The sequence below is a fragment of the Xanthomonas sp. LMG 12462 genome (assembly GCF_009192885.1).
GTDB classification, from domain to species: Bacteria; Pseudomonadota; Gammaproteobacteria; order Xanthomonadales; family Xanthomonadaceae; genus Xanthomonas_A; species Xanthomonas_A sontii.
Window position 1 is genome coordinate 1 of the sequence record NZ_NMPP01000065.1, and the last position, 51,876, is coordinate 51,876.

Below are 51,876 nucleotides of genomic sequence, written 5' to 3' on the forward strand. Positions count from 1 at the left end.
GTGTTCGAGTCCACCCATAGCCACCATGGTGTGTACGCTCAAGGCGTGTGATACTTGCAGTCCACATTGCCCCGTCGCCAAGCGGTAAGGCACCTGACTCTGACTCAGGCATTCGGTGGTTCGAATCCATCCGGGGCAGCCAAACACACAAAAAAGGCCGATCGAAAGATCGGCCTTTTTTGTGTGTTTGGCTGCGGGTTCGCGCAGGCGCAAAGCGCCTGCGCCCCGCGCCTTGCTGCGCAAGGCGCGGGCCCCAGCCCTTCCGCCTCCACATCCCCGCGCCTGTCGGCGCGCCCCCTTGGACTCCAAGGGGGCTACTCCACCAGATGGGATGCGAGTCGCCGGCAACGGGTGTGGCCCGGATGAATTGCCATCGGCCAGCAAGACGCGCGATCCGGAAGCCTGGATAGCAAAAGCCAGTAGCGAATCCGGACCTCCGACTAGGCCGGCGATCACCCGCGCACCGCACGCAGATCCAGCGAGGCTGATCCGCGACAACTGCTGGTGCATCGGCCGACGCACCCACCAAACCCAAACGACAAAAGCCCGGCCGAAGCCGGGCTTTTGCTTGGTCCCCAGCAGGCTCCCGAGGGAGCCCACGCCAGGCGCGATGGATCAGCGCTTGGAGAACTGGGTGGCGCGACGGGCCTTGTGCAGACCGACCTTCTTACGCTCGACTTCGCGTGCGTCGCGGGTCATGAAGCCGGCCTTGCGCAGCTCGGTCTTCAGGGTTTCGTCGTACTCGACCAGCGCGCGGGCGATGCCCAGACGGATCGCACCGGCCTGGCCGGTGGTGCCGCCGCCGGTGGCGGTGACCAGGATGTCGAAGCTTTCGGTGTTCTTGGTCAGCTCCAGCGGCTGGCGCACGATCATGCGCGCGGTCTCGCGGCCGAAGAACTCGTCCAGCGGACGGCCGTTGACGGAGATGTTGCCGGTGCCCTTGCGCAGGAACACGCGGGCGGTGGAGGACTTGCGGCGGCCAGTGCCGTAGTTTTGCGAAATCGCCATGATTAGATATCCAGAACCTGCGGCTGCTGAGCGGCGTGCGGATGCTCCGCACCGGAATAGACCTTGAGCTTGCGGTACATCGCGCGGCCCAGCGGGCCCTTGGGCAGCATGCCCTTGACCGCGATTTCGATCACGCGCTCCGGGTGGCGCTCCAGCGCCTGCTCCAGGCTCTCGGTCTTCAGGTTGCCGATGTAGCCAGTGAAGCGGTGGTACTTCTTGTCCTTGAGCTTGTTGCCGGTGACGACGATCTTCTCGGCGTTGATCACCACCAGGTAATCGCCGGTATCGACGTGCGGGGTGTAGACCGGCTTGTGCTTGCCGCGCAGGCGGCGGGCCAGTTCGGTGGAAAGCCGGCCCAGCGTTTTGCCGGCGGCGTCGACGAGATACCAGTCGCGCTGGACGGTCTCGGACTTAGCAGTGAAGGTGCTCATGATCAGACTCGGTTGGTCGGGCGGATTCCTGCAGCGAACGGCCGGAACTTTGCCACGCGTTGTGAATTGCAAAAACGCAAGAGGCGAAATTCTACGCGGCCCGGCCGGCCGGCGCAAGTCCACCCATGACCGGCGGAGATCGGGCAGGCGGCGCGCTTGGCAGTGCGCCGGCCGGGGGCGAAAATCGGGATCCCCACTGCTTCCGGGCTTCCCCCATGACCGCCAGCCGCCAGCATTCCCCGCTCGATCGCGCCCTGGTCGAGGCCCAGCGCGCGCTGGAGACCGTATTCGGCGACCCGCCGGCGCAGCGCCCCTACCCGGCCGCGGCCACCGCCGATGTGGTGCTGGCGCCGGACGAGCGCCGCCATGCCGCCGGCCTGATGCGCATCAACCACGTCGGCGAGGTCTGCGCGCAGGGCCTGTATTTCGGCCAGGCCGCGGTCGCGCGCGATCCGGCCACCCGTGCGCACCTGCTGGAGGCGGCGCAGGAAGAGACCGACCACCTGGCCTGGTGCGCGGCGCGGCTGCGCGAGCTGGACAGCCGCCCCAGCCTGTTCAACCCACTGTGGTACGCCGGCAGCTACGCGATCGGCACCCTGGCCGGGCTGCGCGGCGACGGCTGGAACCTGGGCTTCGTGGTCGAGACCGAGCGCCAGGTCGAGGCGCACCTGGACGAACACCTGCAGACCCTGCCGCCGGCGGACCTGCGCAGCCGCGACGTGCTGACAGTGATGAAGGCCGACGAGGCCCGCCACGCCGAACATGCCGAACAGGCCGGGGCGCGGCGCCTGCCGCCGCCGATCCCCACGGTCATGGCCGCCGCCTCGCGACTGATGAAGGCCGTCGCCTATCGGCTGTAGCCGCCCGCCGGTCGGGCCGATGCCACCCCGGCTGGCATTGCCGCGCCGATCGCGTTAAAGTGAACGAACGCTGACTGATTCCACGTCGGCGCACGCCGTTCCGGCTGCGGTATCGCCATGTGCCGCAGCCACCGATGTACCCGTGCCGAGTCGCGCCCGCGTGCGCTCCGCCTGCAGACTGTCATGCCCGCATCCTCGCCCCATCTGCCATCGCCCCGGACCCGCTGGTTGTCGCGCCTGCTGTTCGCGACCCTGTTCGCGATCGGCAGCGGCGCCCTGCTGCATCACCTGCTCGGCGACTACCGCCAGGCCAGCGCGATCCTGCGCGACCATTCGGTCGCCACCGTCCCGGTGATCGCCGACGGCGCCTTCGGCGTGCAGACCGAGCCACTGGTGCGCTACCGCTTCCACTATGTGTTCGAGAGCAAGGGCCGCCTGCACAGCGGCGCCTTCGAGGCCAGCGGCGCGGAGGCCGCGCCGTTGCTGCTGGACGGCGCCACGGTCGAGATCGCCTACGCCAATGCCGATCCCGCACGCTTCGGGCGCCTGGACCAGCTGCAGCACGCCGGCAACCTCGGCAGCGTGTTCACCCGCGCGCTGATCGCGCTGTCGATCGCCGCCCTGCTGGCGGTGGTCGCGCACCGGCTGCTGATCGGCCGGGTGCTGACCCGGCGCCGCATCGCCGCCGCCTGAGACCCACGCGCGCGCGGGCTGCGCTCAGTGCCCGACCAGCTTCAGGCCGATCACCCCGACCACGATCAGGCCGATGCAGGCCAACCGCGCCGGCGAGGCGCTGTCGCCGAACAGGGCGATGCCGAGCACCGCCGTGCCCAGCGCACCGATCCCGGTCCAGATCGCATAGGCGGTGCCCAGCGGGATGTGCTTGAGCGCCTGGGTCAACAGCCACAGGCTCAGGCCCGCACCGGCCAGGGTGGCCACGGTCGGCCACGGCCGGGTGAAGCCTTCGCTGTACTTCAGGCCGAGGGCGAAGCCGATCTCGAACAGACCGGCGAGCAACAGGTAGATCCAGGGCATTGTCTTTCTCCGTAGACAAATGAAAACGAAAACGGCCCGATGTCTGCACATCGGGCCGCCGTCGGCAGGGGTCGCAGCGCGTGCTGCGGGCGGGCCGTCCCGCCGGTGTGGAGCGCTTACTCGGACAGGTTGCGCCCGTGGAACAGCTCCTCGATCTCGCGCTTGAGCAGCGCCTCGATGCGCATGCGCTCCTTGAACGAGAGATTCTTGGCCTTTTCCTCGAACAGGTACTGGTCCAGGTCGAAGTCCTTCAGGTGCATCTTGGTGTGGAAGATGTTCTCCTGATAGACGTTGACGTCGAACATCTCGTAGCGCGACTTGACGTTCTTGGCCAGGAAGTTCTGGATCGAGTTGATCTTGTGGTCGATGTAGTGCTTCTTGCCCTTCACGTCGCGGGTGAAGCCGCGCACGCGGTAATCCATGATCACGATGTCCGATTCCAGGCTCTCGATCAGGTAATTGAGGGCCTTCAGCGGCGAAATCACGCCGCAGGTGGCGACATCGATGTCGGCGCGGAACGTGGCGATACCGTGCTGCGGATGGGTTTCCGGGTAGGTATGGACGGTGATGTGGCTCTTGTCCATGTGCGCGACCACGGCGTCGGAAATGATCTCCTTGCCCGCCGCCTTCTTGTCGATGACCGGCTCCTCGGAGATCAGGATCGTCACCGAGGCGCCCTGCGGATCGTAGTCCTGGCGGGCGATGTTGAGGATGTTGGCGCCGATGATCTCGGCCACATCGGTGAGGATCTGGGTCAGGCGGTCGGCGTCGTACTGCTCGTCGATGTACTCGATGTAGCGCTGGCGCTCCTCTTCGGAGATCGCGTAGCAGACGTCGTAGATGTTGAAGCTCAACGCCTTGGTGAGGTTGTTGAAACCTTGCAGCCTCAGGCGAGGCAACGGCTTGACCACGGCGTGGATCCTCTGGAAGTGGGTCGGGGGGAAAGCCAATCAATTATGAGCCAAATGGCCGCGCTGCGAAACGTGGCGTCCGTCTCTTGTTTGCCGCCGCGAACGCGTCCCGTTAAGCTTCGGGAATTACGCCGTAGCGAAGCCGCCATGAGCCCCGGAAACACATCCACTGCAGCACCTGTGCGCATCGCTCCAAGTCCTTTGACGTTGGACACCGCCACCATCGACCGCTTCCTGGCCCACAGCCACCGTCGCCGCTATCCGGCGCGGACGGACGTGTTCAGGCCAGGCGATCCGGCCGGCACCCTGTACTACGTGGTCAGCGGCTCGGTCAGCATCATCGCCGAGGAAGATGACGACCGCGAGTTGGTGCTGGGCTATTTCGGCAGCGGCGAGTTCGTCGGCGAGATGGGCCTGTTCATCGAGTCCGACCAGCGCGAGGTGATCCTGCGCACCCGTACGCCCTGCGAACTGGCCGAGATCAGCTACGAGCGCCTGCACCAGCTGTTCCTGGGCTCGCTGTCGTCCGATGCGCCGCGGGTGCTGTACGCGATCGGCGTGCAGCTGTCCAAGCGCCTGCTGGACACCTCGCGCAAGGCCAGCCGCCTGGCGTTCCTGGACGTGACCGACCGCATCGTGCGCACCCTGCACGACCTGGCCCAGGAGCCGGAGGCGATGAGCCACCCGCAGGGCATGCAGTTGCGCGTGTCGCGGCAGGAACTGGCGCGACTGGTCGGCTGCTCGCGCGAGATGGCCGGCCGGGTGCTGAAGAAGCTGCAGGTCGACGGCATCCTGCACGCCCGCGGCAAGACCGTGGTGCTGTACGGCGCGCGCTGACCGCCATGGGTCGATAGGCCCGGCACGATGGTGCTGAGCGAGACCTTCTACTGGTTCGTGCTGGTCGGCCTGGCCGCCCAGCTGGTGGACGGCGCGCTGGGCATGGCGTTCGGCCTGGTCTCGTCCTCGGTCCTGCTGAGCCTGGGCCTGCCGCCGGCGGTGGTCAGCGCCAGCGTGCACAGCGCCGAGGTGTTCACCACCGGCGCCTCGGGCCTGTCGCACCTGGCCCTGGGCAACGTCGACAAGCGGCTGTTCCTGCGCCTGGCGCTGCCGGGCATGGTCGGCGGGGTCGCCGGCGCCTACGTGCTGACCCGGTTGCCGGGCGAGCTGATCCGCCCCTTCGTCTATCTGTATCTACTGGCCCTGGCGGTGCTGATCCTGCTGCGCGCGGCTGGCCGTGCGCTGCCGCGCCGCGAGGTGCGGCGGGTGCCGCTGCTGGGTTTCGTCGCCGGCCTGCTGGACGCCAGCGGCGGTGGCGGCTGGGGCCCGGTGGCGACCTCGACCCTGCTCGCCCACGGCGGCCAGGCCCGCACCACCATCGGCACGGTCAACGCCGCCGAGTTCCTGGTGACGCTGTCGATCTCGCTGACCTTCCTGCTGACCATGGGCGTGCAGCACCTGGACATCGTGCTCGGCCTGCTGGTCGGCGGCATGCTCGCCGCGCCGCTGGCGGCGCTGCTGGTCAAGCGCGTGCGCGAGCGCTGGGTGCTGGTGGCGGTGGGCCTGCTGGTGCTGGGCATCAGCCTGTATCAGGTGGGCGGAGCGCTGTATCGGTGGGTGGGCTGACGCCCGGGATTTGGGAATCGGGATTGGGGATTCGCAAAGGCGGTCTCCGCGGCGCCTGAAGCCGTTGCGCTGGTGACCCGATCTGCGGTCAGGCCGCGTTCGCTTTTGCCGGGGCGGGCCGCGCGATGATCGCGGCCGGGACGCTGCCACCGATGGCCGCGCGTCTCGCCACTCCCCTGCCCCGCGAGACCGCCATGCGTGCCATCCCATTGCTCCTGGCCTTGTTGTGTCTGGCGCTGCCGGCGCCGCGCGCGCAGGCCGACGAGGCCTTCGCCCGGCTCGGGCGCGGGGTCAACATCCTCGGCTACGACCCGCTGTGGAACGACCCGGCGAAGGCGCGCTTTCGTCCGCCGCTGTACCGCACGATCCGCGACGGCGGCTTCCGCACGGTGCGGGTCAACCTGCAGGCCTTCGCGCACATGGACGCGGACAACCGGCTCGACCCGACCTGGCTGAAGACGCTGGACACGGTGGTCGACCAGGCCACCGCGGCCGGCCTGAACGTGATCCTGGACGAACACGACTTCCACCCGTGCGCCGCCGATGCCGCGCTGTGCCGGACCAGGCTGCTGGCGTTCTGGAACCAGGTGGCCCCGCGCTACCGCAATGCGCCGCCGTCGGTGCTGTTCGAGATCCTCAACGAGCCCAACGGCCAGATGACCAGCGCGGTGTGGAACGACCTGCTGCACGATGCGCTGCAGATCATCCGCCGCGACAATCCGACCCGCACGGTGGTGGTGGGCCCGGCCGGCAGCAATTCCTTCACCGCGCTCGACAGCCTGCGCCTGCCCGACGACGATGCGCACCTGCTGGTCACCGTGCACTACTACAACCCGTTCCGCTTCACCCACCAGGGCGCGCCGTGGGCCCCGGCGGACATCCGCGACCACACCGGCGTGAGCTGGGGCAGCGCGGCCGACCGGACCAAGCTCTACGGCGAGTTCGACCGCATCGCGGCCTGGGCCAAGGCGCACCATCGGCAGGTACTGCTGGGCGAGTTCGGTGCCTACGAGCAGGCGCCGCCGGCCGATCGCCTGGCCTGGACGGTGGCGGTGGTCAACGCCGCCGAGAAACGCCATTTCGCCTGGGCGTATTGGGAATTCGAGGGCAGCTTCGGCGCCTACGACATCGACCGCGGGCAATGGGTCGCGCCGCTGCACCATGCGCTGGTGGGCAGCGACAGCGCCTACCGCGGGGCCGGCGGCTGACGCCGGCCTTCCCCGCCGCGGCGCGCGCTAGCGGGAACCGCCAGCGTCGCCGGCGCGGTCGCGGCAGCCCCAGTTGAGGATCGGCGTGCCGGACGGCAACAGCCGGCGGAACACCGCCACCGCGCCGTGCTTGGGATTGACCACCACCGGCGCGGCCGCGGCCTGCAGCAGCGGCAGATCGGCGGTGCTGTCGGAATAGGCCATGGCGATCTCGCCGTAACCCAGTTCGCGCAGCATGCGCATCTTTTCCTCGTTGTGGCAGTGGCGGGTGGCGGTGACCGCGCCCAGGCGCGGGCCGATCAGGCTGCCGACCACCGGCACGTCCTGGTGCGCGACGAAGCCGAGGATGGCGCGCGCCAGTTCCGGCGGCGCGCCGGTGGCGACCACCACGCGATCGCCGGCGGCGCGGTGCCGGGCGAACACCTCCAGCGCCTGCGGCAGCAGCCGCTGGCGGATCTGCGCCTGATGCTGCAGCACGTACTGGTCGATGATGCGGTTGAACTCGCGGGCGCGGCGCAGGCCGAAGCTGGCGATCCAGACGTAGCCGGAGATGCCGGTGCGGCGGGTCGGCAGCATCGCCACCAGCGGCCCCAGCAACGGCGTGGCCAGCACCGCGGCGGCCAGGCGCAGCGGATTGCGCTTGATCAGCCAGGCGAACAGGTGACTGCCGGAATCGCCGTCGTACAGGGTGTGGTCGAAATCGAACACCACCAGCGGCGCGTCGGCGCGCGGCAGCGGGTACGGACTCGGCGCCTGCCCGCTCATGCCGCGAAGAACAGCTGGCGCAGCGCCTCGCCGGGCTCCTCGGCGCGCATGAACGCCTCGCCGACCAGGAACGCGTGCACGCCGGCGCCGCGCATCAGCGCCACGTCATCCGGGCCGAGGATGCCGCTTTCGGTGACCAGCAGGCGGTCGCGCGGCACCGCGTTCTGCATCGACAGGGTGGTCTGCAGCGACACCTCGAAGGTGCGCAGGTTGCGGTTGTTGATGCCGATCAGCGGCGCCGGCACCTGCAGCGCGCGTTCCAGTTCGTCGATGTCGTGCACTTCCACCAACACGTCCATGCCCAGCTGCAGGGCCAGCGACGACAGCTCGGCCAGTTGCAGGTCGTCCAGCGCGGCCACGATCAGCAGGATGCAGTCGGCGCCGAGCGTGCGCGCCTCGTACACCTGGTACGGATCGATGGTGAAATCCTTGCGCAGCACCGGCAGGGTGCAGGCATCGCGCGCCTGCTGCAGATAGCGGTCGTGGCCCTGGAAAAAGTCCTCGTCGGTCAGCACCGACAGACAGGCGGCGCCGCCGAATTCGTAGCTGACCGCGATGTCGGCCGGGTGGAAGTCCGGGCGGATCACGCCCTTGGACGGGCTGGCCTTCTTGACCTCGGCGATCACCGCCGGGTCGCCGTTGGCGATGGCCGCCTGCAGCGCGCGGGCGAAGCCGCGGGTGGGCGGCATGGCCTCGGCGCGGGCGACCAGCTCGGCCAGCGGCACGCGCGCGCTGCGCTCGGCGATCTCGTCGGCCTTGCGCGCGAGGATGGTGCGGAGAATGTCGCTGCTCATGCGGTGGGAATCCTGGGGGATGGCCGGATTATCGGCGATGCAGGGTGTCGGGGGTGAGAACCGGGATCGGGCGCTGGCGAAGGCGGTTCAGTCCAGCCCAGCCAGGCCGCGGGTGCAGGCCACGTAGGCCTCCAGCTTGGCCCGCGCGCGCCCGTCGGCGATGGCCGCACGGGCCAGGGCGATGCCGGCACCGATGTCGGCGGCCAGGCCGGCCACGTACAGTGCCGCGCCGGCGTTGAAGGCGACGATGTCCAGCGCCGGGCCGGGCACGTTGTCGAGCACCGCGCGCAGCATCGCCATCGATTCGGCGGCGTCGGCGACCTTGAGGTTGCGGCTGGCCGACATGGCGATGCCGAAATCCTCCGGGTGCACCTCGTACTCGCGGACCTGGCCGTCGCGCAGCTCGCCGACCAGGGTGCCGGCGCCGAGCGAGAGCTCGTCCATGTCGTCGCGGCCCCACACCACCAGCGCGCGTTCGGCGCCCAGTTCCTGCAGCACGCGCGCCTGGATGCCGACCAGGTCGGGGTGGAACACGCCCATCAGGATGTTCGGCGCGCCGGCCGGGTTGGTCAGCGGGCCGAGGATGTTGAAGATGGTGCGCACGCCCATCTCGCGCCGCACCGGCGCCACCACCTTCATCGCCGGGTGGTGCACCGGGGCGTACATGAAGCCGATGCCGGTCGCCGCCAATGCCTGCGCAACCTGCTCGGGCTGCAGTTCGATCGCCGCGCCCAGCGCCTCCAGCGCATCGGCGCTGCCGGACTTGGAGGAGACGCTGCGGTTGCCGTGCTTGGCGACCTTGGCGCCGGCCGCCGCGGCCACGAACATCGCGCAGGTGGAGATGTTGAAGGTATGCGAGCCATCGCCGCCGGTGCCGACGATGTCGACCATGTGGGTACGGTCGGCGACCGGCACGGTGCGCGAGAACTCGCGCATCACCACCGCCGCACCGGCGATCTCGCCGACCGTTTCCTTCTTGACCCGCAGCCCGGTGAGGATGGCCGCGGTCATCATCGGCGACACCTCCCCGCGCATGATCTGCCGCATCAGCCCCACCATCTCGTCGTGGAAGATCTCGCGGTGCTCGATGGTGCGTTGCAGGGCTTGTTGGGGGGTGATGGTCATGGGAGAGGAGCTGCTCGTAGCTGGGGAAGAAGTAGATCTTTTCGGGTTTCCCAGGGGCGCTTATCTTCTTCGCTCATGGGGTAAAGAGGGTGTCCAATGCCATATTCCGAAATGACTACCTTGACTTTATGACCTGGATAAAAATGCACCTGAATATCCCCGCCTTGGCTTGGATATTGGGGTAGATCAACAATTGCTTCTTGCGGCGATGGGGGCTGCGGGCCATTTTGCGTAGTGTCATAGGCCCATTGGATCTTGACCTTCATTCCCGGATGCCAATGCCTTGGAATGGACGCACAACATGACCCCCCACCACCCCCTTCCTCAGGCGAAAGGTTGGGTCCACTTGCGCCGTCGACTGTAAATCTCTCGATGCTCCAATCGCTCATGTGATTGTAGCCAGTCACAGATGCGGGCAAGCGATCATTGCCGCAACCACTTAATGAGATGCAGGCGACAAGCATGGACAATGAATTCCAGTACTGGATGCGTTTTTTTGTTTTTCTGTTTTGCATGTGATGGGCTCAGCGCGCCTGCGTCGGCCGCGACATGCGCAGGCGCCCTTGCGCCAGCACCTCGAAGTAGTCGGCCGGGCCGCCGGCGCGCAGCAGGGTGGCGACCGCGGCCGGGTCGTAGATGCCGTCGTGCAGGGCATGCCCGGCGATGTGCACGCCGACCACCTCGCCCAGCACCAGCCAGGTCTGGATCGGCTCGCCGCGTGCGCTCTGCAGCGGCAGCAACTGGCTGAGCCGGCATTCGAAGCTGACCGGGCTGGCGGCCACCCGCGGCGCACCGATCAGGCGCGAGGGCGCGGCGGTCAGGCCGGCCAGCGCGAACTCGTCGACCTCCGGCGCCACCGCGGCGGAACTGGCGTTCATCGCCTCGGCCAGCGGCCGCGTCGCCAGGTTCCAGGTGAACTCGCCCGTGGCCTCGATGTTACGCACGCTGTCCTTCCAGCCGATGCTGGCGAAACCGACGATCGGCGGCACGTAGTTGAAGGCGTTGAAGAAGCTGTAGGGCGCCAGGTTGGCGACGCCGTCGGCGCCGCGCGAACCGATCCAGCCGATCGGCCGCGGCCCGACGATGGCGTTGAACGGATCGTGCGGCAAGCCGTGGCCGTTGACCGGTTCGTAGAAATGGAAGGCGTCGGTGCGCTCGTGCATCGGCAGGGTCCGGCAGTGGCGGAAGGCGGGCGGCGCCCGCGCGGCGCGCTCAGCGCTCCAGGAAGTTCTTCAGCAAGGCGTGGCCATGCTCGGTGAGGATGGACTCGGGATGGAACTGCACGCCCTCGACCGGGAACTGGCGATGGCGCAGGCCCATGATCTCCTCCACCGTGCCGTCGTCGTGTTCGGTCCAGGCCGTCACTTCCAGGCAGTCGGGCAGCGTGGTCTTCTCCACCACCAGCGAGTGGTAGCGGGTGGCCTCGTAGCGATCCGGCAGGCCGGCGAACACGCCGCGGCCTTCGTGGCGGATGCGCGAAGTCTTGCCGTGCATGATGGTGCCGGCACGCACCACCTGCCCGCCATAGACCTGGCCGATGCTCTGGTGGCCCAGGCACACGCCCAGGATCGGCGTGCGCTGGCCCAGCCGCTCGATCAGTTGCAGCGACACGCCGGCCTCGTTCGGCGTGCACGGCCCCGGCGAGATGACGATGCGCTCGGGCGCCAGGCGCTCGATCTCGTCCACGCTGAGCGCATCGTTGCGCACCACCTTGACCTCGGCGCCGAGCGCCTGCAGGTACTGCACGAGGTTGTAGGTAAAGCTGTCGTAGTTATCCAGCATCAGCAGCATGGCGAAGGACTCATTGCGCGATCAGGAAGACCGCATAGACGTTTTCGGAAAGGGTGAGGGTGCCGGCTTCGAGGGATTCGGCGGCGGACGGCGGCATCGGGAGTGGCGTAGGTTGGGAGTTGCCGCTGAAGAGATCTTGGCGACGCGATTCCGATGGCCAATGGCCAGCCTGGATGCCATAGGCAAAGGCCGGCGCCACTTCCGAAATGGTGTAAAGGCCGCCCAGACGCACGCCGTAGGCGTTTGCCAGCGCTTGCGCCGACGCTCGGGTCTGTTCGGCAGCCTGGCGCTTGAGCTCGGCACGCAGCGCGACTTCGCCGCTATAGCGCGGTGCGATGCCGGACACTTGCAGTTCTTCGCTGGTCCTGAGCTTGCCTAGCAAACCACGCACATCGTCCAGCGTACCGAAATCAGCAGACAAGGTTCGCTGCACGCGGGTCCCGCTGAAGATTTGCTTGTCGTCTTCATAGCGCTGCTCTGGCTCGATCGACAGCGTCGTCGCCTGCACGCTGTCAGCGAGCGCGTGCTGTTGCTTGAATGCAAGCAGCACGTTTGCCGCATTGGCCTGCACACGTTTACGCGCCGCATCTGGATCGGCATCCACTGCGCTCAGCGTGATCTTGACCCCGAAGCGATCCGGCACCACCTCGCGCTGCGCCTCCCCCTTCACCAACAGATGCGGCTGCGACGGCAGGCTGTTGACCTGCGCGCTGGCGACGGCCGGCAAGGCCAGCGCTGCGGCAATGGCCCAGGCAACAAGCGTACGGATTTTCATCTTCCTCTCCTTGGCGGAATGTCAGCCGGCCGCACGCGGCGTGCCGGAGTGAAGCAGCGTGGCGAAATCCGCGATCAGCGCATCGACCGCCTGGTCCTGCGTCGCCCACGAGGTCACGAAGCGGATCACCCAGCGGCCATCGCCCAACAGTTGCCAGCGCTCGAAGTCGTAGCGCTGTGCCAGGGTCTCGACCGCGGCGGCGGGCAGGATCACGAACAGCTGGTTGGTCGGCGAATCCGAGGCGAACTCCGCGCCGGCCGCGGCCAGCCCCTCGCGCAGCCGCGCGGCCATGCGGTTGGCGTGCGCGGCCAGTTCGTAGAACAGCCCGTCCTCGAACAGCGCGGCGAACTGTGTGCCCAGCACCATGCCCTTGGCCAGCAGCGCGCCGCGCTGCTTGAGCAGGTAGCGGAAATCCGCTTTCAACACCGGGTTGAGGATCACCAGCGCCTCGCCGAGCAGCGCACCATTCTTGGTGCCGCCGATGTAGAACGCATCGGTGAGCGCGGCGATGTCGGCCATGCGCAGGTCGTTGCCCGCGGCGGTGAGCGCGCTGCCGATGCGCGCGCCGTCCAGGAACAGCAGCAGGCCATGCGCGTCGCAGAACGCGCGCAAGGCCTGCAGTTCGTGCTTGCGGTAAATCGTGCCGACCTCGGTGGTGTTGGACACGTAGACCAGCCGCGGCTGCACCAGGTGCTCGTTGCCGTGCTCGGCCAGCAGCGGCGCGATCCGCTCCGGCGTGAGCCGGCCGTCGGCCGCGTCCACGGTGAGCACCTTGTGCCCGGTGGCCTCGATCGCGCCGGTCTCGTGGGTGGCGATGTGGCCGCAGGCCGCGGCGATCACCGCCTGGTGCGGGCGCAGGAACGCGGCGATGGCGGTGAGGTTGGTCTGGGTGCCGCCGACCAGCAGGTGCACGTCGGCGTCGGCGCAGCCGATCTCGGCGCGGATCAGTTCGGCGGCGCGCGCGCTATGCCGGTCCAGGCCGTAGCCGGCATTCTGCTCGGCGCTGGCAGTGGCCAGGACGGCGAGCAGGCGCGGATGCGCGCCTTCGCTGTAGTCGTTGCGGAAGCCGATCCGCGGCGCGGCGGCGCTCACAGCCCCTTCGCCGCTTCGGCGACCGCGCGGAACAGCGCGCGACCCTTGTTCATCGTCTCGTCCCATTCGGTCTGCGGGTCGGAGTCGTAGACGATGCCGGCGCCGGCCTGCACGTGCAGGCGGCCGTGCTTGATCACGGCGGTGCGGATGGCGATGGCGGTGTCGGCGTCGCCGTGCCAGCCGAGGTAGCCGATGCTGCCTGCGTAGACGTTGCGCTTGATCGGCTCCAGCTCGCGGATGACTTCCAGCGCGCGGATCTTCGGCGCGCCGCTGACGGTGCCGGCAGGAAAAGTGGCGCGCAGCACGTCGGCGTAGCTGAGGCCGGGCAGCAGGGTGCCGGTGACTTCGCTGACGATGTGCATGACGTGGCTGTAGCGCTCGATCACGAAGCGTTCGCCGACCGCGACGCTGCCGGCCTGCGAGACCCGGCCGGCATCGTTGCGGCCCAGGTCGATCAGCATCAGGTGCTCGGCGCGCTCCTTCGGATCGGCCAGCAGTTCCGCCTCCAGCGCCTGGTCCTCTTCCGGGGTCTTGCCGCGCGGGCGGGTGCCGGCGATCGGACGCACGGTGACCTGGCCGTTCTCCAGCCGCACCAGGATCTCCGGCGAGGAGCCGACCACCTGGGTGTCGCCGACGTCGAGGAAATACATGTACGGCGACGGGTTCAGCGCGCGCAGCGCGCGGTACACGTCCACCGGGCGCGCGGTGAACGGCACGCTCAGGCGCTGGCTCAGCACCACCTGGAAGATGTCGCCGGCGCGGATGTAGTCCTTGGATTTCTCCACCGCGGCGATGAAGCCCTCGCGGGTGAAGCCGGAGACGAAGTCGCTCTCGTCCAGCACGTCGCGCGCCAGCGGCGCGGGGTAACCGGCGCCGGGCTGGCGCAACGTCGTGGTGAGCGTATCCAGGCGCGCCTGCGCGCGCTCCCAGGCGTCGGCTTCGGCCGGGTTGGCGTGCACGATCAGGTACAGGCGGCCCTTGAGGTTGTCGAAGACCGCCACTTCCTCGGACAGCATCAGCAGGATGTCAGGCGTGTCCAGTTCGTCGCGTGCCACAGCGCCGGCCAGGCGCGGCTCGATATAACCGATGCATTCGAAGCCGAACCAGCCGACCAGGCCGCCGGTGAAGCCGGGCACGCCCGCCAGCTTGGGCACCACATGCTGGGCGCGCAGCGCCTCGACCTCGGCGAAGGGATCGGCGACCTCGCGGCGCTCGATCAGTTCACCATGGTCGCGCACCTCCAGGGTGTGCCCGCGGAAGGTGTACACGCGACGCACCGGCAGGCCGATGATCGAATAGCGCCCGAAGCGTTCGCCGCCTTCGACCGATTCGAACAGATAGGTGTGCGGGGCGTCGGCGAGCTTGAGATAGACCGACAGCGGCGTGTCCAGGTCGGACAGCACTTCACGGACGACGGGGATGCGGGTGTGACCTTCAGCGGCGTAGCGCTGGAACTGCTCGCGGGTAATCAAGACGGCTTTCCTTCCGGGACTCGGTGACAGGGCGGACGACGGCTGCAGGCCACCATCGCCACGCACGGCGAGCGGAAGTGAAGGAAAGCGGGGTCGTCAGGCTGGACACGGCGGCTACTTTACCGCAACTGCGGCGACTGGCAACGGTTGCAGGCGCGACCAATCGATCGCGGTGCGGAAGCGGTCGGCGAGGGCGTCGCGTCGGGACTGAAGTCCCTCCCACAGGAGGCGGCGCATGACTTCGGGCGCGCTGTTCGGCGCGCATCGCACCCATCCGTGATCCGTCGTGTTCGTCCTGCCACGGCGCGACCGAGCGCGGTATTGCGGAGATCGGTAAGGACAGCGCGTCGGGACTGAAGTCCCTTCCACATGGGCGCCGGCCTTCGGGCTGGCCCTCGACCTGCGGTTAGCGCTCTGGCGCCTGCAGCAGCGGCGAGTCCGGCGGCAGATGCATGCGCAGGCGCCCGGGCACGCAGTCGATGCGGAAGTGGCGCGAGGTTTCCGGCTCGCCGTCCAGGTTCAGGGTCAGCGGCTGCGCCGCTTCGATCCGCAGCCACGGCAGGCGCGCGCGCACCGCCACCCGCTCCAGCGCAGCCTGCTTGCCGGACGTGACCAGGGTGCCCAGGGTCGCGGCGACCTCGCCGGTCAGCTCCGGCACCAGGGTCAGGTCGAGCAGGCCGTCGTCGAGCAGCGCGTCCGGGCACAGCACCTGGCCGCCACCGGCCTGGCGGCCGTTGCCCAGGCCGAGCGCGATGAAATCGCCTTCCCAGGCAAAGTCCGGCCCTTCGAAGCGGGCCCGGATCGGATCGATCCGGCCGAGCCGGCTCATGCCGGTGACCAGGTAGGCCAGCCCGCCGAGCATCTTCTTCAGGCCTTCGTCGGTCTCCACCGTGACCTGGGTGCCGAAGCCGCCGCTGGCGACATTGGCGCACCAGTGCGGGCCGTGCTCGGCCTCGATGCGCAGCAGGTCGATCGGCAGCGCCGGCGTGCGGGCGATCAGTTCCAGTGCCTCCAGCGGCGGCAGCGGGATACCGGTCGCGGTGGCGAAATCGTTGGCCGTGCCCAGCGCCACCAGCCCCAGGGCCGGCAGCGCGTCGCCCGGTTCCTGGCGATGCGCCAGCGCCGTGGCGACCTCGCTCAGGGTGCCGTCGCCACCGGCGGCGACGATGCACGCAGCACCATCGGCCACCGCTTCGGCCACGTAGCGCTCGGCATCGCCCTGCTCCCAGGTCACCCGCACCTGCAGCGCCACGCCGCGCGCACGCATGGCCATGACCGCCTCGCGCAATGCCTCGTCGCCGGCCGACTTGCCGTTGAGGATCAGACGCCAATGCGCTGCAGCCATGCGAACCATCCCGGGGTGAGGCGCCCAGGCTAACGGGCGCGGCATGCGCGATGCGTGAATCCAGGCGGGTGCGCTGTCATACGCACGTCACCGAGGATCCGGAACATGGAAGGCCATAGCAAGGAAGACGGATGGAGGCAGGATCAGCCTCCGATTTCTCTCCCAGGGACCGCACCGGCGACGGTGCGGTTCTTTTCTTTTGGCCGTCCGGCGCCGCTCAGCCGGCCGCGAACCGGGCCAGCGCCTCGCCCTGCAGCCGGTACACGGTCCACTCGTCCTGCGCGCGGGCACCGACCGCTTCGTAGAAGTCGATGGCCGGCTGGTTCCAGTCCAGCACCGACCATTCGAAGCGGCCGCAGCCCTCGGCCACCGCCTGCCGCGCCAGGTGCTGCAGCAGCGCCTTGCCGGCGCCGACGCCGCGGTGCGCCGGGTCCACGTACAGGTCTTCCAGGTACAGGCCGTTGCGGCCGAGCCAGGTGGAGTAGTTATAGAAGTACACCGCGTAGCCGATCGGCTGGCCGTCGGCCTCGCAGATCAGTGCCTGCGCGCGGGCATCGGCGCCGAACAGGGTCGCGCGCAGGCCGGCCTCGTCGGTCTGCACCGCGTCCTCGGCGCGCTCGTAGCGGGCCAGGTCGCGGATCAGGCGCAGGATCAGCGCCGCATCGTCGGCCACCGCCGGGCGGATGTGCAGCGCCGCCATCTCAGCGCCCCGCCACCGCGGCGCGCATCTGCGTGATCACCTCGGCGTAATCGGGCGCATTGAAGATGGCCGAGCCGGCGACGAAGGTGTCGGCGCCGGCGGCGGCGATCGCGGCGATGTTGTCCGGCTTGACCCCGCCGTCGATCTCCAGCCGGATCGGCTTGCCGCTGGCGTCGATGCGGGCGCGGATCGCGCGCAGCTTGTCCAGCGCCGAGGGAATGAAGGCCTGGCCGCCGAAACCCGGGTTGACCGACATCACCAGCACCAGGTCCAGGTCGTCCAGCACCCAGTCGAGGATGTCCACCGGGGTGGCCGGGTTGAGCACCAGGCCGGCCTTGCAGCCGTGCGACTTGATCAGCTGGATGCTGCGGTGCACGTGGCGGCTGGCCTCGGGATGGAAGCTGATGATGCTGGCGCCGGCCTCGGCGAAATCCGGGATCAGCCGGTCCACCGGTTCCACCATCAGGTGCACGTCGATCGGCGCGGTGACGCCGTGCTTGCGCAGCGCCTGGCAGACCATCGGGCCGATGGTGAGGTTCGGCACGTAATGATTGTCCATCACGTCGAAGTGGATCCAGTCGGCGCCGGCGCGCAGCACGGCATCCACTTCCTCGCCGAGGCGGGCGAAATCGGCGGACAGGATGGACGGGGAGATGATGCAGTCGGACATGGCGGGATCTCAGCGCTTGCGCAGGGTGCGGATACGGTCGTAGGCGGTGTTGAGCTGGCTGGCCTTCTTCTCGGCGCGGGCGCGCAGCTCGGGGCTGGCGCTGGCGACCTTGTCGGGGTGGTACTGGGACATCAGCCGGCGATAGGCCAGTTCGATCTCGGCGTCGGTGGCGTCGCGGGTCAGGCCCAGCTCGCGGTAGGGATCCTCGCGCTGGGACAGCTTGAACCAGTCGGCGTCGAAGGCGTGCCCGATCAGCAGCCCGATCAACGCGCCCAGCACCGGCGTGGGCCGCAGCAGCAGGGCCCCGGCGATGGCGCCGAGCAGTTTTCCGTACCAGGGCATGGGGCAAGGGCGGGCGCGGCGTCAGGGCCGGCCATTTTACGGCACAGCGAGGCATTCCGGCCGTACACTACGCGGCCCGCCGTCCGCCGCGGGCCCGCCGGGTCCCGGGACGGTCGCCATTGCGAAGTCCGTAGGAGTGCCTGTGTCCACCACGCTGTTGCAATCCGATCTGCCCGGCCTGCCCTTGCGCCACCGCGGCAAAGTCCGCGACGTGTTCGATATTCCCCGCGAGCGCCTGCCGGCCGACGCGCCGCCCGGCGACTACCTGCTGATGGTCGCCACCGACCGCCTCTCCGCCTTCGACGTGGTGCTGCCCGACCCGATCCCGGGCAAGGGCGAGATGCTGTGCCAGGTCTCCAACTTCTGGTTCAAGAAGACCGAGCACCTGATGCCCAACCACCTCACCGGCATCGACGTGGCCGCGGTGCTGCCCGAGGGCGTGGACAAGGCCCTGTACGCCAAGCGCGCGGTGGTGACCCGCAAGCTCAAGCCGGTGCCGGTGGAAGCCATCGCCCGTGGCTACCTGATCGGCAGCGGCTGGAAGGACTACCAGCGCACCGGCAAGGTCAGCGGCATCGAGCTGCCCGACGGCCTGCGCCAGGCCGAGAAGCTGGCCGAACCGATCTTCACCCCGTCGACCAAGGCCGCGGTGGGCGATCACGACGAGAACATCGACTTCGACGCCATGGTCAAGACCGTGGGCGCCGAACTGGCCGAGCGCGTGCGCGACGCCACCCTGCGCATCTACCGCTTCGCCGCCGACTTCGCCGCCGAGCGCGGCATCCTGCTGGCCGACACCAAGTTCGAGTTCGGCACCGACGCCGACGGGCGCCTGTACATCATGGACGAGATGCTGACCCCGGACTCCTCGCGCTACTGGCCGGCCGACCAGTACGAAGTCGGGACCAGCCCGCCGAGCTACGACAAGCAGTTCGTGCGCGACTACCTGGAGACGCTGGACTGGGGCAAGACCGCGCCCGGCCCGCGCCTGCCGCAGGAGGTGATCGACCGCACCCGCGCCAAGTACGCCGAAGCGCTGCAGCGGCTGGCGGGGATTTCGGTGGACTGAGTGGATCGTGCGCCGGGCGCCGGCGCGTGAGGGTGGTCGCGGAAGGCGGCCGCCTTGCGGCCCGTGAGGTAATCGCTCCCGCTTCACGAGCAGATGGTCATGGATGTTCCTCGCGAACCAGCTGTGATCCGTCGCGATGTGCTGGTGTTTGATAGCGGGTTGCTCGGGCTACTTTCCGCCCTTGCATTGTCAGTTGTAGCGATGGCGGCAATGCCCCGCCCCGACTTCACGACATGATGATCCTGGTGAACTAAACTCATCCGCCCGCGGGGCGATTGCCCGCCCGACCCGATCAGGAAGATCCGTTGGCTACCGCACGCCCCATTCTGATGTCCCTGGCATTGGCCGCGGCCCTGGTTGCGTGCAAGGCGCAACCGGCTGGCTCCACGGTCACTGCGGCGGCTGGCGCGCCCGCGCAGACCGCACCCGCCGCAGCCGCCGCAGCCGCCCCGCGTTGCCAGGACGCCGATTTCGATGCCTTCCTCAAGCGCTTCAGCGCCGACATCGCAGTCCAGGAGAAGGCGACCGCCAACCCGTTGACGATGATCCACATCGACCCGGACGCGCAGCCGGAACCGGCGCCGGTGACCCGCAACGTGCCCCTGGCCGAGGTCGAATGGCCGGTGATCCCGAACCTGGAGGCAGCCCGCAAGGGCGGGCGCGAGGTCGTGGTGACGCAGAACGCCGAGGGCCGGCAGGTCCTGGTGCGCACGCCCGATACCAGCGACCAGCAGGTCTACCAGTTCGCGCAGAAGCCGTGCTGGACGCTGGTTCGCGTAGACGATCAGGCCGTGTAACCGACGCGCTCTGGCCGCATGGCGCGGGCACTCCCTCAGCCCTCATTTCCTTCACCAAGCTGTATCCCTCCAGCGTTACATTTCCGCGATCCTGCTCGCACGTGAGGTAAAGATGCGTTCGTCCCGTCCTTCCCGCCGCCTCAGCAATCGCGTTGTGTGGCCTGCCGTTTCGGTGTTGCTACTCGCGCTGAGCGCATGCAGCAACGGCCAATCCGCTGCCCCTGCCGCCGTGGCCGCAACCGACCCCACGCCCGCCAAAGCTCCTCCCGCCGCAGCCCCAGTTGCGGACGCCACATCGAACGACGAAGTACAGCAACTGCTGCAGTCGAGCGGCGTGCAATGCGAAGACAGCAAGACGGCACGGAACTGCACGGCAGGCAATCTGGACGCGGGCGACTACTACGACGTCGAACTGACCGCAGACTGTGGCGCGCAGGGATTCTTCGCAGGCGTTGCCAACGCCAAGGGCACGCCTGCGCTGAATGTCGTGCCGACCACGGGGAGCCATGCCGCACCGAGGGCCACTTTCTCGCAAGGGCAACTCGTTTGTGTCCAAGGCATCGCCCGCGCCGGCCAAAATCCTATGTACTACTACGTCGTCGCGATTCCGGCAGACAGCGTGGCGCAATGCAAGGGCAATGCGCTATGCCAGCAGTATGGGGACCGCCCGATCCAGTGGTCCTCCCGTGCAAGCGGCGATGCCTGCCATGTCGCCGCGCCGGGTCGCTATGCTGGCAACTGCGCGCAAGGCTGGGTCAGCGCCAGCGCGCTGGACGTGTTTTCAAACGGAATGTAGCAACCGTCCCCACAAGCACGCGTGCTTGTCCATTCGCAAGGAGAGCAAGGTATGTCGGACCCCAAAATCACTCGACTCGTCAGCAGCGTCGGCACCACGCGCACGGTAGAGATGGACGATGGAAGTACCGTCAGCCGATCAGGTGGATCGGTGTCGTGGCGTAACAACAACCCCGGCAACCTCAAGTTCGAGTTCGCTGGCAGCGCAGACAAAACAGCCAACAGCCAGCGTACACGCGAGGAGGCATTGCAGTCAGCGCAGAGCACCTATCGCGGCGTCGTGGGTCTCGACCAATGGGGCAATGCTGTTTTTGAAAGCTACGAGGCGGGCCGTGCTGCCAAGATACAACTGCTGGAGCGACGCTTCGGCAACGACACGGTCGAACAGATGCTGCCGCGCTACTCGAAGGCCGATTACAGCGGCACCACGCATCATCGCGAACAGGCCGCCACCATTTTCACGGAGGGCGACCGCCAAGGCGTGGACCTGCGTAATAAAACGGTTGCGCAGATGAGCGAGCGCGAGCGCGAAGCGCTGGCCGACGGCATCAGGCGCTTTGAGGGTTGGCGAGCGGGCGAGGTCACAGTCCAAACACCCGCTCAGACCACGGCACAGACCGTGGCGCAACCGACGTCCCCAGCTACGCCCGCTGCATCGAGTCCTGCCCCCGCGACATCCGATAGACCCAGCGCGGCGGTCTACAACGAGGCGTACCAGCACTTCTTCAACGAAGGCCGGCACTACGAATACGGTCGTCCGGACCATCCCAGGCCCGGGCGCGACAGCAGCCGCCTGGAGCGCGATGGCGATGGCGACGGTCGCCTTGGCGTGGATTGTTCGGCCTTCGTGTGGCGCGGACTCAAGAACGCCGGCTACGACGTACCGGGCGAGAATGCCGCAGGATTCACCACCGCCAAGCTCTTCAATGGCTCGCAGGTCACACCGTATGCGCGCGAGCATTTCGATGTCACCTCCGCGGCGGAAGCACGCAAACCCAATGGCTCATTGCACCAGGGCGATCTGCTGCTGTTTTCTTCGCCGAAGGGGCAACACATCGGCATCTTCAAGGGGTACGACGAGGCGGGAAACATCCAGTTCATCGGCTCGCAAGGCAGGACCGGACCGGCGGAGGTCACGATTAGCCCAGGCGGCTACTGGGATGGAGGCGGCACCCGCATCGTGGGCGCGTTGACCCCCAAGCCGGAGTTCCAGGTTCGTGCACCATTGCATGGCAATGGCGAAGTTCCTGCACGGCAAGCATCCGCCGCACCTGCAGAAACCCACGGCGCCAAGAGTGTCTCCATGGCCGATGGTCTGCTCAAGCAGGGCGAGCGCGGCAATGAAGTGGAAGCGTTGCAGCGTCAGCTCAACCGCATGGGCGTGCGAGACGCGCAAGGCAAGGCGTTGGCCGAGGATGGACGCTTTGGCGAGCACACCCGCGAGGCGGTCATCGCCTTCCAGAAACAGCGCGGCCTCACCCAGGACGGCATCGTCGGCCGCGACACCCGGGCCGGGCTCGCCGCCGCCGAGCAGGCCCAGGCCAAGCCGGCGAAAGGCCTGCAGCTGGGCGAGCCGGGGCATCCGGATACGCCGCTGTACGACAAGATGCGCACGGAAGCCGATCGCGGTGCCGAGAAGGCCAATCCGCCGCACGCCAAGCTCTCGAACGAGGCGGTGGCCAACCTCACGCTGCAGGCCAAGCAGGCCGGGATCGACAGTCCCGACAAGCTGAAGGAGGTCAATGTAGCCAACGACAAGGCCTTCGTCGCCGGGACCACGCCGGGCTTCCGTGCGGTGGTGGACCTGCAGCAGCCGGCACCGCCGCTGGAGCAGACCAGCGCGCAGCTGGCCCGCCAGTCCGCGCAGCAGCAGGAAACGGTGCAGCGCGAGCAGCAGCAGGAGACGAACAGGAGCATGGCGCGCGCCTGAGTGCAGGCGTGATGGAGCGATCGCGCCGGTGTGGCGCGATCGCTCTTTTCCCCGGCACTGCGTTCCCCAGCATTGCGGCATCTCGCCGCCCTCTGCGCAGCGAGGACGCCAGCAGCAGGCACCGCCAAACGCCATCGCAGGTCGCCGCCGGAGCGCGTGGCCGGCAACCGCACCGCACGACGTCCCTCGCCCCACGCACACCGGTGTCTCCGCATCGCGCCGGCGATGGCGCTATGCTGGAGCGGTTCCTGGGAGGGAAGATGGATACCACCGCCTACGCGCGCCCGATCGACCGCTATTTCGCCAGCTATTCCGACGATCACCGCAATGCCGCCAACCAGCGCATCCACGTGGTCGCGGTGCCGGCGATCCTGTGGTCGGTGGTGGCCCTGCTGTGGTGCATCCCGGTCGGCGGCACCTGGTTCCAGAGCGGGCTGTGGGCGGCGCTGGGCATGTTCGCGGCATGGATGTACTACAACCGCCTGTCGCGCCCGCTGGGCTACGGCATGCTGGCGGCGTTCTTCTTCTGCGGTTGCCTGTGCCGGCTGCTGGAAGCGCACCTGGGCCTGCAGGGGCTGCTGTGGCTGGCGATCGGCGTGTTCGTGGTGGCCTGGATCGCGCAGTTCATCGGACATGCGCTGGAAGGCCATCGACCCAGCTTCCTCACCGATCTGACCTATCTGCTGATCGGCCCGGCCTGGGTGCTGGCCAAGCTGTACCGGCGCATGCACTGGCGCTACTGAGCGCGGCCAGCAACACCACCGCGCATCGCCAGGCGGACGCAGGCGCTGCCGGGATTCCTCCACCGGCCGCGCCTACGCGCTGCCCGCATCGCGCCAGCGAGGACGCGACGCCGTGTCAGCCCTACTGCGCCGTGTCCCCGGCCTCAAGGCCCAACATCGCCGCATCCGGCGCGAAGGCGCGCGGCGCGTAGCCGAAATCCTGCTGCGCCGGTTGCAGGTCGAATGCCAGGTCCTCGCGCATGCGCTGCAGCGCGGCGCGGTTCATGCCCTGCAGGCGGCCGCAGGCGTGGGCCAGCGTCAGCGCCAACGCGAACGCCGCATGTGGCAGCGATAGCAGCCGCGCCGGCGGCCGCAGCGCGGCCAGCACCCGCCGCACCATCTCACGGTAGCTGAGCGTCTCGCCGCCACCGAGGGCGTAGCTGCGCCCGTGCGTGGCCGGGTGCGCCAGCACCGCCAGCGCCGCGTCGGCCAGGTCCTGCACGTGCACCGGCTGGCGCAGGCCGCTGGCGCTGCGCGGCAGCACGAACCAGCCGGTGCGCCGCGCCAGTGCCGCGATCGCGCTGAGGGTGCGGTCGCGGCCGGCGCCGTAGACCAGGGTCGGCCGCAACACCGTCGCCGCCGCGCCGCGTTCGGCGGCCACCGCGAACACGATGGCTTCGGCCTCGCGCAGGCGCCGGGCGACGTCGCGTTCGGCGGCGTCCAGCGAGTCGCGCTTGACCTCCAGGCTGGTGGAGCCGAAGGCGACCACGCGCGAAGCGGCGACGGGCGCGCGCCGATACCAGTCGGCGAAAGCGTCCAGCGGCCCGCAACTGAACACCACCTCCGCCGCCACCGGTGGCGCCTGCAGCGCACTGAGTTCGCCGGCATGCCAGTGCAGGCCGCGGTGCGCCGCGCGCGCCTGCCGGGAGTAGGCGTGCACCTCCCATCCGTCGGCCAGCAGGCGGCGCAGCAGGCGCTCGCCGATCTGGCCGCTGCCGCCGAACACCAGTGCGATGCGCGGTGGCGCGACGGTCGTCGGAGAAGCGGAGGCAGCGGCGAGCGAATCTGTCATCGGCACAGGATAGTGCGTGCGCCGCCGTTTGCGGCTGGAATCACCCGGCATCCGCACGCTGCACGGCATGCGACGGCCGGTGGAGGCGGACAAGGCGACACGTGGCGCGGACACACGCAGCGGCCAACGATCGCCAAGCGCACCGACGACCTGGTACGGCCGCACGCACCGGCACCCGGATGGAGAGCGACGCGCGACGCGCTGCAGAATGCGCTCACCCACGGCGATGCTTGCGCCACACGCAAAGCGCACGCCGCATGGCGCGCATGGCGTGTGGCGCATCGCCAGCGTTCGATCACCCCCCTCCCGCCCGCACTCGCAAGCGCATCACCTGCGCACCGCTACGCTGTCGGCATGACCGTGCACGCCTTCCGTTCCCGCGCCGGCCACCGCCGTGACGCGCCTGTTACACTCGGGCTCCTGCTCGCGAATCTCGTATTCCCTGCATGATCCCAGCCCTCGACCTCCTGCTGGCCTTGCCGTTTCTGATGGCGGCGGCCGTCGTCGCCCTGCGCCACCGCTCGCGTGCCACCCTGGCCTGGGCCGCGGCGCTGGCGCCGTTGGCGGGCCTGGCGGTGCTCGGCGCGCTGACGCCCACCGTGCTCGACGGCGGCATCGTCCGTGCCGACCACGCCTGGCTGCCGCAGATCGGCCTGCAGTTCTCGCTGCGCCTGGACGGGCTGGCCTGGATGTTCGCCGGCCTGGTGCTGGCGATCGGCGCGCTAGTGGTGATGTACGCGCACTATTACCTCAGCGCGCGCGAGAACGCGGCGCGCTTCTACGCCTGCCTGCTGCTGTTCATGGGCGCGATGCTGGGCATGGTGATTGCCGGCAACCTGTTGCTGCTGATGGTGTTCTGGGAACTGACCAGCATCAGTTCGTTCCTGCTGATCGGCTTCTGGTCGCACCGCCAGGACGCGCGCGACGGCGCGCGCATGGCCCTGGTGATCACCGGCGGCGGTGGCCTGGCGCTGCTCGGCGGCGTGCTGCTGCTGGGGCGCATCGTCGGCAGCTACCAGCTCGACGCGGTGCTCGCCGCCGGCGACGTGATCCGCGCCAGCCCGCTGTATCCGTGGGCGCTGGGGCTGATCCTGCTCGGCATCTTCACCAAGAGCGCGCAGTTCCCGTTCCATTTCTGGCTGCCGCACGCGATGGCCGCGCCCACCCCGGTGTCGGCCTATCTGCATTCGGCGACGATGGTGAAGGCCGGCGTGTTCCTGCTGGCGCGGCTGCATCCGGCGCTGGCCGGCAGCGACCTGTTCTTCTACACGGTCAGCGGCGTCGGCGCGATCACCCTGCTCACCGGCGCCTGGTTCGCGATCTTCCAGCACGACCTCAAGGGCCTGCTGGCGTATTCGACGATCTCGCACCTGGGCCTGATCACCATGCTGTTCGGGCTGTCCACGCCGATGGCGGTGGTGGCCGGCGTGTTCCACATCCTCAACCATGCGGTGTTCAAGGCCTCGCTGTTCATGGCCGCCGGCATCATCGACCACGAGACCCACACCCGCGACATGCGACGGCTCGGCAACCTGCGCCGCTGGATGCCGATCACCAGCGCGCTGGCGATCACCGCCTCGCTATCGATGGCCGGCATCCCGCTGCTCAACGGCTTCCTGTCCAAGGAGATGTTCTTCGCCGAGGCGCTGGGCGCGGACGGCCCGGCGGCGATGCGCGTGTTCACCGCGACCTCGGCACTGCTGGCCGGCGTGTTCGGCGTGGCCTACAGCCTGCGCTTCGTCTACGAGACGTTCTTCGGCAAGGGCCCGCGCGACCTGCAGACGATGCCGCACGAGCCGCCGCGCTGGATGAAGATTCCGGTGGAGATCCTGGTGCTGGTGTGCGTGGCGGTCGGCATCGTGCCGGCGCTGACCGTGGCGCCGGTGCTGCGCAGCGCCGCCGGCGCGATCCTCGGCAACGCCCTGCCCGACTACAGCCTGGCCGTCTGGCACGGCTGGAACGCACCGCTGGCGATGAGCATCGCCGGCGTGGTCGGCGGCGTCGCGCTGTATTTCGGGCTGCGCCGGCTGACCGCGCTGTACACCGAGGTGCGCCGCTCGCTGGGCAAGCGCGTGTTCCACTGGCACGTGCAGACCCTGTTCGGCGTGGCCGCCCGCTTTACCCGCTTGCTCGCCAACGGCAGCCTGCAGCGCAGCCTGCGCTGGCTGGTGCTGGCCGCGGTGGTGGTCGTGGCCGCGCCGCTGCTGCACGCGCCGCCGCTGTGGCAGCAGTGGCCGGCGCCGCAGGGGATGCCGCTGCTGGGCTGGGGCCTGTGGCTGCTGATCCTCAGTTGCGCGTTGTCCACGCTGTTCCTGTACCAGCAGCGGCTGCTGGCGGTGCTGGTGCTGGGCGGCAGCGGGCTGGGCGTGAGCCTGGTGTTCGTGTTCCTGTCCGCGCCGGACCTGGCGCTGACCCAGTTGCTGGTGGAGATGGTGACCCTGGTGCTGATGCTGCTGGGCATGAACTACCTGCCCAAGGCCTCGCCGCCGGAACCGCGGCGTTGGCGCCGCTGGCGCGATGCGGCCCTGGCAATCGTCGCCGGCGGCGGCATGGCCCTGCTGGCGTATTCGGTGATGACCCGGCCAGCGACGACGATGGCCGGCGAACTGCTGCAGCGCGCGCTGCCGGAAGCCTACGGCCGCAACGTGGTCAACGTGATCCTGGTGGACTTCCGCGGCTTCGATACCTTCGGCGAGATCACCGTGTTCGGCATCGCCGCGCTGGTGGTGCACGCACTGCTGCGGCGCGCGCGGATGGCGCCGGAGAAGGTGATGCCCGGTCCGCCGATCAAGCTGCCGGTGCCAGCCGACCTGGCGCAGCTGATGTTCCCGCTGACCCTGACCGTGTCGATCTTCCTGTTCCTGCGCGGCCACAACGCGCCCGGCGGCGGCTTCATCGCCGGGCTGGTGCTGGCGGTGCCGCTGCTGATGCAGTACGTGATCCAGGGCGCGGCCTCGGTGGAGTCGCGCTTCGGCTTCGACTACATCCGCTGCATCGGCCTGGGCCTGCTGCTGGCCACGCTCGGCGGCATGGCCTCGATGCTGTTCGGAGTGCCGTTCCTGACCAGCGGCCATCTGGATCTGCAGTTGCCGCTGATCGGCACGGTTCCGCTGGCCAGCGCGCTGGTCTTCGATACCGGCGTGTACCTGGTGGTGTTCGGCGGCACCATGCTGACGCTGTCGATGATGGGCACGATCAAGCCCTCGCGCACCCGCGATTCGCAGCGCGGGCAGATCGACCCGGCGCGGCGTTCGCCCATCACCGGGGAGATGCACTGATGGAACTGGCACTGGCGAGCGCGATCGGCGTGCTGACCGCGGTGGGCGTGTACCTGCTGCTGCGCGCGCGCAGCTTCGACGTGATCCTGGGCATGACCGTGCTGTCCTACGCCACCAACCTGCTGATCTTCGCCGGCGGCCGGCTGGTGCAGGGCAAGGCGCCGGTGCTGCGCGACGGCATCGCCCCGACCCTGGCCGAGCACGCCGACCCGCTGCCGCAGGCGCTGGTGCTGACCGCGATCGTGATCGCCTTCGCGATGACCGCGGTGAGCATCGTGCTGGCCATGCGCAGCCGCGGCGACAACCACAGCGACCACGTCGATGCGCGCCCGGACACCGACCCCGCCGATGGGGAGGCGCCATGACCCATCTGCTGATCCTGCCGATCCTGATCCCGTTGCTCGGCGCGGCGCTGTCGCTGTTCGCCGAGCACCGCCGCTACGGTCGCAAGGTGCGCCGCGCGGTGGCGTGGACCGCGATGACGGCGCTGGCCGCGGCGGTGCTGGCGCTGTGCGTGCAGGTGAGCGACGGTCAGGTCCATGCCTACCTGCTCGGCGACTGGCCCTCGCGGCTGGGCATCGTGCTGATGGCCGACCGCCTGTCGGCATGGATGCTGGCGACCACCACCCTGCTCGCCGGCGCCTGCCTGCTGCACGCCTGCGCCGGTTGGGACCGGCGCGCACCGCATTTCCATGCGCTGTTCCAGTTCCAGCTGGTCGGCCTCAACGGCGCGTTCCTGACCGGCGACGTGTTCAACCTGTTCGTGTTCTTCGAGGTGATGCTGATCGCCTCCTACGGCCTGCTGCTCAGCGGCGGGCGCAGCCTGCGCCTGCGCGTGGGCTTCCATTACGTGGTGTTCAACGTCACCTCCTCCACCGTGTTCCTGATCGCGCTGGGCCTGCTGTATGCCCTGCTCGGTTCGTTGAACATGGCCGAGCTGTCGCAGCGCGTGGCGCAGGCGCCGCCGCAGAACGTGGCGCTGATCAAGGCCGCGTTCGGCCTGTTGCTGCTGGTGTTCTGCGCCAAGGCCGCGCTGCTGCCGCTGTACCTGTGGCTGCCGGAAACCTATGCGCGGGCGCCGGCGGCGGTGGCGGCGCTGTTCGTGATCATGACCAAGGTCGGCCTGTACGCGGTGCTGCGGGTGAGCACGCTGATCCTCGGCAGCCAGGCGCAGGCGCTGGACGGCTACGGCCGCGACTGGCTGCTGTGGCTGGGCCTGGCGACGCTGCTGCTGGCCGCGCTGGGCGTGCTGGCGGCGGTGCGCCTGCGGGTGCTGATCGGCTACCTGGTGATCGTGTCGGCGGCCACGCTGTTCGTGGCCTTCGCCCTGGATGTGCCGGGCACGCTCGGCGCCGGTCTGTACTACCTGGCGCACAGCAGCTTCGTCGCCGCGGCGTTGTTCATGATCGCCGACCTGATCCGGCGCCGCCGCGGCGGCGCCGGCGACCGCAAGGAGATCATCGCGCCGCTGCCGGGCAAGACCGTGCCGGGCGTGCTGTTCCTGATCGCGGCGATCTCGGTGGCCGGGCTGCCGCCGCTGTCCGGCTTCCTGGCCAAGGTGGCGATCCTCAGCGCGACGCCGGGCGGGCTGACCGCGCCGGTGTGGGCGGCGGTGCTGCTCAGCAGCCTGATGGTGATCATGGGCCTGACCCGCGGCGGCGTGCGCCTGTTCTGGCGCGTGCCCGGCGACCAGGACACGGCCGAGGACGGCACCGTGGAGCTGCCGCGCCCGGCACCGCGCAAGGCGCCGGCACGGCCGCTGGAAACCGCCGCCACCGTGCTGCTGCTCGGCTACGGCGTGGCGATGACCGTGGCCGCCGGGCCGCTGCTGCGCTACAGCGAGGACGCCGCCGCACAACTGCTGCGCCCGGCCGACTACACCACCCAGCTGCGCGGCACCGCGCCGATCCTGCGGGAGCCCTGACATGTCCGCCCGTCCCTGGTCGCGCCGCCTGTTCCCGTCCTGGCCGCTGAGCCTGACCGTCACTGCGTTCTGGCTGCTGATGAGCGACAGCTTCAGTCTCGGCCAGGTGCTGCTGGGCGCGGTGCTGGGCGTGGCGGTGCCGCTGTTCGCCGCGCGCCTGGACCGCGAGTTCGCGCGCATCGGCTCGCTGCGCCCGGTGCCGAAGATGCTGTGCGTGGCGGCCTGGGACATCGTGCGCTCCAACGTGGTGGTGGCGCTGCAGGTGCTCGGCCCGGAGAAACGCATCCACCCCGGCTTCATCTGGGTGCCGCTGGACATCGCCAACATCCACGGCATCGCCGCGCTGACCAGCATGATCACCCTGACCCCGGGCACGGTGTCGGCGGCGCTGTCGGACGACCGCAAGTACCTGCTGGTGCACGTGCTGCACCTGGACGATGCCGAGACCGTGATCCGGCAGATCAAGACGCGCTACGAAGCGCCGTTGATGGAGATCTTCCCATGACCAGCCACATGTTCATCGAGACCACGATCGTCGTGTGCATGCACGTGGTGGCGCTGGCGATGCTGCTTGCGCTGTGGCGGCTGCTGCGCGGGCCAACCGTACCCGACCGCATCCTGGCGCTGGACACGCTGTCGGTGACCGCGATCGCCGAGCTGATGCTGTTCGGCATGTACCTGGATTCGCCGGTGTATTTCGAGGCGGCGCTGATCATCGCCATGCTCGGCTTCGGCAGCACCGTGGTGCTGAGCAAGTTCGTGCTGCGCCGGGACATCGTCGAATGATCGGCGTGCTGCAGGTCGGCCTGTCGCTGCTGCTGATCGTCGGCTGCTTCTTCATCCTGGTCGGCGCGCTGGGGCTGGTGAAGCTGTCGGACTTCTTCAAGCGCCTGCACGCACCGACCAAGGCCAGCACCCTGGGCGTGGGCTGCGTGCTGCTGGCCTCTGTCGGCTACCACCTGTTCCTGGGCCAGGACCCGCAGCCGCGCGAGTTGCTGATCACCGCATTCCTGTTCATCACCGCGCCGATCAGTGCGCACATGATGGCCAAGGCGGCGCTGTCGCTGATGCTGGAACAGCGCCCGCAGGTGCCGGGCAGCGACCACGCCGAGCAGGAAGGGCTGCCGCCGCCGGAGCAGCCGGAGGAGCGCTGAGCGCGCGGGTCTGCGTAGGAGCGGCTTTCCCGATTCCCGATTCCCCACTCTCGGCACTCACGCCAGCAACGCCAGCTCCAGTCCCACCCACGCCAGGAACGCCACCAGCAGCACCGCGCCCTCGCCGCGACTCAACCGCATGTCGCCGCGCAGCATCGGGTACAGCACCGCCGCCAGCGCGATCGCTGCCGGCAGTTCCAGGCGCACGAACGAGGCCGGCAACGGCAGCGGCCGCAGCGCCGCCATGCCGCCGATCACCACCAGCAGGTTGAACAGGCTCGAGCCCAGCACATGGCCGACCACCATGTCGCCCTGGCCCCGGCGCGCGGCGGCCACCGCGGCGGCGGCTTCCGGCAGCGCGGTGCCGATCGCCACCGGCAGCAGGCCGACCAGCAGCGGCGACAGGCCCCAGGCCGCACCCAGCCGCGGCGCGTGTTCCACCACCAGATTGGCGCCAGCGTTCAACAACACGAGAGCGATCAGCAGGCGCAGCAGATTCAGCACCAGCCCGGTGCGGGTCACCGCGTAGCCGGACACGCCAAGCTGGCGCGCGGCCGGTTCATGCCGCGCGCGCAGCAGCAGGAAGGCGACCACGCCGACGAAGGCCAGCAGCAGCGCCACGCCCTCAGCGCGCGAGATCGCGCCATCCAGGCCGAAGCCGATCAGCGCCAGCGTCGCCAGGGTCAGCAGCACCAGCAGTGGCGGCAGCAGGCGCGTGCGCAGCAGCAGCGGTGCCGCCAGCGCGGCCAGGCCCAGGGTCAGGCCGAGATTGGCCAGGTTGCTGCCGATCGCGTTGCCCAACGCCAGGTCCTGCGCGCCGGCGGCGTAGGCGCGCGCGTTGACCGCCAGTTCCGGCAGCGAGGTGCCGAAGGCCACCAGCAGCAAGCCGGCCACGAACGGCGAGGCGCCGCAGCGCTGCGCCAGGCCGGAGGCCGCCTTCACGATCGAGTCCCCGCCCAGCGCCAGGAACGCCAGCCCCAACAGCACCAATCCGATCGCACCGGCCATCGCCGACTCCCTGCCCGCAAGATGCGGCGATTCTATGCGCAGCGCCGATGACGCCGCCGTGGTCGTGCCTGCCCGGCCATGGCACGCTGCGACGGCCAGTCCCGCGCGCAACCCGCCGCCACTGCACTGCGTTCATGCCCGACCGTGTCTGCTAGCGCCTGCCGCGCGCCCGACCGCGTCCCTCCCCTCGCCTTCGCCACAGGAGCCGCCCATGTCCCGTCCCGATCCCACGCCGCCGCCGCGGCGGCCCTGGCTGGCGCTGGCCGGCATCGCCGCGATCGCCGCGGCACTCGCCGCCGCCTTCGCCTGGAGCGCCGGCTGGCTCGGCGGCCCGCAACGGCTGACCGCGCAGCGCATGACCGACGCCATCGAAGCCGGCGGCCCGCCGCATCCGGGCTTCCGCCGTGCGCACAGCAAGGGCGTGTGCGTCAGCGGCCATTTCGAGGGCAACGGCCAGGGCAGCGCGCTGTCCTCGGCACGGGTGTTCGCGCAATCCTCGGTGCCGGTGCTGGGCCGCCTGTCGATCGGCGGCGGCGACCCGCACGGCGCCGACGGCGCCGCCCGCGTGCGCAGCATGGCGCTGCAGTTGCGCAGCGACGACGGCCAGGAATGGCGCACGGCGATGAACAGCTTCCCGTTCTTCGTGGTCGCCAGCACCGAGGGCTTCATGGCGCAGACGCTGGCCGCGCGGCCGGATCCGGCCACCGGCAAGCCGGATCCGGCGAAGATGGCGGCGTTCCTGCAGCGCTATCCGGAAGCGAAGAAGTTCCAGGAGTGGGCCAAGACCGCACCGTGGTCCAACAGCTGGGCCAACACCCAGTACAACGGCGTCAACGCGTTCCGCTTCACCGCCGCCGACGGCAGCACGCATGCAGTGCGCTGGTCGATGCGCCCGCAGACCCCGTTCGCGCCGCTGTCGGCCGAGCAACGCGCCAAGGCCGACGCCGACTTCCTCAGCGAAGACCTGCAGGCGCGGCTGGCGCGCGGTCCGCTGCGCTGGGACCTGGTGCTGACCGTGGCCGCGCCCGGCGACCCGGTCGACGATCCGTCGCAGCCGTGGCCGCAGGACCGCCAGCAGGTGGTCGCCGGCACCCTGGTGCTGGACCATGCCGAGCCGCAGGCCACCGGGCCGTGCCGCGACCTCAACTACGATCCGCTGATCCTGCCGCACGGCATCGCCGGCTCCGACGATCCGATCCTGGCCGCGCGCTCGGCGGTGTACTCGCAGTCCTTCAACCGCCGCGAGCGCGAGATCGCCCGCGGCCAGGCGCCCGATGCGACCGGCAAGCCGCACGGAGGTGCGCAATGAACCGCGACGACCGCTCCGCGCACTTCAACCTGCTCGCGCGCGTCCTGCACTGGCTGATGGCGGCGATGATCCTGACCATGCTGTTCGTCGGCGTGGGCATGGTCGCCTCGGTGTCGCAGCGGCCCTGGCTGCTGAACCTGCACCGCCCGCTCGGCATCGCCATCGGGTTGCTGGTGCTGGTGCGCCTGGGCAACCGCCTGCGGCACCGGCCGCCGCCACTGCCGGCCGACCTGCCGCGCTGGCAAAAAGCCGCCGCGCACGCCTCGCACTGGCTGCTGTACGCGCTGATGCTGGCGATGCCGCTGCTGGGCTGGTCGATGCTCTCGGCCGGCGGCTATCCGATCGTGCTGTGGCCGGGCGTGCAGTTGCCGCCGATCGCCCCGCACAGCCCGGCGCTGTACGCCTGGCTGCGCAGCGCGCACGGCTGGCTGGCCTACCTGCTGTTCGCCACGGTGCTGATGCATCTGTGCGCGGCGCTGTTCCATGCCTGGGTACGCCGCGATGGCGTGTTCTCGAGCATGGCGCGCGGCGCGGCGACGCCTGCAGCGCCACGCGACAAGGCGTAGTCCACCCGACGACGCGACACGCGGGGCGCAACGCGTGCGTCCCGCGCTGCGCACGCTAGCGGCGTCACGCGCACGTCGATCGGCCAGTGCGGTGCGGCCTGTCTCCCTGGCGACGCCACGCGTTTGTGTCGCCCCCGACATGGTCCCGGTCCCGGGCCGCCGTTACACTTGTCGGCGGACGGGCGCGCTGGTCAGCGCTTTCGCGCGCTACCGCCTGTCGCCGGCCTTCTCGGTGCAGCTCAACCTCAACAACCTGCTGGACAAGCGTTACTACGCGCAGATCTACGGCTACGGCGCCTGGGGCGAACCGCGCAACGGCACGCTGAGCTTCAGCTGGTCGTTCTGAGTCGGCAGGCCGCGCGCGGGTGCTGACGCTGGCACGGCCGCGGCGCAGGCGCGCGACCGCGGCACTGCATGCACGGGATGGAGGCGGCCTAGGCCTCGGCGATGCGCAGCGGTGCGTCGCCAGCGGCAGCGACCCGGTTGCGGCCGCTGCGCTTGCCGCGGTACAGCGCCGCATCCGCGCAGCGCAGCAGTTCCTCGGTGCTGCGGCCGTGGTCCGGATAGGCGGCCACGCCGATCGACACGGTCACCGGCGGCAGCGCCTGACCCTGGTGCTGCACCTGCAGGTTCGCCACCGCGGCGCGGATCTGCTCGGCGCGGCGCTGCGCCACGTCGGCGGCGGCGCCCGGCAGGATCACCGTGAACTCCTCGCCGCCGTAGCGACAGGCGATGTCCTCCGGCCGCACCAGCCCGGCCAGCAACTGACCGAACGCCGCCAGCAAGGCATCGCCGCCGGCGTGGCCGAGGCGGTCGTTGAGCGCCTTGAAGTGGTCCAGATCCAGCATCATCAGCGCCAGCGGCTGCTCACGGCGCTCGCAGCGCGCCAGTTCGCGCACCAGCGATTCTTCCAGGTAGCGGCGGTTGTACAGCCCGGTCAACGGATCGCGGATCGACTGCGTGCGCAGGCGCTGGCGCAACTGCAGGTTGTGCAGCGCCATCGCCAGCTGTTCGGCCACCACCTCGACCAGGGGCAGGCGCTCGAGCAGGGTCGGATCGCGGCTGGACAGATGGATCAGCCCCAGCGGCTCGCCCTGCACCATCATCGGCACGCAGGTGCCATGGCGTGCCACGCCGGCGGCGTGCGCGCAGGCCGGCGCGGCGCCGGGCCGCTGGATCTGGGGGGCGCGGCTGCGCAGGCCTTCGCAGCCGCTCAGCGACAGCGACGGCGCGCACACCGCATCCTCGCCCCAGTGCGCGACACAGACCGCCTGCTCGCCCGCCGCGTCGGTGCAGTACACGCTGCAGCCGGCGTCGCCGAGCAGGCGCTCCAGCGCCTGCCGCGCGACCTCCACCGCCTCGTCCTGCTGCACGCAGCTCTGCAGTCCGCGGCTGCAGCGGTTGAGCGTGCGCAGATCCTGTTCGGTGCGCTGCATCTGCTGCACGGTGCCCACCAGCAGCGCATTGGCATGGTGACCGCGCTGCTCGGCCTGGCTGCGGCGGCCGATCTCGCGGCGCAGCAGCAGGTACAGGCCCAGGGTCAGCGCACACACGGTGGGGATGCCGATCACCGCCAGCCGGCGCAGCAGGTCGGCGTTGGCGGCGGTGGAGCGGGCGCTGCTGGCCAGCGCCGCGCGCTCGCTGCGCACCAGGCTGTCGGTGCTGCGCCGGATCGCCTGCGACATCAGGCGGCCCTGGCGGGCGCGCTCCGGGTCCGGCTTGCGCATGCCTGCCGCCCTGCCCTGGAAGCGGGTCACGGCGAGCGCGCTGTCGCGCATGCGCGCCTCGATCTGCGCCTGGACTTCCTGTAGCCGCTGCTGCTGCGCGGGGTTGCCCTGCAGCAGCGTGGCCAGTTGCTGCAGCCGCGGCGGCAGCGCGCGCTGGCACGCCCGGAAATCGGCCAGGTGTTCGCGGCTGTCCAGCAGCAGGAAGCCGCGCAGCGAGGCATCGCAGTCGGCAAGGTTCAGCTGCAGGCCGTTGATCTCGGCAATGACCCGGTGGCTGCGCTGCACCGCGGCCGCATCGGCGAGAAAGCGCTCGCTGCCCACCAGCACGCCGCCACTGATGCCCAACAGCAGCAGCAGGGCCAGCGGCACGCCATAGCGGTTGATCGTGGTGGAGGGCATGGCGTTGGCCAATGGGAGGAAGGAAGGCCGCGCGCGCCCTGCACTGCGCTGCGCAGTCAAGCGCAGGGAGCCACGCAAGTTTCAGGCCGAACCGCGCGCCGCATCACAGCCAGCCCTTCTGCCGGGCCAGCCGCGCCGCCTCGATGCGGTTGCCGACCCCGAGCTTGCCGATCGCCTCGGACAGGTAGTTGCGCACCGTGCCCGACGACAGCCCCAACTGCGTGGCGATGTCGCCGGCCGAGGCGCCCTCGCCGGCCAGGCGCAGCACCTGGCGCTCGCGGTCGTTGAGCGGGTCGGCCTCGGACCAGGCTTCCAGCGCCAGTTCCGGGTCGATCGCGCGGCCGCCGCGGTGCACCTGGCGGATCGCCTCGATCAGCCGCTGCGGCGGCGCATCCTTGAGCAGGTAGCCGCCGACCCCGGCGTCCAGGGCGCGGCGCAGGAAGCCGGGGCGGGCGAAGGTGGTGACGATGATGACGCGCACCGGCAGTTGCTGGCGCTGGATGCGCTGGGCCAGCTCCAGGCCGCTGAGGCCGGGCATCTCGATGTCGGTGACCAGCAGGTCCGGCGCATGCGCCTGCAGCGCGCGCCAGGCGGCTTCGCCGTCGGCCGCGCTGGCGACCAGGTCGAGATCCGCTTCCAGGCCCAGCAGTGCGCCCAGCGCACCGCGCACCATTGCCTGGTCCTCCGCCAGCACTAAACGAATCACGGCACCCCCCGGTCCTTGTCGGCCCATTGTAGTGCCCGGGCCGGGCCGGCGCTCAGCCGAGCGCGGCGTCCTGGTCCACCGGGGACTGCATCCGCGCGGCCGGCGCGGCATCCGCCATCGCCGCCTCGACCCGCGGCAACGGCGCGGCGGCGACCAGGCAGGTGCCCAGGCCGCGCTCGGAGGCGATGCGCAGGCTGCCGCCCACCGCCTCCAGCCGCTCGCGCATGCTGCTCAGCCCGGTGCCCGGCTGCAGCGCGCCGCCACGGCCGTCGTCGCGCAGTTCCAGCAGCGCCTGGCCGCGCTCGCACCACAGCCGCAACTGCGCGTGGCTGGCACGCGCGTGGCGCTGGATGTTGGTGGCGGCCTCGCGCAGCACCAGCGCGAACACCGTCTCCAGCTGTGGGCACGGCGGCAAGGCCTCGACCTGGTAGCGGAAGGTCACCCCCGACGACTCCAGCAGCAGCTTGGCCGAGGCGATCTCCGCCGCCAACTGCGCCGCGCGGATGCCGCTGACCGCACGCCGCACCTGGCCCAGCGCCTCGCGTGCGACCTGGCCCACTTCCTCCATCTCGCGCTGCGCCGCGGCGGCGTCGTGGGCGAGCAGGCGCGTGGCCAGGTCCGACTTCAATGCCACCAGCGACAGGGTGTGGCCGAGCAGGTCGTGCAGGTCGCGACCGATGCGCTCGCGCTCGGCCACCGCCGCCAGGCGCCGCACTTCCTCGTGGCTCAGGCGCAGCTGCGCCTCGCCGCGCGCACGGCGCTCGAAACTGATGTTCATCAGCCCCACCGACAGGCCGACCACCATCGCGCTGACCATGTACAGCGGCGACCAGCCGCGCAGCGTCCAGGCCAATGCGAACGAGGCCAGCACCAGCAGCATCGCCGCCACCGCCCGCTTCGGCTCGAAGCAGAACGCCAGGAAGGCGCAGGCATAGATGATGTAGCACTGCGCGCCGGGGTTGTACGGCAGCACCACGAACGCCAGCGCCGCCATGCCGGCCACGCACCAGGGCAGGTAGCGCCGGTGGCGGTAGTAGGCCACGTAGTACAAGGCCAGGAACATCAGATAGCTGGCCAGCGTCGGCGGGAACCAGTTGTGGAAGTAGTACGGCTCGTACAGCGGAGTGACGAACAGCCAGATCGACCACACCAGCGACAGCCACACGAACCAGTGGGTGCTGGACTTGGCCGAGCTCCAGCCGATGCGGCGGGCGATCAGCGAGTCGGGCGAGGCGTGCAGCAAGGCGATCACGTCGGGCTCCCAGGGCGGCACGGCCGCCGCAGCGCATAGCTTAGCGAAGGCGCCGGCGCGCGAAACCGCGCGGCGACGCCGGGATCGGCACGGCGCACCATCAGCCGCGACGCAGGCGCCGCTGCGCCAGTGCGTAGAACACCACCGTCACCGCCAGCAGCGCGATGACATGGCCGGCACTGCCGTGGCCGTCGCCCTGCCCGACCACGCGCAGCGCCAGCTGGCCCAGGTGATAGGACGGCCACAGCGGCGCCAGCGTGGTCAGCCACGCCGGCAGCAGTTGCAGCGGGATCCACAGCCCCGACAGGAACGCCATCGGCAGGTAGATCAGGTTGACCAGCGCCGGCGCACCGCTGCCGCCGGCATAGGCGCCCAGCGCCAGCCCGATCGCGCAGAACGGCAGCGTGCCCAGCACGTCGACCAGCAGCAACCCGATCCGCTGCGCCGGCGTCAGCATGACCCCGCCGAGCAGCGCGGCCAGCACCTGCAGCAATACGCCGATCACCAGCGCAAAGGCCATCGCCAGCGCGGTGCGCGCCAGCAGCAGGGCCAGCGGCGGCACCGGCATCGCCCGCTTCAGCGCGAGCAGGCCGCGTTCGCGGTCCAGGGCCAGGCCGACGCCGAACCCGAACAGGGCCGGCGCCATCACCCCGAACACGCTGTAGCTGGCCATCAGGTACACCGCCGCGTCGTGGCGCCCATGGTTGAGCAGCACCCCGAACAGCAGGTAGAACAGCGGCGGGAACAGCAGCGTGGGCAAGGCGAACGACGGCGTGCGCAGCCAGCGCAGCACCTCGTAGCGGATCTCGCGCAGCAACAGCGCGCCCTGGTCGCGCAACGACCAGGCGGCCGCCGGGGAAGCAACGGACAGATCGATCGGATTCATGCGGCCTCCGCGCGGGTGATGGCGAGAAAGGCGTCGGCGAGGCCGGCGCGGCGCACTTCCAGCGCCGTCAGCGCCGGATCGCTGGCGAGCAGCCGCGCCACCACCGGCTCGGCCGACTCGGCGACCAGCTCCAGCACCCCGTCGCGGCTCTCGGCGCGACGCACCTGTGGCCACTGCGCCACCTGCGCCGCCGGCAGCGCGCTGCGGCAGCGGATGGTGCATTGTTCGAAGCGCGCACGCAGCTCGGCGACGCTGCCCTCGGCGATCAGCGTGCCGCGCTGCAGCACCGCCACCCGGTCGGCCAGCGCCTCGGCCTCTTCCAGATAGTGCGTGGTCAGCAGCACCGCGCAGCCGTCGGCGACCAGTTCGCGGATCGCCCGCCACAGGCCCTGCCGCGCCTCGATGTCCAGGCCGGTGCTGGGCTCGTCCAGGAACAGCACCCGCGGCCGCCCGCAGATCGCCATCGCGAATTGCACGCGGCGCTGCTGGCCGCCGGACAGTTGGCCGTAGCGGCGTGCCATCACGCCATCCAGCCCGGCCAGCGCCACGCAGTCGGCGACGCTGCGCGGCTGCGGGTAGTAGCCGCGCGCCTGCAGCAGCAGTTCGCCCACGCGCAGGGTGTCCGGCAGCCCAGCGGTCTGCAGCATCGCCCCGGCCTGGCGGCGTGCGGCCAGCGCCCGCGGATCCTGCCCGCACAGGCGCACGCTGCCGGCGTCGGGCGTCTGCAGCCCGAGCAGCAGGCTCACCGCGGTGCTCTTGCCGGCGCCGTTGGCGCCCAGCAGCGCCAGCAACTGGCCGGGCCGCAGTTGCAGGTCGACGCCGTCGAGCGCGACCAGCGTCCCGTAGCGCTTGTGGACGCCGCTGAGCTGCGCCAGCGGCAACGCATCGTGATCGGGCATGGGACACTCCGGTGGTGGCAGGGAGTGCCTAGGCTGCGCCGCGGCGGAGTCGCCGCCCAGTGCGGCGCGTCAGCTGCAGTGGATGACATCTGTCACTGGCAGCCCCCGCACGATTGCCGCATGCTGCGATCCACGCCGAGGGGCGGCGTTCTCCCGCTACAGCGCATCGCAGAAAGTGACTTCCGGCCATGCCCACAGCGGCCGGTGGCTCGCACACTGCAGCGCGCCGACCGTTTCGTTCAAGGACACGATGAGTACTTCCTCCGACCTGCTCAAGGAACTCCGTATCGACCGCAAGGCGCCGCCGAGCGAGCCGCCGTCGCGGCGCGGGCTGTGGATCGCCGGGGTGCTGCTGGTGGTGCTGCTCGCCCTGGGCGCCGGCGGCTGGTGGCTGTTCGGCCGCAGCAAGCCGCTGGAGGTGCGCACCGCCGCGGTGGTGGCGATCGCCCCCGGCAGCAGCAGCGCCTCGGTGCTGGACGCCAGCGGCTATGTGGTGGCGCGGCGCATGGCCACGGTCTCGGCCAAGATCACCGGCAAGGTCCGCGATGTGCGCATCGAGGAAGGCATGCGCGTGGAGGAAGGCCAGGTGATGGCGACGCTGGATCCGATCGACGCCAATGCGCAGCGGGTGCTGTCGGCCTCGCAACTGGACGCGGCGCGCAGCCTGGTCGCCAACATGCAGGCGCAGGTGCGCCAGGCCGATGCCGACGCGCAGCGGCTGCAGACCCTGGCCAGCCAGCAACTGGTCTCGCGCTCGCAGTACGAGCAGGCGGTGGCGCAGCGCGATGCCCTGCGTGCGCAGTTGCAGAACGCGCAGCGCAACGTGGCGGTGGCCGGCAACCAATTGTCGATCTCCGATCTCAACGTGGACAACACCATCGTGCGTGCGCCGTTCTCCGGCGTGGTCACCGCCAAGGCGGCGCAGCCGGGCGAGATCGTCTCGCCGCTGTCGGCCGGCGGCGGCTTCACCCGCACCGGCATCGGCACCATCGTCGACATGGATTCGCTGGAGATCGAGGTCGAGGTGGGGGAGTCCTACATCGGCCGGGTCAAGCCGGGCATGCCGGTGGAAGCCACGCTCAACGCGTATCCGGACTGGAAGATCCCGGCCGAGGTGATCGCGATCATCCCCTCCGCCGACCGCGGCAAGGCGACGGTGAAGGTGCGCGTGGCGCTGAAGCAGAAGGACGCGCGGATCGTGCCGGAGATGGGCGTGCGGGTCAGTTTCCTGGAGACGCCGCAGCCGCAGGCGCAGCACACGCCGCAGGGCGTGCGGGTGCCCGGCGCGGCGATCGTCAAGCGCGCCGGCCAGGACGTGGCGTTCGCGGTCAAGGAGGACAACACGGTCGAGCAGCGCACGCTGAAGACCGGCATCGCTCTGGGCGACGACCGCCAGGTGCTGTCCGGCCTGTCCGCCGGCGACACGGTGGTGCTGGATCCGCCGGAGGCCTTGCATGCCGGCATGCAGGTGAAGACGGCGGAGGCCGCTGCGCAGTAGCCCACACCGGTGTTCCACACATTGCGCAAGCGCCCGATGTCGCACTTGATGTAGTCGCTTTTCAACTGCACCCAGCGCCGTCACACCGCTCTTGCTCTGCTCTTGCTCTGCTGTTGCTCTGCTGTTGCTCTGCTCTTGCTCTGCTCTTGCTCTGCTGTTGCTCTGCTGTTGCTGTTGCTTGGCTTCGGCTCTTGATTTACCGGGTTCCCTTCCGCAGCGGCGGATGGAGCGGGGAAAAACCCGAAGGGCGGCGCACATGGATGTGCGCCGTTCGCGGCAGGGGCAGGATGCCCCTTCCGCGAATCCCCGGTGCATCCGCGGACCCGGAGCGCGCAGCGCGGAGGGCGCAAGGCAGGGCGCGCTTTCTTTTGGTTACCTTTTCTTTGCGCGAGCAAAGAAAAGTAACTCGCCCGAAAGGGCGAAAGCCTTTGCTGTTGCTTCAATCTTGAGTGTCAAACGAGAAGATCTGTAGGAGCGGCGTTAGCCGCGACAAACGTAATTGGTCCATGGCTGTCGCGGCTGAAGCCGCTCCTACAATCCAGCGGTCGTCACCGTAGCAGCAAGTGCAAGAACAAAGCTTTCGCCTTGCGGCGAGTTACTTTTCTTTGCTTGTGCAAAGAAAAGTAACCAAAAGAAAGCACACCCTGCCTACGCGCCCTCCGCGCTAACGCGCTCCGGGTCCGCGTCCAGCCCGGGGATCCGCGGAAGGGGCATCCTGCCCCTGCCGCGGACGGCGTACATCCATGTACGCCGCCCTTCGGGTTTTCCCCCGCGCTGGCCGCCGCTTCGGAAGGGAACCCGGTAAGTCAAAAGCAAGAACAACAGCAACAGCAGAAGCAGCAGCAACAACTGCACTTGCAACCGCAACCGCAACCGCAACCGCAACCGCAACGGTAAACCCCTCGCCCACCGGCGACCGCATCGCCTCCACCTCGTCCACCGCCAGGAACACCACCATGTCCACCCTCGTCACCCTGCGCAACGTCACCAAGACCTACCAGCGCGGCCCCGAGAAAGTCCAGGTCCTGCACGGCATCGACCTGGATATCGCCCGCGGCGACTTCGTCGCCCTGATGGGTCCGTCCGGCTCCGGCAAGACCACCCTGCTCAACCTGATCGGCGGGCTGGATTCGCCCAGCGGCGGCGAGATCGAGATCGAAGGCCAGCGCATCGACCGCATGAGCGGAGGCCAGCTCGCCACCTGGCGCAGCCATCATGTCGGCTTCGTGTTCCAGTTCTACAACCTGATGCCGATGCTCACCGCGCAGAAGAACGTCGAACTGCCGCTGCTGCTGACCTCGCTCAGCGCCGCCCAGCGCAAGCGCAATGCCGAGATCGCGCTGACCCTGGTCGGCCTGGCCGAGCGCCGCAACCACAAGCCCAGCGAACTGTCCGGCGGCCAGCAGCAGCGCGTGGCCATCGCCCGCGCCATCGTCTCCGACCCCACCTTCCTGATCTGCGACGAACCCACCGGCGACCTCGACCGGCGTTCGGCCGAGGACGTGCTGGGCCTGCTGCAGGAACTCAACCGCAGCCACGGCAAGACCATCGTCATGGTCACCCACGATCCCAAGGCCGCCGAGTACGCCACCCACACCGTGCACCTGGACAAGGGCGAGCTGGCCGACGCGCCGGCCGCGCACTGAGCGAGGCGATGCCATGAAGTATTTTTCGTTGATCTGGGCGCAACTGTTCCGCAGCAAGACGCGGACAGTGCTGACCCTGTTCTCGGTGATCGTCGCCTTCCTGCTGTTCGGCCTGCTCGACTCGGTGCGCGTCGCGTTCACCGCCGGCGGCTCGGTGGAAGGCGTCAACCGCCTGGTCGTGGCCTCGCGCCTGTCGATCACCCAGTCGCTGCCGGTGCGCCTGGAGGCGCAGATCCGCAGCGTGCCGGGCGTGCGCGACGTGACCTATGCGATGTGGTTCGGCGGCATCTACAAGGATCCCAAGGACTTCTTCCCCAACTTCTCGGTGGCACCGAACTTCTTCGACGTGTACAGCGAATACGAGATGCCGCCGGAGCAGCTCAAGGCGTTCCGCGACACCCGCACCGGTGCGGCGGTGGGCGAGGCGCTGGCGAAGAAGAACGGCTGGAAGGTCGGCGACGTGATCCCGCTGCAGGCCACCATCTTCCCGCGCGGCGGCAGCAACGACTGGCCGCTGGAACTGAAGGCGATCTTCCGCGCCAAGGACCGCGCCAACGTGCAGGCGGAGAACCAGTTGATGATGAACTGGAAATACTTCGACGAGAGCAACGACTACATCAAGGGCCGGGTCAGCTGGTACACGGTGCGGCTGGACAATCCCGAGCACGCCTCGCGCGTGGCGCAGGCGATCGATGCGCTGTCGGCCAACTCCGACCACGAGACCAAGTCGCAGACCGAGTCGGCATTCCAGCAGGCCTTCGTCAAGCAGTTCGCCGACATCGGCCTGATCGTCACCTCGATCATGGGCGCGGTGTTCTTCACCCTGGTGCTGCTGACCGGCAACACCATGGCGCAGGCCGTGCGCGAGCGCATTCCGGAACTGGCCACGCTCAAGACCCTGGGCTTCCAGGACCGCACCGTGCTGACCCTGGTGATCGTCGAGTCGGTGCTGCTGATCGTACTCGGCGGCCTGCTCGGCATGGCGCTGGCGGCGGCGGCGATCCCGGTGCTGGCCAGCGCCAGCCGCGGCGCGCTGCCGGTGCACGCGGTGCCGCTGCAGACCTGGCTGATCGGCGCGGCGCTGATGCTGGTCATCGGCGTGGTGGTCGGCCTGCTGCCGGCGCTGCGCGCGCAGCGGCTGAAGATCGTCGACGCCCTGGCCGGGCGCTGAGCCCTCCCCTTCTCTCCAGCACAGCGATGCCACGGACGGCGACGCAGACCCGAGGAACAACGCAATGAAGATGCAATGGTTATGGAATGTCCTGGCGATCGCGGCGCTGGCGCTCGGCCTGGGAATCTGGATCGCCCTGCCCTGGTTCCTGGTGCTGGCGCTGGTGGCGGTGCTCGCCGTGCTGCTGCTGGTCACCCGCAGCGGCCGGCTGTCGCTGGCCGCCGCGCGCATCGGCATCGCCAGCCTGCCGCAGCGCTGGGGCGCCAGTTCGGTGATCGTGGTCGGCATCGCCGGCGTGGTCGGCGTGCTGGTGGCGATGCTGGCGATGGGCCAGGGCTTCCAGGCCACCCTGGACAGCACCGGCGACGACACTACCGCCATCGTCCTGCGCGGCGGCTCGCAGGCCGAGACCAACTCGGTCATCACCCGCGACCAGGTGCCCTTGATCGCCAGCCTGGCCGGTGTGGCGCGCGGCGCCGACAACCGCCCGCTGGTCTCGCCGGAACTGTCGCAGGTGGTGAACCTGCAGTCGAAGTCCGACGGCACCGACGTCAACGCGCAGTTCCGCGGCGTGGGCGAGCAGGGCTGGGCGGTGCACGACAAGGTCAAGCTCCTGCAGGGCCGTCGCTTCCAACCGGGCCTGCGCGAGATCGTGGTCGGCAAGGGCGCGCAGTCGCAGTTCCGCGGCCTGCAGCTCGGCCAGACCCTGACCCTGGGCAACCAGGCCTGGACCGTGGTCGGCGTGTTCGCCAGCGGCGACGCGCACGACTCGGAACTGTGGACCGACACCCAGACCCTGGCCACCACCTACAACCGCAGCGCCTACCAGTCGATCAGCGTGCGCACCCAGGGCCAGGACGGCTTCCGCCAGTTCAAGGCGGCGATGGACGCCGACCCGCGGCTGAAGCTGGACGTGTTCACCACCCGCGAGTACTACCGCAAGCAGGGCGGCAACCTCAGCAAGGTGCTGGAGATCCTGGGCACCTTCATCGGCACCATCATGGCGATCGGCGCGGTGTTCGGCGCGCTCAACACCATGTATGCGGCGGTCGCCACCCGTGCCCGCGAGATCGCCACGATGCGCGCGCTCGGCTTCCGCGGGTTGCCGGTGGTGGTGGCGGTGATGCTGGAGACCATGCTGCTGGCGCTGCTCGGCGGCGTGCTGGGCGGGCTGATCGCCTGGGCGATCTTCAACGGCTACAGCGTCTCCACCCTGGGCAGCAACTTCAGCCAGGTGGTGTTCCAGTTCAAGGTCTCCCCGCCGCTGCTGTGGACCGGGCTGAAGTGGGCGCTGGGCATCGGCCTGGTCGGCGGCCTGTTCCCGGCGCTGCGCGCCGCGCGGCTGCCGATCACCACCGCCCTGCGCGCGCTGTAGCGCCAGGGCTGAACGCGCCGGGCCGGGACCGCTGTCCCGGCCCGGCCCAATGGCGGCTGACGCGTCATCGTTCCGTCATCGAAACGCGGTAGAACGCCGGCCGCCGAGGCGCTAGCCTGCGCGGCCATTTGGTTCCACGCCGCCACGTCCATGTCCTCGCGCCTGCGCCTGCTGCTCGTCCTCTGCGCCAGCCTGTGGCTGAGCGCCTGCTCCTCCACCTCGCTCAGCGACCGCCTGGTCGCGCCGGGCGGCGTGTCGCCGCTGATGGACGAGGAGCGCATCCAGAGCCTGCTGGCGACCCTGCCCAACCGCAGCGGCCACGTGGTGGTGCCGGGCGGCATCCCGATCTTCTGGCGCGCCATCGACCCGGGCGACTACCACATGCGCTATCGCTACGAGCATGCCGGCCGCGACGCCAGCGGCCACGAGCATGCCGATTTCGCCATGGACGTGGGCACCCCGGCGCCTGCCTCGCACATGGCGCCGCGCGGCACCGTGGTGCTGCTGCACGGCTGGATGATGGACGGCGACTCGCTGCTGCCGTGGTCGCTGGACCTGGCCCAGGCCGGCTACCGCAGCATCAGCATCGACCTGCGCAACCACGGCCGCTCCGGCGGCGGCCCGGCCGGCTACGGCACCCGCGAGTCCGACGACGTGGTCGCGGTGATCCGCGCCCTGCGCGCCAGCGGCGAGGTGCAGGGTCCGGTGTACCTGTTCGGCGTGTCCTACGGCGCGGCCACCGCGCTGTTCGCCGCGCAGAAGCTCGGCGACCAGGTCGACGGCGTGGTCGCGATGGAATCCTTCGCCAACGCCGGCCGCGGCATCCGCGACATGATCCCGCACATGCTCGCCAGCCGCCCGCGCGGCTGGATGGCCAGCGCGGCGATGGACCTGGCGCGCTGGCGCTACGGCGGGCAGAACCTGGATGAGGTGATCGCCAACGCCAACCAGCGCCTGGCGCTGAACCTGGACCAGGTCGACGTCACCGCAGCCGCGCGCGCCGCACCGGCCTGCGTGCTGCTGCTGCACGGCAGCGCCGACCAGCACATCCCGGTGGCGCACGGCCGCCTGCTGGCGCTGGACGCCCCGCGCGCGCACTACCTGGAGATGCCCGGCGAGAACCACCTCAGCCTGCCGATGCGGCTGGACCTGCTGGCGCCGACCGTGGAGGACTGGTTCGCCGACCTGCAGTCGCCGAGCCACGGCGGCCGCTGCCCGCAGCCGCTGCCGCCACGCGCGGATCCCGAGCTGCAGCTGACCGGTGAGCCGGCGGCGAGCGGTAGCCGGGGCTGAGCCGGGATGACCAGCCATTCGGCTGTGGAAAGCGGGGAGTCGGGATTGGGGATTCGTAACAGCGGGCTGTACTGTCGGCCTGCTGGTTCCGCGGCGGCTCATGCTCTTGCCAATCCCCAATCCCCAATCCCTAATCCCTAATCCCTAATCCCTAATCCCCGCTCGCCGCCACAAGCTCTCGCCGGCGAACAACAGCAAGCCGATCCAAATGGCGGCAAAGCCGATCGCCTTGCCCGCGTCGAACGGCTCGCGGAAGAACCACACGCCCAGCAGCAGTTGCAGGCTCGGCGCGATGTACTGCAGCAGCCCCACCAGCGACAGCGGGATGCGCCGCACACCGTAGGCGAAACCGATCAGCGGCACCGCGGTGACCACGCCGCCGAATGCCAGCAGCAGGTCGTTGCGCCAGCCCCACGCGCCGGCGAAGCCACCGCCGTGGCCGGCCTCGCCCCACAGCACGAAGCCCAGCGCCGGCAGGAACAAGTACAGGCTCTCCACCCCCAGCCCGGCCACCGCATCCACCTGCACCAGCTTGCGCAACAGGCCGTACAGCCCGAACGAGCCGGCCAGGCCCAGCGCGATCCACGGCAGCGTGCCGGCGTCGACGGTCAGCCAGGCCACGCCCAGCGCGGCGCAGGCCACCGCCAGCCATTGCAGCGGACGCAGCCGCTCGCGCAGCACCAGCACCCCGAGCAGCACGTTGACCAGCGGATTGATGAAGTAGCCCAGGCTGGTCTCGATCACATGGCCGGCATTGACCGCCCAGATGTACAGGCCCCAGTTGAAGGCGATCGCCAGGCTGCTCAGCGCCAGCGTGGCCAGCGCGCGCGGCTGCGCGGCGATGCGCCGCCACCACTGCAGGCGTGCGTTGTACACCAGCCAGGCCACCACCAGCAGCGTGCTCCAGACGATGCGGTGGGCGATGATGTGTGGCGACGGCACCGCCTGCAGCAGGTGCCAGTACACCGGCACCACGCCCCACAGCGCGAAGGTCGCCGCAGTGATCCACAGGCCGCGCCGGGCCTCCTGCGCGGCGGCCGCGATCATCGCCGGGTCCTCGCCACGGTGATCACCACCACGCCGGCCAGGATCACCGCCATCGCGCCGAAATCGCTGGCGCTGAAGCGTTCGCTGCCGAGCCAGCTGCCCAGCGCCACCGCGATCACCGGATTGACGTAGGCATAGCTGCCGGCCAGCGCCGGGCGTACGTTTTGCAGCAGCCACACGTAGGCGGTGAAGGCGACGATCGAGCCGAACACGCACAGGTAGGCCACCGCCAGCATCCCCTGCGCACTCGGCAGCGTGTGCAGGCGTTCGCCGCTGAGCAGGCCGATCGCCACCAGCATCACCCCGCCGCACAGCATCTGCCCGGCGGCGGCCATGAACGGCATCGGCAGATCGCGCCCGCGCGACCACACCGAGCCGAACGCCCAGCCGACCGGCGCGATCAACAGCAGCACCAGGCCCAGCGGGCTGGCATTGAGACTGCTGCCGGCGTTGAGCCACACCACGCCGGCGAAGCCGACCACGATCCCCAACCATTCGCCGCGGCTGGCGTGGTGGCCGCGCAACGTGCCGAACAGCGCCATCCACAGCGGCACCGAGGCCACCGCCACCGCCGCCAGCCCCGAGGACACCTGACGCTCGGCCAGCACCACCAGGCCATTGCCGCAGACCAGCATCAGCGCGCCGAGCATGGCCAGCGGCCGCCACTGCGCGCGCGTGGGCGCGGGCACCCCGCGCCAGCGCAGCACCGCGTACAGCACGCTGCCGGCGATCACGAAGCGCGTGCCGGAGACCACGCTCAACGGCGGCGCGCCGCCTTCCAGGGCGAAGCGGATCGCCAGATAGGTCGAGCCCCAGACGACATAGACCAGGAACAGGGCGAGAACGACGAAGCCGCCGCGCGCAGGCGCAGCGGCGACAGGAGCAGAAGGCATCGGACGGCGCCAGAGACAGCGGGGGCGCTATTCTAGAGCACCTGGTCTGTGCGCAAGCCGCTTCATCCGCGCGTGCCGCACCGCCGCGGCGTGCAGACCACTCGTCTAGAAAGGAGTCGTGGATGACATCACACCGCACCTGGCTCGCGCTGCCCCTGCTGGCGGCGCTCAGCAGCAACAGCGCGGCACGCCCGCCTGCCGGACCCTGGGACTTGAACGGACATCAGCTGCTGGAAGCCCCGCTGGACGGCTCGCTGGCAGACGACCTGGGTCCGCAGCAACCGCAGGAACTGCGGGTCATGGTGTCCTCGCGCACGGCGGCTGCCTACATGCTCGGCATCGCGGCCGGCAGCGAGGGCGCGCGATGGTGCCGACCGGCCGGCCAGTCCGGTCCACCGGATGTGCAGGCCCTGGTCGCCGATCTCGGCGCGCTGCCCGACGCGCGCCTGGACGAGCGCGCCAGCGACCTGGTCGTGCAGGCCCTGGCCAAACGGTACCCCTGCAAACCTGCCAAGCCACGCCGCCCATCGCACTGAGGGCGCCGACTGCCTCAAGGTCGCGTCGGCGCGACGAGGCAGTGATGAGCCGCTGGCGCGACGATGCGTCGGGTGCCGCACGGGCATCCACACCGGCACCGCAGCCACCGCCAGCGGCGCCCGGCGCTCCACCGTCATCACCAGGCCGCGGCGCTGCAGGTCCGCATGGGCGCGCCGACAGCCAGACCAGCAGCGCGCAGCAGATGAAGGATCTCAACCAGGTCGCGGCAGTTGCCGCCACTGTGCATGGCCGACCCGCGCCGCGCTCTGGCCGAAGAAACGAGATCGGCCTCGCGCGAGGAGTGTGCTGCTCCATGCAGTTCTGACCACTGAAGTTTCCACCGATCAGCCGACGTCCATGACAGCGCAACTGCAGCCCGCTCCGGCGCTCCGCAGCCCCCGAAAAACCTAAGAGACGGTTCAGCCGCACGGGCGTATCTGTACGCACACACACCTGCTCGCTGCGCACTGCCATGGCCATCGATACCGCACTGTCGCCGCTCGGCACCGTCACGCCTTATGGCACGTCGCCCTATGGCTTTTCCGCAGCGAGCGCCTCCAGCGGTTCGGCTCAAGCCGGCAACCCGATCGTGGCCAGCAACGATCCGGCCGCGGTGCAGCAGGCGGTGGAATTGTCCGGCGAGGCCTCGGTGATCTTCAGCCTCGGCGGCCTCGCGGGAACCACCCCAGCCGACACGGGCCTGACCTACAACGCGGCCGGGCTGTTCAACAGCATCGTCAGCGCCGGCCCGAGCGATGCGGCCTCGACCTCGTCTGCCGGCACCTCCACCTCGACCGCCGGCGCGTCGACCTCGTCCACCGGCCCGTCGACCTCGACCGGCACCGGGCCGTATCCCACCCTCGACCAGGCCACGCAGACGTACGACCAGGGCCTGCTCGGCACCATCACCGCGCCGCCGTCGACCCCGGGCCTGTACAACGCCTCCGGCGTCTTCAGCAGCCAGGGCCTGACCCCGCAGCTGTCGTCGCTGCTGCAGTCCGATCCCAGCCTCAGCGGCACGGTCACCGGCGACCTGCTCAATCAGGGCATCGTCGGCGGGTTGATCGACACCACTGCCTGAGCAGTGCGGCATGGTCGCCTGCGGCACCCGCATGCACCTGGCAGGTTAGAAACGGCTTCAGGCCGCTTCTAGCGCGCGCTTTTCGCAGCCTTGCCGAACAACGCGTTGTTCTCTCGCAGGAGCGGCTTCAACCGCGACAGGCATTGCCGGTCACGCCCCGTCGCGGCTGAAGCCGCTTCTACGCGTGGCCTTGCGCCACCCGCGAAGATCTCCTTCTACCGCATCCCCAGCGCAACGCACGTATCGCCGGCCATGGCCAACGGCTCCGGCACTGCGCAGCCAACGTGCTGTGACGGCACTCGTATGTCGCTCGACCGGCGTCGCTCAGCCCGGCATCGCCGGACCACAGGCCTCGGCCGGATCGCTGTTCGCCGGCAAGGCATGCCGCTCCAAGGCATCGGCGTCGCCGCCCGCATCGCCGGCCAGCGCATCGTTGGCTGCCTGTGCCGCACCTCCCATGAACAGGGAAGCGGACAGCAGCAACATGCGCATCGGGTTCACGGTCACGACCTGGCAACAAGCGGGCCGCACAGTGTAGAGAATGGCGTCGTGCGGAGACAGCGCGGCGACGCATTCGCGTGCGCGAAACCGGCCGCCGTTCAGCGCGCGGGACGATCCAGCCAGCAGGCCAGGCCCTGCGCATTGAGTTCGATGTCCATGTGCAGCACGCGCTCCACGCCGGCATCGTCCAGCGGACAGCCATGCAGCCGCGCCCGCTCCAGATACAGCGCGGTCAGCGCCGCGACCAGGCAGCGATGGCGGTCGGAACGGCCGTCGCAGCCTCGCGCGATCGCCACCATCGCCTCCAGTTGCTCCAGCAGCTCCGCCGCCAGCGTCTCGGCGCCCTCCACCGGACCGTAGTGGGTGAGGTACAGCGTCTGCGGCGCGTAGCCGAGCATGCGCTGGATCGAGGCCTGCATCGCTTCCGGCTCGAACTGCACCGGCGACGAGGTCGGGATCGCGAACGCACCGCGCGTGCTGTCCAGTTCGCGGTAGGACAGGCCGAAGGTGTCGCCACTGAACCAGCTGCGGCTGCGTGCGTCCCACACGCACAGGTGATGGCGGGCGTGCCCGGGGGTGTCGATGCACAACAGCTCGCGCCCGGCCAGCGACAGGCGATGGCCGTCCTCGGCCACCACCACGCGCTCCGCCGGTACCGGCACGATGCTGCCGTAGCTGCGCGCCATCTCCGCCTCGCCGTACACCGCGGTGGCGCCGGCGATCAGCCGCGCCGGATCGATCATGTGCGGCGCACCGCGCGGATGCACCAGCAGGCGTGCGTTCGGCAGGTGCCGCAGCAGCGCACCCGCACCGCCGGCATGGTCCAGGTGCACGTGGGTGAGGATCAGCCAGTCCACGTCGGCCGGCGCCAGACCGGCCTGCGCCAGGGCGTCCAGCAGCAGCGGCACGGCATGGCTGGTACCGCAGTCGACGAAGGCGCCGCGCCCGTTCTCCACGATCAGGTAGGCGGCATCGAACTGCGCGCGCTGGAAGCCGGTATCGACGAGATGGATGCTGGGATCGCGTGGCATGGCGCAAAGGCGTGGCGGGCGAACCTCCATTCTAGGCGGTATGGAGGATGCTGCCAGTGCCGGGCGGCAAGGGCCGGATGAGGACGAATAACAGAAACGCCGGAGACCCGACAGCCCATTGTGGGGGGACTTCAGTCCCGACTGCATGCGGCCGGCAAACACACGCGCTTCGGATGTCGCGATGGAACGCGTCATTTGTCTGTAGGAGTCGACCGTCATGCAGCCGCGACAAGCGAAGCCGAACGCCGCCTGACACCTTCCGTCGTCGGGACTGAAGTCCCTCCCACAATGCAATCCTCCGACAAGGCTGGAGCCGCTTCAGCCGCGACAGGCATTCCTAGGCGACAAGCATTCCTAGGCATC

Annotated in this window: 52 protein-coding genes, 1 tRNA gene and 2 pseudogenes; 27 read left to right on the top strand and 28 right to left on the bottom strand. The window is 69.6% G+C overall.

Features of this window, described 5'->3' with window-relative positions; translation table 11 throughout:
* The first annotated feature begins 67 nt into the window (after positions 1–67).
* A tRNA-Gln gene (locus CEK69_RS15135) sits at positions 68–142 on the top strand.
* A 473-nt stretch (positions 143–615) separates the two neighbouring features.
* Here the strand turns inward: CEK69_RS15135 and rpsI are convergent.
* Both rpsI and rplM read right to left on the bottom strand, forming a co-directional pair.
* Positions 616–1,008 carry a 30S ribosomal protein S9 gene (rpsI, locus tag CEK69_RS15140; RefSeq protein ID WP_010341421.1) on the bottom strand — a complete coding sequence of 131 codons (393 nt, stop codon included), beginning with the start codon at positions 1,006–1,008 and terminating at the stop codon, positions 616–618.
* 2 nt (positions 1,009–1,010) lie between these two features.
* Positions 1,011–1,439 carry a 50S ribosomal protein L13 gene (gene rplM, locus CEK69_RS15145; protein WP_010341420.1) on the bottom strand — a complete coding sequence of 143 codons (429 nt, stop codon included), beginning with the start codon at positions 1,437–1,439 and terminating at the stop codon, positions 1,011–1,013.
* A 215-nt stretch (positions 1,440–1,654) separates the two neighbouring features.
* Between rplM and coq7 the strand changes: the two genes are divergently transcribed.
* On the top strand, positions 1,655–2,299 hold the full coding sequence (gene coq7 / locus CEK69_RS15150; RefSeq protein WP_017913963.1) for a 2-polyprenyl-3-methyl-6-methoxy-1,4-benzoquinone monooxygenase: 645 nt from the start codon (positions 1,655–1,657) through the stop codon (positions 2,297–2,299).
* A gap of 183 nt (positions 2,300–2,482) precedes the next feature.
* Positions 2,483–2,992 carry a hypothetical protein gene (locus tag CEK69_RS15155; protein ID WP_226975180.1) on the top strand — a complete coding sequence of 170 codons (510 nt, stop codon included), beginning with the start codon at positions 2,483–2,485 and terminating at the stop codon, positions 2,990–2,992.
* A 24-nt stretch (positions 2,993–3,016) separates the two neighbouring features.
* On the opposite strand, the gene CEK69_RS15160 is transcribed toward CEK69_RS15155, so the two are convergent.
* Together CEK69_RS15160 and speD are read right to left on the bottom strand one after the other, a co-directional pair.
* Positions 3,017–3,334, bottom strand: a complete 318-nt coding sequence (locus CEK69_RS15160) for a multidrug efflux SMR transporter (protein WP_017910331.1) — start codon at positions 3,332–3,334, stop codon at positions 3,017–3,019.
* A 116-nt stretch (positions 3,335–3,450) separates the two neighbouring features.
* Complete coding sequence (gene speD, locus CEK69_RS15165; protein ID WP_017910332.1) at positions 3,451–4,245, bottom strand: adenosylmethionine decarboxylase; 795 nt, start codon at positions 4,243–4,245, stop codon at positions 3,451–3,453.
* 147 nt (positions 4,246–4,392) lie between these two features.
* Between speD and crp the strand changes: the two genes are divergently transcribed.
* The 3 genes from crp to CEK69_RS15180 all read left to right on the top strand — a co-directional run bounded on the left by crp (position 4,393) and on the right by CEK69_RS15180 (position 7,076).
* Complete coding sequence (gene crp, locus CEK69_RS15170; protein ID WP_010341415.1) at positions 4,393–5,082, top strand: cAMP-activated global transcriptional regulator CRP; 690 nt, start codon at positions 4,393–4,395, stop codon at positions 5,080–5,082.
* 27 nt (positions 5,083–5,109) lie between these two features.
* Positions 5,110–5,868 carry a sulfite exporter TauE/SafE family protein gene (locus CEK69_RS15175; RefSeq protein WP_152246489.1) on the top strand — a complete coding sequence of 253 codons (759 nt, stop codon included), beginning with the start codon at positions 5,110–5,112 and terminating at the stop codon, positions 5,866–5,868.
* A gap of 194 nt (positions 5,869–6,062) precedes the next feature.
* Positions 6,063–7,076 carry a glycoside hydrolase family 5 protein gene (locus CEK69_RS15180; RefSeq protein ID WP_226975181.1) on the top strand — a complete coding sequence of 338 codons (1,014 nt, stop codon included), beginning with the start codon at positions 6,063–6,065 and terminating at the stop codon, positions 7,074–7,076.
* Between the two features lie 27 nt (positions 7,077–7,103).
* Here CEK69_RS15180 and CEK69_RS15185 read toward each other — a convergent pair whose 3' ends face one another.
* The 13 genes from CEK69_RS15185 to CEK69_RS15245 all read right to left on the bottom strand — a co-directional run bounded on the left by CEK69_RS15185 (position 7,104) and on the right by CEK69_RS15245 (position 17,947).
* Entirely contained in the window at positions 7,104–7,841 is a 738-nt protein-coding gene (locus CEK69_RS15185; protein ID WP_043093574.1) for a haloacid dehalogenase-like hydrolase, read from the bottom strand.
* On the bottom strand, positions 7,838–8,635 hold the full coding sequence (gene trpC, locus CEK69_RS15190; protein ID WP_010341411.1) for an indole-3-glycerol phosphate synthase TrpC: 798 nt from the start codon (positions 8,633–8,635) through the stop codon (positions 7,838–7,840). The genes CEK69_RS15185 and trpC overlap by 4 nt, the downstream gene beginning before the upstream one ends.
* A gap of 87 nt (positions 8,636–8,722) precedes the next feature.
* Entirely contained in the window at positions 8,723–9,760 is a 1,038-nt protein-coding gene (gene trpD, locus CEK69_RS15195) for an anthranilate phosphoribosyltransferase (protein WP_152246493.1), read from the bottom strand.
* Positions 9,757–10,275, bottom strand: coding sequence for a DUF3304 domain-containing protein (locus CEK69_RS15200; RefSeq protein ID WP_152246495.1), 519 nt, complete (start codon positions 10,273–10,275; stop codon positions 9,757–9,759). The genes trpD and CEK69_RS15200 overlap by 4 nt, the downstream gene beginning before the upstream one ends.
* A 9-nt stretch (positions 10,276–10,284) precedes the next feature.
* Positions 10,285–10,923 (bottom strand): flavin reductase family protein, encoded by a 639-nt coding sequence (locus CEK69_RS15205; protein ID WP_152246497.1) that lies wholly within the window; start codon positions 10,921–10,923, stop codon positions 10,285–10,287.
* 49 nt (positions 10,924–10,972) lie between these two features.
* Positions 10,973–11,551, bottom strand: a complete 579-nt coding sequence (locus CEK69_RS15210) for an aminodeoxychorismate/anthranilate synthase component II (RefSeq protein ID WP_017913955.1) — start codon at positions 11,549–11,551, stop codon at positions 10,973–10,975.
* Between the two features lie 10 nt (positions 11,552–11,561).
* Positions 11,562–12,320, bottom strand: coding sequence for an SIMPL domain-containing protein (locus CEK69_RS15215; RefSeq protein WP_193314008.1), 759 nt, complete (start codon positions 12,318–12,320; stop codon positions 11,562–11,564).
* A gap of 27 nt (positions 12,321–12,347) precedes the next feature.
* Positions 12,348–13,418: an aminotransferase class I/II-fold pyridoxal phosphate-dependent enzyme gene (locus tag CEK69_RS15220; RefSeq protein ID WP_152246501.1), complete on the bottom strand. Its 1,071-nt coding sequence runs from the start codon at positions 13,416–13,418 to the stop codon at positions 12,348–12,350.
* Positions 13,415–14,890 carry an anthranilate synthase component I gene (trpE, locus tag CEK69_RS15225; protein ID WP_152246503.1) on the bottom strand — a complete coding sequence of 492 codons (1,476 nt, stop codon included), beginning with the start codon at positions 14,888–14,890 and terminating at the stop codon, positions 13,415–13,417. The genes CEK69_RS15220 and trpE overlap by 4 nt, the downstream gene beginning before the upstream one ends.
* 406 nt (positions 14,891–15,296) lie before the next feature.
* Entirely contained in the window at positions 15,297–16,235 is a 939-nt protein-coding gene (gene yegS / locus CEK69_RS15230; RefSeq protein WP_152246505.1) for a lipid kinase YegS, read from the bottom strand.
* Positions 16,236–16,452: 217 nt separating this feature from the next.
* The gene (locus tag CEK69_RS15235; protein WP_017913951.1) at positions 16,453–16,935 is read right to left on the bottom strand and encodes a GNAT family N-acetyltransferase; all 483 of its coding nucleotides are present in this window, start codon (positions 16,933–16,935) and stop codon (positions 16,453–16,455) included.
* Between the two features lies 1 nt (position 16,936).
* Entirely contained in the window at positions 16,937–17,605 is a 669-nt protein-coding gene (gene rpe, locus CEK69_RS15240) for a ribulose-phosphate 3-epimerase (protein ID WP_017910179.1), read from the bottom strand.
* A gap of 9 nt (positions 17,606–17,614) precedes the next feature.
* Positions 17,615–17,947, bottom strand: a complete 333-nt coding sequence (locus CEK69_RS15245; RefSeq protein ID WP_010341396.1) for a DnaJ domain-containing protein — start codon at positions 17,945–17,947, stop codon at positions 17,615–17,617.
* Between the two features lie 142 nt (positions 17,948–18,089).
* Here CEK69_RS15245 and CEK69_RS15250 point away from each other — a divergent pair, with 142 nt between their 5' ends.
* The 5 genes from CEK69_RS15250 (at position 18,090) to CEK69_RS15275 (ending at position 23,281) form a co-directional block, all read left to right on the top strand.
* Entirely contained in the window at positions 18,090–19,016 is a 927-nt protein-coding gene (locus tag CEK69_RS15250; RefSeq protein ID WP_191091472.1) for a phosphoribosylaminoimidazolesuccinocarboxamide synthase, read from the top strand.
* Between the two features lie 329 nt (positions 19,017–19,345).
* Positions 19,346–19,813 (top strand): hypothetical protein, encoded by a 468-nt coding sequence (locus CEK69_RS15255; RefSeq protein WP_150410974.1) that lies wholly within the window; start codon positions 19,346–19,348, stop codon positions 19,811–19,813.
* 112 nt (positions 19,814–19,925) lie between these two features.
* Positions 19,926–20,609 carry a hypothetical protein gene (locus CEK69_RS15260; RefSeq protein ID WP_226975182.1) on the top strand — a complete coding sequence of 228 codons (684 nt, stop codon included), beginning with the start codon at positions 19,926–19,928 and terminating at the stop codon, positions 20,607–20,609.
* Positions 20,610–20,660: 51 nt separating this feature from the next.
* Positions 20,661–22,538 carry a peptidoglycan-binding protein gene (locus CEK69_RS21085; protein ID WP_193314007.1) on the top strand — a complete coding sequence of 626 codons (1,878 nt, stop codon included), beginning with the start codon at positions 20,661–20,663 and terminating at the stop codon, positions 22,536–22,538.
* A 260-nt stretch (positions 22,539–22,798) separates the two neighbouring features.
* Entirely contained in the window at positions 22,799–23,281 is a 483-nt protein-coding gene (locus tag CEK69_RS15275; protein WP_152236627.1) for an Mpo1-like protein, read from the top strand.
* A gap of 121 nt (positions 23,282–23,402) precedes the next feature.
* Here the strand turns inward: CEK69_RS15275 and CEK69_RS15280 are convergent, their stop codons facing one another.
* Positions 23,403–24,332 carry an NAD-dependent epimerase/dehydratase family protein gene (locus tag CEK69_RS15280; protein WP_152246507.1) on the bottom strand — a complete coding sequence of 310 codons (930 nt, stop codon included), beginning with the start codon at positions 24,330–24,332 and terminating at the stop codon, positions 23,403–23,405.
* Positions 24,333–24,778: 446 nt separating this feature from the next.
* Between CEK69_RS15280 and CEK69_RS15285 the strand changes: the two genes are divergently transcribed.
* Genes CEK69_RS15285 through CEK69_RS15310 form a run of 6 tightly spaced genes read left to right on the top strand, consistent with a single transcriptional unit; the run spans position 24,779 to position 30,688 of the window.
* On the top strand, positions 24,779–27,610 hold the full coding sequence (locus CEK69_RS15285; RefSeq protein WP_152246509.1) for a monovalent cation/H+ antiporter subunit A: 2,832 nt from the start codon (positions 24,779–24,781) through the stop codon (positions 27,608–27,610).
* Positions 27,610–27,975, top strand: coding sequence for a Na+/H+ antiporter subunit C (locus CEK69_RS15290; RefSeq protein WP_152246511.1), 366 nt, complete (start codon positions 27,610–27,612; stop codon positions 27,973–27,975). Before CEK69_RS15285 ends, CEK69_RS15290 begins: the two co-directional genes overlap by 1 nt.
* Positions 27,972–29,534 (top strand): monovalent cation/H+ antiporter subunit D, encoded by a 1,563-nt coding sequence (locus CEK69_RS15295; protein ID WP_152246513.1) that lies wholly within the window; start codon positions 27,972–27,974, stop codon positions 29,532–29,534. The genes CEK69_RS15290 and CEK69_RS15295 overlap by 4 nt, the downstream gene beginning before the upstream one ends.
* Position 29,535: 1 nt before the next feature.
* A complete protein-coding gene (locus CEK69_RS15300) occupies positions 29,536–30,039 on the top strand; it encodes a Na+/H+ antiporter subunit E (protein WP_010341382.1) in 504 nt (167 codons plus the stop codon).
* Entirely contained in the window at positions 30,036–30,320 is a 285-nt protein-coding gene (locus tag CEK69_RS15305; protein WP_017908201.1) for a K+/H+ antiporter subunit F, read from the top strand. Before CEK69_RS15300 ends, CEK69_RS15305 begins: the two co-directional genes overlap by 4 nt.
* Complete coding sequence (locus tag CEK69_RS15310; RefSeq protein WP_017908202.1) at positions 30,317–30,688, top strand: Na+/H+ antiporter subunit G; 372 nt, start codon at positions 30,317–30,319, stop codon at positions 30,686–30,688. The genes CEK69_RS15305 and CEK69_RS15310 overlap by 4 nt, the downstream gene beginning before the upstream one ends.
* 57 nt (positions 30,689–30,745) lie before the next feature.
* On the opposite strand, the gene CEK69_RS15315 is transcribed toward CEK69_RS15310, so the two are convergent.
* Complete coding sequence (locus tag CEK69_RS15315; protein ID WP_043093590.1) at positions 30,746–31,696, bottom strand: calcium/sodium antiporter; 951 nt, start codon at positions 31,694–31,696, stop codon at positions 30,746–30,748.
* A gap of 211 nt (positions 31,697–31,907) precedes the next feature.
* On the opposite strand from CEK69_RS15315, the gene CEK69_RS15320 reads away from it, so the two are divergent.
* The 3 genes and pseudogenes from CEK69_RS15320 to CEK69_RS15330 form a co-directional block, all read left to right on the top strand.
* Positions 31,908–33,005, top strand: a complete 1,098-nt coding sequence (locus tag CEK69_RS15320; protein WP_152236634.1) for a catalase family peroxidase — start codon at positions 31,908–31,910, stop codon at positions 33,003–33,005.
* Positions 33,002–33,571 carry a cytochrome b gene (locus CEK69_RS15325; RefSeq protein ID WP_152246515.1) on the top strand — a complete coding sequence of 190 codons (570 nt, stop codon included), beginning with the start codon at positions 33,002–33,004 and terminating at the stop codon, positions 33,569–33,571. The genes CEK69_RS15320 and CEK69_RS15325 overlap by 4 nt, the downstream gene beginning before the upstream one ends.
* 184 nt (positions 33,572–33,755) lie before the next feature.
* Positions 33,756–33,917 (top strand): annotated as a pseudogene (locus CEK69_RS15330) (TonB-dependent receptor); the annotation flags it as partial.
* A gap of 88 nt (positions 33,918–34,005) precedes the next feature.
* Here the strand turns inward: CEK69_RS15330 and CEK69_RS15335 are convergent.
* From CEK69_RS15335 to CEK69_RS15355, 5 genes are all read right to left on the bottom strand, one after another.
* Entirely contained in the window at positions 34,006–35,697 is a 1,692-nt protein-coding gene (locus CEK69_RS15335) for a diguanylate cyclase (protein ID WP_152246519.1), read from the bottom strand.
* A gap of 103 nt (positions 35,698–35,800) precedes the next feature.
* Positions 35,801–36,403 carry a response regulator transcription factor gene (locus tag CEK69_RS15340; RefSeq protein WP_026143841.1) on the bottom strand — a complete coding sequence of 201 codons (603 nt, stop codon included), beginning with the start codon at positions 36,401–36,403 and terminating at the stop codon, positions 35,801–35,803.
* A gap of 52 nt (positions 36,404–36,455) precedes the next feature.
* Complete coding sequence (locus tag CEK69_RS15345; protein WP_152246521.1) at positions 36,456–37,655, bottom strand: sensor histidine kinase; 1,200 nt, start codon at positions 37,653–37,655, stop codon at positions 36,456–36,458.
* Positions 37,656–37,755: 100 nt separating this feature from the next.
* Positions 37,756–38,541, bottom strand: a complete 786-nt coding sequence (locus CEK69_RS15350) for an ABC transporter permease (protein WP_152246523.1) — start codon at positions 38,539–38,541, stop codon at positions 37,756–37,758.
* Positions 38,538–39,440, bottom strand: a complete 903-nt coding sequence (locus tag CEK69_RS15355; RefSeq protein ID WP_152246525.1) for an ABC transporter ATP-binding protein — start codon at positions 39,438–39,440, stop codon at positions 38,538–38,540. The genes CEK69_RS15350 and CEK69_RS15355 overlap by 4 nt, the downstream gene beginning before the upstream one ends.
* A gap of 250 nt (positions 39,441–39,690) precedes the next feature.
* Between CEK69_RS15355 and CEK69_RS15360 the strand changes: the two genes are divergently transcribed.
* The 5 genes from CEK69_RS15360 to CEK69_RS15380 all read left to right on the top strand — a co-directional run bounded on the left by CEK69_RS15360 (position 39,691) and on the right by CEK69_RS15380 (position 46,423).
* Positions 39,691–40,938, top strand: coding sequence for an efflux RND transporter periplasmic adaptor subunit (locus CEK69_RS15360; RefSeq protein WP_152246527.1), 1,248 nt, complete (start codon positions 39,691–39,693; stop codon positions 40,936–40,938).
* A 956-nt stretch (positions 40,939–41,894) separates the two neighbouring features.
* Positions 41,895–42,584, top strand: a complete 690-nt coding sequence (locus CEK69_RS15365) for an ABC transporter ATP-binding protein (RefSeq protein WP_017908954.1) — start codon at positions 41,895–41,897, stop codon at positions 42,582–42,584.
* Positions 42,585–42,597: 13 nt separating this feature from the next.
* On the top strand, positions 42,598–43,755 hold the full coding sequence (locus CEK69_RS15370) for an FtsX-like permease family protein (protein WP_152246529.1): 1,158 nt from the start codon (positions 42,598–42,600) through the stop codon (positions 43,753–43,755).
* Between the two features lie 64 nt (positions 43,756–43,819).
* Positions 43,820–45,130 (top strand): ABC transporter permease, encoded by a 1,311-nt coding sequence (locus CEK69_RS15375; RefSeq protein ID WP_017913664.1) that lies wholly within the window; start codon positions 43,820–43,822, stop codon positions 45,128–45,130.
* Positions 45,131–45,280: 150 nt separating this feature from the next.
* Positions 45,281–46,423: an alpha/beta fold hydrolase gene (locus tag CEK69_RS15380; protein WP_152246531.1), complete on the top strand. Its 1,143-nt coding sequence runs from the start codon at positions 45,281–45,283 to the stop codon at positions 46,421–46,423.
* A gap of 144 nt (positions 46,424–46,567) precedes the next feature.
* On the opposite strand, the gene rarD is transcribed toward CEK69_RS15380, so the two are convergent.
* Both rarD and yedA read right to left on the bottom strand, forming a co-directional pair.
* On the bottom strand, positions 46,568–47,470 hold the full coding sequence (gene rarD / locus CEK69_RS15385) for an EamA family transporter RarD (protein ID WP_152246533.1): 903 nt from the start codon (positions 47,468–47,470) through the stop codon (positions 46,568–46,570).
* Complete coding sequence (gene yedA / locus CEK69_RS15390) at positions 47,467–48,363, bottom strand: drug/metabolite exporter YedA (protein ID WP_152181597.1); 897 nt, start codon at positions 48,361–48,363, stop codon at positions 47,467–47,469. Before yedA ends, rarD begins: the two co-directional genes overlap by 4 nt.
* A gap of 122 nt (positions 48,364–48,485) precedes the next feature.
* On the opposite strand from yedA, the gene CEK69_RS15395 reads away from it, so the two are divergent.
* Together CEK69_RS15395 and CEK69_RS15400 are read left to right on the top strand one after the other, a co-directional pair.
* A complete protein-coding gene (locus tag CEK69_RS15395; protein ID WP_152246535.1) occupies positions 48,486–48,899 on the top strand; it encodes a Rap1a/Tai family immunity protein in 414 nt (137 codons plus the stop codon).
* A gap of 473 nt (positions 48,900–49,372) precedes the next feature.
* Positions 49,373–49,981 (top strand): hypothetical protein, encoded by a 609-nt coding sequence (locus tag CEK69_RS15400; RefSeq protein WP_152246537.1) that lies wholly within the window; start codon positions 49,373–49,375, stop codon positions 49,979–49,981.
* 381 nt (positions 49,982–50,362) lie between these two features.
* On the opposite strand, the pseudogene CEK69_RS15405 reads toward CEK69_RS15400, so the two are convergent.
* Together CEK69_RS15405 and CEK69_RS15410 are read right to left on the bottom strand one after the other, a co-directional pair.
* Positions 50,363–50,473: pseudogene (locus CEK69_RS15405) on the bottom strand (peptidase); the annotation flags it as partial.
* 107 nt (positions 50,474–50,580) lie between these two features.
* On the bottom strand, positions 50,581–51,513 hold the full coding sequence (locus CEK69_RS15410; protein ID WP_152246539.1) for an MBL fold metallo-hydrolase: 933 nt from the start codon (positions 51,511–51,513) through the stop codon (positions 50,581–50,583).
* Positions 51,514–51,876: the final 363 nt, after the last annotated feature.

Excerpts from the sequence above, each read along its gene's own strand:
- rpsI (WP_010341421.1), bottom strand. The coding sequence starts at position 1,008 with ATGGCGATTTCGCAAAACTACGGCACTGGCCGCCGCAAGTCCTCCACC.
- rplM (WP_010341420.1), bottom strand. The coding sequence starts at position 1,439 with ATGAGCACCTTCACTGCTAAGTCCGAGACCGTCCAGCGCGACTGGTAT.
- coq7 (WP_017913963.1), top strand. The coding sequence starts at position 1,655 with ATGACCGCCAGCCGCCAGCATTCCCCGCTCGATCGCGCCCTGGTCGAG.
- CEK69_RS15155 (WP_226975180.1), top strand. The coding sequence starts at position 2,483 with ATGCCCGCATCCTCGCCCCATCTGCCATCGCCCCGGACCCGCTGGTTG.
- CEK69_RS15160 (WP_017910331.1), bottom strand. The coding sequence starts at position 3,334 with ATGCCCTGGATCTACCTGTTGCTCGCCGGTCTGTTCGAGATCGGCTTC.
- crp (WP_010341415.1), top strand. The coding sequence starts at position 4,393 with ATGAGCCCCGGAAACACATCCACTGCAGCACCTGTGCGCATCGCTCCA.
- CEK69_RS15175 (WP_152246489.1), top strand. The coding sequence starts at position 5,110 with ATGGTGCTGAGCGAGACCTTCTACTGGTTCGTGCTGGTCGGCCTGGCC.
- CEK69_RS15180 (WP_226975181.1), top strand. The coding sequence starts at position 6,063 with ATGCGTGCCATCCCATTGCTCCTGGCCTTGTTGTGTCTGGCGCTGCCG.
- CEK69_RS15185 (WP_043093574.1), bottom strand. The coding sequence starts at position 7,841 with ATGAGCGGGCAGGCGCCGAGTCCGTACCCGCTGCCGCGCGCCGACGCG.
- trpC (WP_010341411.1), bottom strand. The coding sequence starts at position 8,635 with ATGAGCAGCGACATTCTCCGCACCATCCTCGCGCGCAAGGCCGACGAG.
- trpD (WP_152246493.1), bottom strand. The coding sequence starts at position 9,760 with ATGACCATCACCCCCCAACAAGCCCTGCAACGCACCATCGAGCACCGC.
- CEK69_RS15200 (WP_152246495.1), bottom strand. The coding sequence starts at position 10,275 with ATGCAAAACAGAAAAACAAAAAAACGCATCCAGTACTGGAATTCATTG.
- CEK69_RS15205 (WP_152246497.1), bottom strand. The coding sequence starts at position 10,923 with ATGCACGAGCGCACCGACGCCTTCCATTTCTACGAACCGGTCAACGGC.
- CEK69_RS15210 (WP_017913955.1), bottom strand. The coding sequence starts at position 11,551 with ATGCTGCTGATGCTGGATAACTACGACAGCTTTACCTACAACCTCGTG.
- yegS (WP_152246505.1), bottom strand. The coding sequence starts at position 16,235 with ATGGCTGCAGCGCATTGGCGTCTGATCCTCAACGGCAAGTCGGCCGGC.
- CEK69_RS15235 (WP_017913951.1), bottom strand. The coding sequence starts at position 16,935 with ATGGCGGCGCTGCACATCCGCCCGGCGGTGGCCGACGATGCGGCGCTG.
- rpe (WP_017910179.1), bottom strand. The coding sequence starts at position 17,605 with ATGTCCGACTGCATCATCTCCCCGTCCATCCTGTCCGCCGATTTCGCC.
- CEK69_RS15245 (WP_010341396.1), bottom strand. The coding sequence starts at position 17,947 with ATGCCCTGGTACGGAAAACTGCTCGGCGCCATCGCCGGGGCCCTGCTG.
- CEK69_RS15255 (WP_150410974.1), top strand. The coding sequence starts at position 19,346 with ATGTCCCTGGCATTGGCCGCGGCCCTGGTTGCGTGCAAGGCGCAACCG.
- CEK69_RS15260 (WP_226975182.1), top strand. The coding sequence starts at position 19,926 with ATGCGTTCGTCCCGTCCTTCCCGCCGCCTCAGCAATCGCGTTGTGTGG.
- CEK69_RS21085 (WP_193314007.1), top strand. The coding sequence starts at position 20,661 with ATGTCGGACCCCAAAATCACTCGACTCGTCAGCAGCGTCGGCACCACG.
- CEK69_RS15275 (WP_152236627.1), top strand. The coding sequence starts at position 22,799 with ATGGATACCACCGCCTACGCGCGCCCGATCGACCGCTATTTCGCCAGC.
- CEK69_RS15280 (WP_152246507.1), bottom strand. The coding sequence starts at position 24,332 with ATGACAGATTCGCTCGCCGCTGCCTCCGCTTCTCCGACGACCGTCGCG.
- CEK69_RS15285 (WP_152246509.1), top strand. The coding sequence starts at position 24,779 with ATGATCCCAGCCCTCGACCTCCTGCTGGCCTTGCCGTTTCTGATGGCG.
- CEK69_RS15290 (WP_152246511.1), top strand. The coding sequence starts at position 27,610 with ATGGAACTGGCACTGGCGAGCGCGATCGGCGTGCTGACCGCGGTGGGC.
- CEK69_RS15295 (WP_152246513.1), top strand. The coding sequence starts at position 27,972 with ATGACCCATCTGCTGATCCTGCCGATCCTGATCCCGTTGCTCGGCGCG.
- CEK69_RS15300 (WP_010341382.1), top strand. The coding sequence starts at position 29,536 with ATGTCCGCCCGTCCCTGGTCGCGCCGCCTGTTCCCGTCCTGGCCGCTG.
- CEK69_RS15305 (WP_017908201.1), top strand. The coding sequence starts at position 30,036 with ATGACCAGCCACATGTTCATCGAGACCACGATCGTCGTGTGCATGCAC.
- CEK69_RS15310 (WP_017908202.1), top strand. The coding sequence starts at position 30,317 with ATGATCGGCGTGCTGCAGGTCGGCCTGTCGCTGCTGCTGATCGTCGGC.
- CEK69_RS15315 (WP_043093590.1), bottom strand. The coding sequence starts at position 31,696 with ATGGCCGGTGCGATCGGATTGGTGCTGTTGGGGCTGGCGTTCCTGGCG.
- CEK69_RS15320 (WP_152236634.1), top strand. The coding sequence starts at position 31,908 with ATGTCCCGTCCCGATCCCACGCCGCCGCCGCGGCGGCCCTGGCTGGCG.
- CEK69_RS15325 (WP_152246515.1), top strand. The coding sequence starts at position 33,002 with ATGAACCGCGACGACCGCTCCGCGCACTTCAACCTGCTCGCGCGCGTC.
- CEK69_RS15335 (WP_152246519.1), bottom strand. The coding sequence starts at position 35,697 with ATGCCCTCCACCACGATCAACCGCTATGGCGTGCCGCTGGCCCTGCTG.
- CEK69_RS15350 (WP_152246523.1), bottom strand. The coding sequence starts at position 38,541 with ATGAATCCGATCGATCTGTCCGTTGCTTCCCCGGCGGCCGCCTGGTCG.
- CEK69_RS15355 (WP_152246525.1), bottom strand. The coding sequence starts at position 39,440 with ATGCCCGATCACGATGCGTTGCCGCTGGCGCAGCTCAGCGGCGTCCAC.
- CEK69_RS15360 (WP_152246527.1), top strand. The coding sequence starts at position 39,691 with ATGAGTACTTCCTCCGACCTGCTCAAGGAACTCCGTATCGACCGCAAG.
- CEK69_RS15365 (WP_017908954.1), top strand. The coding sequence starts at position 41,895 with ATGTCCACCCTCGTCACCCTGCGCAACGTCACCAAGACCTACCAGCGC.
- CEK69_RS15370 (WP_152246529.1), top strand. The coding sequence starts at position 42,598 with ATGAAGTATTTTTCGTTGATCTGGGCGCAACTGTTCCGCAGCAAGACG.
- CEK69_RS15375 (WP_017913664.1), top strand. The coding sequence starts at position 43,820 with ATGAAGATGCAATGGTTATGGAATGTCCTGGCGATCGCGGCGCTGGCG.
- CEK69_RS15380 (WP_152246531.1), top strand. The coding sequence starts at position 45,281 with ATGTCCTCGCGCCTGCGCCTGCTGCTCGTCCTCTGCGCCAGCCTGTGG.
- rarD (WP_152246533.1), bottom strand. The coding sequence starts at position 47,470 with ATGATCGCGGCCGCCGCGCAGGAGGCCCGGCGCGGCCTGTGGATCACT.
- yedA (WP_152181597.1), bottom strand. The coding sequence starts at position 48,363 with ATGCCTTCTGCTCCTGTCGCCGCTGCGCCTGCGCGCGGCGGCTTCGTC.
- CEK69_RS15395 (WP_152246535.1), top strand. The coding sequence starts at position 48,486 with ATGACATCACACCGCACCTGGCTCGCGCTGCCCCTGCTGGCGGCGCTC.
- CEK69_RS15400 (WP_152246537.1), top strand. The coding sequence starts at position 49,373 with ATGGCCATCGATACCGCACTGTCGCCGCTCGGCACCGTCACGCCTTAT.
- CEK69_RS15410 (WP_152246539.1), bottom strand. The coding sequence starts at position 51,513 with ATGCCACGCGATCCCAGCATCCATCTCGTCGATACCGGCTTCCAGCGC.